This window comes from Streptomyces sp. NPDC107654 (assembly GCF_055639035.1).
Genome location: NZ_JBVKBI010000036.1, coordinates 1 through 52,178 on the forward strand (window position 1 = coordinate 1; position 52,178 = coordinate 52,178).

Sequence of the window (52,178 nt, forward strand, 5' to 3'; positions counted from 1 at the left end):
CCCGGTCGAAGACCGTGGGCCAGCCACGGCAGTAGCTGCGCACCTCCGACTCCACGGTCTCGAAGACGCTCAGGTCGGGCTGGGTGATGGTCACGCCGGCACCTGGTGGCGCAGGGTCGCCTGGACGAAGTCGGTGAAGGTGTCCACCGACTCGAAGTCGTCCGCGTCCAGTTCCTCCGGATCGACGGTCAGGCCTATGGAGTTCTCCAGGGCCATCAGCATCTCCAGCATGGTGGTGGAGTCCAGGTGCAGGTCGTCGAAGAGCCTGACCTCGCCGCGCAGCCCGGTGACCGGGCGCTCCAGCACATCGGTCAGGGCGGCTTCGAGCGCCCGCACGATCGCCTCGCGGTCCATCAGTGGTCCTCCTTGGTCGTCGCTGTTCGTCACTGGTCGTCACTTCGCGGAGAGGGTGGAGTGGTCGGCCGGCTCGGCGAGCGCGGCCAGCTTCTTCCGGTCGACCTTGCCGTTGCCGTTCGTGGGCAGGGCGTCGGTCCGGACGCAGCGCCGGGGGATCTTGAACGGCTCGATGTGCTGCCGCATCCCCTCGCGTACGGCGTCGGCGCTGATGTCGTCGCCGACCACGAAGAGCACCGCACCGCGCCGGCCGGCCGGTGGCAGGACGGCCGCGGAGGTCACGCCCTCCACCCGGTGTGCCGCCGCCTCGACCTCGGTCGCGCTGATCCGGAAGCCGCGCTCCTTGTAGAGGTCGTCGCGGCGGCCGGAGAAGTACAGGAAGCCCTCGTCGTCCAGCCAGCCGTAGTCGCCGGTACGCAGCTCCGGGAAGAGGCCCTCGGTGCGGGGGAAGCGCTCGGCGTTCAGTTCCGGGCGCCGCCAGTACCCGGCCATGACGTGCGGGCCGCGGACGACGATCTGGCCGATCTCGCCGGCCGGCAGTCTCCGCCCCCCGTCGTCGATCACCTCGATCCTGGTGCCGGGCAGCGGGTACCCGCAGGATCCGGGATGCTCCAGATCGCCGTCCGGCGGCATGATCGCCGCGCGTTTGCACTCGGTCAGCCCGTACATCACCTGGATGCGCAGCTGGGGCAGGGCCTGCCGGAGTGCGCTCATGGTGCCCTCCGACAGGGCGGCGCCGGTGTTGGTGAGCAGCCGCAGGTTCCGCAGGGCGCCCGGGCTGCGGCGGACCAGCCAGGCCAGCCGGTCCGCGATCGAGGGCACGCCGGGCAGCACGGTGGCCCCGGTCTTCTCCAGGTGGCTCAGCAGCGGCGGACCGGCCTCCGCCGTCGTCCCCAGGTGGAGCCGGGCTCCGCTCAGGGCGGCGAGGTGCAGCTGGTAGAGGCCGTAGTCGAAGGAGAGCGGCAGCGGGCAGTAGACGACGTCGTCCGCGCGGTATCCGAGGCAGGCGTGGATCGCCGAGGCCGCGAACAGCACCTGCTGGTGCGTGCTCACCACCGCCTTGGGCAGCGCGGTCGTCCCGGAGGTGTAGATGAGGCAGACCGGGTCGACGGACAGGGTGCCGGGGTTCTCGGGTGCGGCCAGGGCGGAGCGGCCTGTGCCGAGGGCGTCCCGGAGCAGATCGGCGAGGGGCCGGAAAGCCACGCCGTGCGCCACCGCGGTCCGGCCCGCGCCGGTGTCGTCGGAGACGAGGAGCACCGGCTCGCAGTCGCGCAGGACGTGCTCCAGCGGGCCGCCGCGCACCTCCTCGTGGAGCACGCTGAAGACGGCGCCGAGCCGGGAGACGGCGTTCACGAGCACGGCCGTGCCGAGTCCGTCGGCGGCGCTCACCACGACCCGGTCACCGGCGCGCACGCCCTGCTCGTGCAGCAGTCCGGCCAGGCGGACGCCGGCCCGGGCGAACTCCCGGTAGGTGAGCGAGGCGCCGGTGGTGCTCAGGGCGGTGGAGTGCGGGGCGCGCTCGGCGGCACGGTCCAGCAGGTCGTGCAGCAGCACGGGGGGTGAGGTCATCACGACTCCTTCGCGGTGGTGGACGGAAGCGGTACGTCCCTCGCGGCGGCGGACGAGGACGGCGCGTCCCTCGCGGCGGGCGGCGGCGCGTTCCTCGCGGCGGGCGGCGGCGCGTCCCTCCCGGTGCCGGGCGTCGCGTCCGTGGCGGTGGCCGGCCTCGCCTTGGCCATCGGGATCACCGTCGTCGCGGTCGCCGTGCAGACCAGCCGCGGCGGGCTGACGACCTGTACGGCGCTGGGTCCGTGCGCCGGGCCGGCCTCGATGACCTTGTGCGCCTCCAGCTCGACCACCCGGCGCAGCCGGGTCGCGCGCACCAGACGGGCGCGGGCCTCGATGTAGTCACCGGGCCGTACCGGTGCGAGGAAGCGGACGCCGGAGTACTCGGCCAGCAGTCCTTCGTCCTGGTCCGTCCGTGCGGTGATCTCGGTGACGAGATCACCGAAGAGCCGCAGGATGTGCGCACCGTCCACCAGGCCACCGCCGTAATGGGCGTCCTCCTGGCCGATGCGCACCCGGAGGAAGGCGGACGCCTCGGTCTCCTGGTGCGGGTCCGCGAGGGACATGGGGGCACCGTCCTCTCTGAGCGTTCTGGCGGGGGGCGTGCCCGCCGGCGGGACCACTGCGAGGGCCACGGCGGCGATCACGTTCTGTTTGTGGGTGATGGACACTTCGACGGCGGCCGGTCCCAGGGCGGCCGCACGGCCCCGCAGGGTGACCACCGGCGCCCCGCCGGCGGCCCGGTCCACACAGATGTCCCGCGGGGCGACACCGCGCAGCAGCCCGGTGCCCAGTGCCTTCACCACGGCTTCCTTGGCGGCGAACCGTCCGGTCAGGAACTCCAGCCGGCGTTCCTCGCCCATGCGGTCGGCCAGCCCGATCTCCTCGGGGGCGTAGCTGAGCCGCAGGAACCAGGGCCGGGTCAGCAGCCGGCGCAGTTCGGCGCCGTCGATGACGTCCACGCCGATCCGGAGGGTGCCGGCCGCCGTGTCCGTCAAGGGGCCTCCTCGCCGTCGAGGCCGACGAGGCGCTGCCGGGCCAGCATGTCCTCGGTCGTGTCCCGTTCCCTGACCAGCCGGGCCCGGCCGCGGTGGACCAGCACCTCGGCGGGGAAGCCGTGGCTGAGGAAGAGACCCGGGGAGGCCGTGGGGCCGTACGCTCCCGAGCGGCGCACGCCCAGCAGGTCGCCGGGGACGACGTCCGGCAGCGGGACTCTCTTGGCGACCACGTCGTTCGGCGTGCACAGCGGCCCGGTCAGCGTGTAGGGGCGCGCGGCGGGGTCCGCGGGGCGGCCGAGGTGGGTCACGGGGAAGTTCCGCTTGACGAAGCTGCCGATGCCGACCGCCGCCATGTGGTGGTTGGTGCCGCCGTCCGCGACGACGAACCACTCGCCTCTCGACTGCTTCACGTAGCGGGCCCGGACGACGTAGGTTCCGGCGTCGGCGGTGAGGAAGCGGCCGAGTTCCATGATCAGCCGGCAGTGCGGGTGGCGCGCGGTGAAGGGGGCGACCACCTCGCGGACACCGGCGCCGAGCGCGTCAAGGTCCAGGTCGTCCTCGTTCTCGAAGTAGGCGATTCCGAGCCCGCCGCCGAAGTCGACGGTCTCCAGCGGGATGCCCAGGTGGCCCGCCAGGTCCTCGGCCATGGCCAGGATCCCGGCGGTGTTGTGCACGACGTCCGCGTGGTGCAGGAACCGGGTGCCCATGTAGGCGTGGACGCCCTTGACCCGTACGTGCCGCAGCTCGGCCAGCGTCTCCTTGGCGCGGCGCACCTCCTCCTCGTCGATGCCGAACTGCCGCGGCTTGCCGCCCATGGCGAGGCCCGAGCCCTTGCTGCCGAAGGACGGGTTCACCCGCAGCAGCACGGGGAACGGCGCTGCCACCCCGCGCTCACCGACGAGGTCGTCCAACTGGCGGACTTCTTCCAGGGATTCGCAGACCACGGCGTGGATCCCGGCGTCGGCGCAGGCCTCCAGTTCCCGTGCGTCCTTGCCGGGGCCGAGGAAGATGATGTCCCGGGGGTGCACCCCGGCGCGCAGCGCGGTCACCAGCTCGGTGTGCGAGGAGACCTCCGCTCCGGCACCCTGCGCGCCGAGGAAGGCGCACACGCTGATGTTCGGGTTGGCCTTCAGGGAGTAGAAGACGTCCACCGTCTCGGGCAGCAGCGCGCGCAACCGGCGGTACGTGCCCTCCAGCACCTCGGCGTCGTACACGAACAGGGGGGTGCCGAACTCCTCGGCGAGGGCGGTCGCGGGGATGCCCTGGAACCGGGCTTCCGCGGCGTTCATCGCTGCCAGCCGGGCTCGTCGGCAGGCTCGGCGAACATTCCGGCGGAATGGACGGAAAGGACTCGACTGCGCATTGCCTGATTTCCCTTCGGTCACGGATTTCGTTTCCCGACGAGAAGAATTCTCGACCGGTTTCCGTCGACCGGGAAAGGGGTGTTCGGTGGACACATCCGTCCCTGACCTGTTCAGGCCCGTCAGGTCTCCCGGCCGTCGGGGCGCAGGAGTTCGGGGCGCAGCAGCGGCACTTCGGCCCGCCGCAGGCGCCAGGCCGCGAGCCGGGGCCGGCGGGCCACGGCGCGCCGCCACAGCCGCTCCGCCGTGGCCTCGGCGTTCGCGAGGTCGGTGCGCCCCAGGAACACGCCGACCACCGGCCGGGGCGTGGCCGCCGCGTGCACGGACACGTGCTCCAGCCGGTCCTCATGGGTGGCGCAGGCCCGGACCAGGGATCCGATGTCGGGAGGCAACGGCTCGCCGCCCGGGGGCGGATCGAGGGTGAGATGCACCAGAAGCATTAGCCGACTATGTCTCGTTCGATATAGTCTCACGATGCGTTACCGCTGGACTTTTCAGGCCAAGGACAGAAGCGTCCAAGAATACAGGCCGAATTCGCTCCGGCGGGCTCTGCGGAAAGGTCTCGGGCCCGCCGCCGTCGGATGTGACGGCGGCGGGCCCGGTGGCCGGCGGTCGGTTCCCGACGAGGCCTCTCCGGGCATTTCCCGAAGAGGCCGCCGGGTCACTTCCCGAAGAGGCCTCTCTGGACTGCGTGGACGCCGGCCTGGAACCGGCTGCGCGCGTCCAGACGCGCCATGAGGGCGGTGGAGATGCGCCGTGCCGTACGGGGTGACACGCCGAGCCGTTTGGCGACCGTCTCGTCGGTGGCGCCCTGGGCCAGGAGTCGTAACGCCTCGTGCTGCTGCGGGGTGAGCGCGTCCTCGGCGGGAGGCCGCGCGGGGGCGGCGAGCGGTTCGGCGGTCTGCCAGGTGGTCTCGAACAGGGAGCACAGCGTGGCCAGGAGGCCGGGCGTGCGGATCACGATCGCCCCTTCCGCCGTGTCGTCACTGTCCGTGGCCATGATGGCGACGCGGCGGTCCGCGATGATCATCCGGTTGGGCAGGGCCGGCACGGCCCGCACCTGGGCGCCGACGGAGGTGAGCCACTCGGCGTGCGCCACCGTGGCCGGGTCGTTGCGGATGCTCTCCAGGTAGATCGTGCGGATGGCCACGCCACGCCCCAGCAACTCCTGTGTCAGGGGACGGGAGTTGCGCATGTTGTCGGGGGTCTGCGGGCCTCCGGGGGCGAACGTCATCAGTTCGGATCGGACGGCCTTGTTCATCACCGCCAGGTGGTCGCGGATGTTGTCCAGCCCGCGGAGATGCTCCACATCGTCCCTGGAGGCCTCCGGATCGTCGCCCGCGAACTCGGAGATCAGCCGGACCGCCGCGGCCCGGCTCTCCTCCAGTTGCTGCTGCTGCGCCGCGACCTCGGCCTGCTTGCGGGCCAGCAGGATCTCCATGGCCAGGTGCGGCCGTACGGCGTGCAGGCGCCGGGCGTCCCCGCTCGCCGGGCGGATGAGGGCCATCTCGCTGAGCCGGTCGAGAGCGGTGTGCACGGCGTCCTCGGTGAGGCCCGTGCGTCTGCAGAGTCCGGTCACACCGTCGTCGGGATGCGCGAGCATCTCCCGGTAGACCGCGTCGGTCACGGCATCGAGCCCAAGAACGTCAAGCATGTACCAGCGCCCCTTGAGACACCACGCAAGCCCCTCGCCTCGTACGCTTCTTGCTCAGGTGTTGCTCTTGGGGCCCCTAACCAGAACTGACACGCATAAACCGGCCCGCCCCGAGCGACGGGCCGGTCCGGCGACGGCGTCGGCCGGAGCAGCCCGGTGTCGCGCTGCTCCGGCCGTGACGTGTGACCGCGGTCCTGCGGCTCACTTCCCCTGGTCGGCCGGGCGGAGGGTCCACAGGACGCTCATCTCGCCGGTGACGGCGCCGTCCGCGCGCCGGATCTCGATCGACACGGGGAACTCGGGGCGCTGCCCCGCGTCCAGTTCGGCGACCACCTCGGCGACCGGGCGGCCCAGCGTGGCGGTCGCGGTGACGGCGCCCATCGCCAGCTTCTTGTAGGCGATCTCGGCCCGCACGGCGAGCGGCACGGCACGCGAGAGCTGGTCCCCGAAGGCGGCCAGCACGATGGCGCCGCTGGCCGACTCCCCGAGGGTGAACATCGCACCGGCGTGCGGGCCGCCCACGTGGTTGTGGTACGCGCCCTGGTCCGGCAGGGACACCACGGCCCTGTCGGGCGTGGTCTCCAGGAACTCGAGGTTCAGCGTCCGGGCCATGGGCACGGTGGCGGCGAGCATCTCGCCGATCGACATCTGGTCTGCGCTCATGGCCGTCATGTTACTCACGAGTAGCGAAGGCTGGCCAGTGGGGCACACTATGGTTGCTGGCCATGTGGCCAGATCAGCAGCCGCCAGGGGGCGCGCAGAACCCGCAGGGCAACCCGCAGCAGAACCCGTACCAGCAGCCGGGTCACCCGCAGCCGAATCCGTATCAGCAGCCGGGTCAGCAGCCGGGTCAGCAGCAGGCGAACCCGTACCAGCAGCCCGGCTACCAGCAGTACCCGCAGGCCAGCCAGTACGGACAGCAGGCACCGGCCGGCTCGTACGGACAGCAGCAGTGGGGACAGCCGCCCACCGTGCCCGCGACCGAGCCCCCGCGGGGCGGCGGCGGCCGTACGAAGCTGATCGCGATCATCGCGGCCACGGCCGTGGTGGTCACCGCCGCCGTGACCGGCTACCTGGTGCTGGGCGGCTCCGGCGACGAGAAGGCCGACGGCAAGGGCACCGAGACCGTGAGCGCGTCGCCGACCGCCACCGCGTCCGCCTCGCCCACGTCGTCCACGACCGACAACCCGCGCTCCAACGAGACGGAGAAGCCGACCGTCGCGGGCTGGAAGGTCGTCGTCAACCCCAAGTACGGCACGGCGTTCGAGGTGCCCGGGGACTGGGAGGTGGAACGGCCCGGCGTCTTCTCCTTCTTCGAGGACGAGCAGAAGGGCGACGGCTCGGCGTACATCGGCTTCTCCGGCGCCTCGTTCCTGAAGCCGGACTACTGCACCTCCGACGCCGGCGGCTACAAGGCGTCGCACGCGCTCGCGGGCAGCGGCACCAAGGGCGAGAACGGCGGCAAGGACACCGCGAGCATCGCCCGCGGCGACGCGGCCACCTTCGCGTTCGGCGGGTACACCGACCAGTCGGAGGCCGCAAAGAAGTACCTGCGGATCGGCAAGGCGAAGTCCTTCACGACGGCGTCGGGCGTCAAGGGCAGCGTCGCGACGTCGTACGTCGTCGGCGTCCCGAAGAAGAAGAAGTGCGACACCGACGGCAAGGCCACCACGTTCGCCTTCAAGAACTCGGCGGGCGACTTCGTCTCCTGGACCTTCTACGGTGCCAAGGGCGTCAAGGACGAGGTGCCGGACGCGACCGTCGACAAGATCCTCGGCACGGTACGGCTGCACGGCGACCCCACCACGCAGTGACCCGCAAAACCACTTGCCGGACCGGCGGCCGGGCGGCGACAGTCGGCCGGTGACCCACGCCTCCGGCTCCTCCCGCGCCCGCCTGCGCCGACCCGCCTGGGCGGGACGCACCTACTCCCTGCTGACCGCGGCCGCCGTCGTGACCGGTCTCGGCGCGAACGGCTCGCTGATCGCCGCCGCGTTCGCCGTGCTGGAGTCGGGCGGCGACGGCGGGGACGTCGGCCTGGTGGCCGCGGCCCGCACCCTGCCGCTGGTGGTGTTCCTGCTCATCGGCGGCGCGGTCGCGGACCGGCTGCCCCGGCACCGGGTGATGGTCGCCGCCAACACCCTCAACTGCCTCTCCCAGGCGGCCTTCGCGGCCCTCGTGCTCACCGGTGAGCCCCGGCTGTGGCAGATGATGCTGCTCACCGCGCTCGGCGGCACCGGGCAGGCGTTCTTCGGCCCGGCCGCCGAGGGCATGCTGCTGTCCTGTGTGGAGGGCGAACAGGCGGGCCGGGCGTTCGCCTTCTTCCGCATGGCCACCCAGGGCGCGGCCCTCGGCGGGGCGGCGCTCGGCGGCGCCCTGGTCGCGGCGGTCGGCCCCGGCTGGGTACTCGCCGCCGACGCGGCGGCCTTCGCCGTCGCCGCGGCACTGCGCTCCTTCCTCGACGTCGGCCACCTACCGCCGCGCACGCCGGGCGAGGGCATGGCGGCCGATCTCCGGGAGGGCTGGCGGGAGTTCACCGGCCGGCCCTGGCTGTGGAGCATCGTCGTCCAGTTCTCCGTCGCCAACGCGGTGGTCGGTGCGGCCGAGGCGGTCTACGGCCCGCTCGTCGCCCGGGACAGCCTGGGCGGCGCGGGCCCCTGGGGCCTGGCCCTGGGCGCGTACGGCGCGGGCACGGTGGCCGGTGCCCTGCTGATGACCCGCTGGAAACCCCGCCGCCTGCTGCTGGCCGGCACCCTGTGCGTCTTCCCGCTGGCCCTGCCCGCCGCCGCGCTGGCCGTGCCGGTACCGGCGGGCATGCTGTACGGGGTGATGTTCGTCGTGGGGACGACGGTGGAGGTGTTCGGTGTCTCCTGGATGACCGCGCTGCACCAGGAGATCCCCGAGGACATGCTCTCCCGGGTCTCGGCCTACGACTGGTTCGGCTCGGTCTCCCTCATGCCGCTCGCCACGGCCCTGGCCGGCCCGGCCGAGACCGCCGTCGGCCGCACCGCCGCGCTGTGGGGCTGCGCCGCCCTGGTCGTCCTGGTCACCGCCCCGGTCCTGCTGGTCCGGGACGTCCGCACCCTGACCCGCCGCACCCACCCGGTCACCGCCACCCCGACCGCGGCCGGCACCGAACGCCCCGTCGGAACACCCGGGTGAGGACACCGCGTCGACGTCCTCGCCCCGGCCACGCGAACCCGACGCCCCGCACCACCGCGACACACTCACCCCACACCGGAACGACACACGCGACCACCGCCGCCCGGACGTCAGCCGATACCGAACGCCCCGTCGGGAGGCTCGGGCGAGGGCACCGCGTCGGCGTCCTCGACCGGTCTGGCCGAGCCGGTGAACTCCCGTACCGCCGTGCCGTGTTCGACCCGGGCGGGAAACGCGTCCGCCGCGCTGCGGCGAGCCATCGCGGCGATGTCCAGCGGACGGTGCGAGGCCGCGACCACCGCGTTGCCGAACCGCCGGCCGCGCAGCACCGCCGGCTCGGCGATCAGCGCCAGCTCCTCGAACACCGCCGCCAGGGTGGCCAGTTGGGAGCGCAGGAAGCCGAACGGCGCCGCGTCGGCGAGGTTGGCCAGATAGACCCCGTCCGGCCGCAGCACCCGTTCGGCGGTGCGGACGTAGGCGAGCGTGGTCAGGTGCGCGGGCACCCGGGATCCGCCGAACACGTCGGCGATCAGCACGTCGGCGTGATCGTCCGGGGCGTCCTCCAGCCAGGCCCGGGCGTCGGCCGCGTGCAGTGCGACACCCGAGCCCGCCGGCAGCGGCACGTGTTCGGTGACCAGTTCCAGCAGCCCCCGGTCCGCCTCGACGACGTCCTGCCGTGAGCCGGGCCGGGTGGCCGCCACATACCGGGGCAGCGTCAGCGCGCCCCCGCCGAGGTGCACCACGTCCAGCGGCACCGCCTCCGCGCAGACGGTGTCCAGCACGAACCCCAGCCGCCGCGCGTACTCGAACTCCAGGTACTCCGGGTCGTCGAGATCGACGTACGACTGCGGCGCCCCGTCGACCGTGAGCAGCCAGGCCCGCTCCCGGTCGACGTCCGGCATCAGCTTGGCGGTGCCGTGGTCGGTGGTCCGGGAGACGGGTATCTGCTCTGTCACCCGTTCATTGTGACGCGTCCCGCCCCCGTGGTCCGTCCCCCGGACCACCTCGGCGGCTCACCCCCGGCCCCTTCCCCGGACCACCCTGGCGAACGGCTCACCCCGCAGTCCGTCCCACGATTCCGCCCCGTGGCTCACCGGCTCATCCCACGGCGACGACCGTCCCCGCGCCCACGGTCCTGCCGCCCTCCCGGACGGCGAACCCGAGCCCGGGCTCCAGGGGCACCTCCCGCCCCAGCTCCACGCTCATCTCCACCGTCTCCCCGGGCCGCACGATCCCCGTCTCGCCCAGGTCCACGACCCCCACCACATCCGCGGTCCGGATGTGGAACTGCGGCCGGTACCCGCTGGAGACCGGTGTCGTACGGCCCCCTTCGCGCCCGGAGAGCACGTGGACCCGGGCCGTGAACCGGCGGCTCGGCACCACGCTCCCCGGTGCCGCCACCACGTGCCCGCGCCGGACCGCGCCGCGTGGCACCCGTCGCAGCAGCAACGCCACGCTGTCCCCGGCCTGCGCCTCCTCCATCGGCTTGCCGAAGGTCTCGATCCCGGTGACCACGGTCTCCACGTCCGCGCCCGGCACCGACACCCGGTCCCCCAGCCGGAGCGTCCCGCGCTCGACCGCACCGGTCACGACGGTCCCGCGCCCGGTGATGGTCAGCACGTTCTCGACGGGCAGCAGGAACGGCGCGTCCGGATACCGCTCCGGCACCGGCACGTACGTGTCCACCGCGTCGAGCAGCGCCTCGATCGACGCCGTCCAGCGCGGCTCGCCCTCCAGCGCCCGCAGCCCGGAGACCCGTACGACGGGTACCGCGTCACCGGGGTAGCCCTGGGCGGTGAGCAGGTCGCGGACCTCCAGCTCGACCAGGTCGGTGAGTTCCTCGTCCCCGGCGTCGGCCTTGTTCAGCGCGACCACGATGTGGTCGACGCCCACCTGCCGGGCGAGCAGCACGTGCTCGGCGGTCTGCGGCATGATCCCGTCGAGCGCGGAGACGACGAGGATCGCCCCGTCGAGCTGGGCGGCGCCGGTGACCATGTTCTTGACGTAGTCGGCGTGGCCCGGCATGTCGACGTGGGCGTAGTGCCGGGTGTCGGTCTCGTACTCGACGTGGGCGATGTTGATGGTGATGCCGCGGGCGGCCTCCTCCGGGGCGCGGTCGATGCGGTGGAACGGCACGAAGGTGCCGGTGCCGCGCTCGGCGAGGATCTTGGTGATGGCGGCGGTCAGGGTCGTCTTGCCGTGGTCGACGTGACCCATGGTGCCGATGTTCAGGTGCGGCTTGGTGCGCACGTAGGCCGTTTTGGACATGGCTGTACCTCGGAGCCTCTCAGCCGTGACGAAGGACGCGGGACCCCGGGGACTGGCCGACCCTCCCCCTGCGGGGTCCGCCGGACGATCCGGAGAGGGTCAGCTTCGGGCGCCGTCGACAGCTGCCACGAGAAGCGGAACGGCAGCCTTCGGCGCGTCCGCGACGGCGGATGCGGCGAGAAGGAAGGCGTACCGGAACATGCCGTCGATCATTGCCGACGGTCCGTACGGCGTCGAATGGTTTTCCGGAATCGCACCCCCATTCGAATCGAAGGGCGTCGCGTAACCGTCCCCCGGTGGGGCTTGCACCCCCCTCCGCACGGGCGTTACCTGGAATCACAGGGGTGACGCTCGACGTGGAGGTGACAGACGTGAAAGCCGTCGTCTACGAAGAGCCGTTCAGCGTGGTGGTGAGGGACGTCCAGGATCCCGGCATCCAGCACCCGAACGACGTGATCGTACGCGTCACGTCGACCGCGATATGCGGCTCGGACCTGCACATGTACGAGGGCCGCACGGCGGCCGAGTCGGGCATCGTCTTCGGACACGAGAACCTCGGCATCATCGAGGAGGTCGGCAACGGCGTGACCTCCCTGTCCGAGGGCGACCGCGTCGTGATGCCCTTCAACGTCGCCTGCGGCTTCTGCAAGAACTGCCTCGTCGGGAAGACCGGCTTCTGCCTGACGGTCAACCCGGGATTCGCCGGCGGCGCCTACGGCTATGTGGCGATGGGTCCGTACATCGGCGGCCAGGCCGAACGGCTGCGCGTGCCCTACGCCGACTTCAACTGCCTCAAGCTGCCACCGGGAGAGGAGTTCGAGACCGACTTCGTCCTGCTCGCCGACATCTTCCCGACCGGTTACCACGGGTGCGAACTCGCCCAGGTGACCCCCGGGGAGTCCGTGGCCGTCTACGGCGCCGGACCGGTGGGCCTGATGGCCGCCTACTCGGCGCTGCTGCGCGGCGCGTCGAAGGTCTTCTCCGTCGACCGCGTGCCGGAACGGCTCGCCAAGGCCGAGGAGATCGGGGCCATCCCCATCGACTTCACCAAGGGCGACCCGGCCGAGCAGATCAAGGAACAGACCGGAGGTGAGGGAACCGACAAGGGCATCGACGCCGTCGGCTACCAGGCCCAGGCCCACGACGCCAGCCACGAGGAACCCGCCATCGTCCTCAACGAACTGGTCGAGACGGTACGGCCGACGGGCATGCTCGGCATACCAGGCCTGTACGTGCCCTCGGACCCCGGCGGGCCCGACGAGCACGCCAAGCACGGCCAGTTGCTGGTCTCCATCGGCCGGATGTTCGAGAAGGGCCAGCAGATGGGCACGGGTCAGTGCAACGTCAAGCGGTACAACCGCCAGCTGCGCGACCTGATCATCGCCGGGCGGGCCAAGCCCAGCTTCGTGGTCTCCCACGAGCTGCCGCTGGACCAGGCACCGCAGGCGTACGAGAAGTTCGACAAGCGGATCGAGGGCTACACCAAGGTGGTCCTGCACCCCGGCCACGCTCTCGCCGCATGAGTCAGGGGCAACGGCTCACGGGTCCGGGCGCCAGGGACGCCCGGACCTTTCCTCGTCCCCCGGCCCTTCCCCCGTCCGCCACTTGACGGCGATCACACACGTTCGTCGGTTAGTGTCATCGGATGCTCGATGCCAACCGCTCTGGCACCGCCACGGCCTCTCCCCGGGCCGCCGCCACGGAGCTCGCCGTCCCCGTCCCGCCCCCGCCGCGCCCCAGGGGCCTCGCCGCCACCTGCACCCGGGTGCTGTTCTCCCCCTACGCCCGGCTGTCCCTGCTGCTCGCACTGCTGGCCGGCGCGGCCGTCTGCGTGCTGCTGTTCGAGCCGCAGCGGCTGCTGACGCACGGCTGGCCGCCACAGCTCGGCGGCGCCGCGGCGGCCGTGGTGTTCGGGGCGGCGTACGGGCTGTGCACGGTGGCGTTCGTGCCGCGCCCCTTGCTGAACCTGGCCGCGGGCGCGCTGTTCGGCTCACAGCTGGGGCTGGCGACGGCGCTCGCGGGCACGGTGCTCGGTGCCGGGGTGGCGTTCGGGCTGGGCCGGCTGCTCGGGCAGGACGCGCTCCGCCCGCTGCTGCGGGGCCGCTGGCTGCGGGCGGCCGACGGGCAGCTCAGCCGGCACGGGTTCCGCTCCATGCTGGCCCTGCGGCTCTTCCCCGGAGTGCCGTTCTGGGCGGCGAACTACTGCGCGGCCGTCTCCCGCATGGGCTGGCTGCCCTTCCTGCTGGCCACCGGGCTCGGCTCGATCCCGAACACGGCGGCCTACGCCGTCGCCGGCGCCCGCGCCTCGGCACCGACCTCCCCCGCCTTCCTGATCGCGATGGCCTGCATCGCCCTGCCGGCCCTGGCGGGCACGGTGCTGGCCTGGCGCAAGCGTCACCAGCTGCGCGGCCGGTGAGCGATGTGGTCCAGCGTCATCGCCGTGGCCGGCACGCTGCTCGACGGGGCGTTCACCGCGCTGCTCCAGTCCCGACGTGAGCGGGCCGCACGCGCCGAACGGAGGGCGGAGGCGCTGCGCGTGGCGCCGGGCGAACTGGTGGCGGCCCTCGGCGATCACCGCCGGGCCCTGTGGCACCGCGAGGACTTGCGATTGAACGGCGCGACCGCGGAAGCCGTCGAGGCGGCGCGCGCGGCGACCCATGCCACCCGCTCCGCCGTGACCGCCCCTCTGGTCGCCGTCTCCGTCCTCGAACCCACCCTCACGGCACCGGCCCGCAGAGCAGCCCTGGCCGCGTTCGCCCTGCGGGGCGCCCCCGACCGCACCGCCCTGGCCACCCGCCGTGAGGCCGCCGTCACGGCGACGGACGAACTGGTGGCGGCGGCGGGCCGGGCCATGGCCTGGTGACGGCCACCGGACACCGAACCCCCGGGCACCCGGCACGACGAGCCCACCGCCCCGGCTCCACTGCCCCGCCGCCCCGGTACCGACGGGATCCCCGGCCGCCGACCGCACGGCCCCGCTGACCGCAGCCAGGCGACCGGCGGTAACCCCCGCGACCGGCACCACGAGCCCACCGCCCCGGCACCTGGCACCCGGCACCCGGCACCAACAGGAGCTCCGGCGGGCGGCCGGCCACACGGCCCCGCCGCCCCCGACCACGCGACCGACGGGAGCCCCGGCGGTCGACCGTAAGCCCCGCCGGCCGATGCCACGCGGCGGAGCCCTCGCTCAGACGCCCTCCAGGATCATCGCGTTGGCGAGGCCGCCCGCCTCGCACATGGTCTGCAGGGCGTAGCGGGCACCGCGTTCGCGCATCGCGTGGACCAGGGTCGTGGTCAGCCGGGTGCCGCTCGCGCCGAGCGGGTGGCCGAGGGCGATCGCGCCACCGTGCACGTTGACCCTGGCGAGGTCGGCGCCGGTCTCCTGCTGCCAGGCGAGCACCACGCTGGAGAAGGCCTCGTTGACCTCGAACAGGTCGATGTCGGCCAGGCTCAGGCCCGCCCGGCGCAGCACCTTCTCGGTGGCCGGGACGACCCCGGTGAGCATGAGCAGCGGGTCGGAACCGGTCACGGCGAAGCTGTGCAGGCGGGCCAGCGGGCGCAGGCCGAGCCGGGCCGCGGTCTCGCCGGAGGTGATCAGGACGGCGGCGGCGCCGTCGTTGACCGGGCTCGCGTTGCCCGCCGTGACGTTCCACTCGATCTGCGGGAAGCGCTCGGCGAAACCGGGGTCGTGGTAGGCGGGCCTGAGCCCGGCGAGGATCTCCGGGGTGGTGTCCGGGCGGACGCACTCGTCGCGGGCGACACCGTCGAGCGGCGCGATCTCGGCGTCGAAGAGCCCGGACCGCCACGCGGCGGCGGCCTTGCGGTGCGAGGAGACCGCGAACTCGTCCATCCGGGCGCGGGTGAGGGACCACTTGGCGGCGATGAGTTCGGCGCTGATCCCCTGCGGCACCAGGCCCTCCGGGTAGCGCGCGGCGACACCGGGCCCGAACGGGTCCTTGCCCGCGGGCACGTTGGACCACATGGGCACCCGGCTCATGGACTCGACGCCACAGGCGACCACGAGGTCGTACGCCCCCGAGATCACGCCCTGCGCGGCGAAGTGCACGGCCTGCTGGGAGGAGCCGCACTGGCGGTCCACGGTGGTCGCCGGGACCGACTCGGGCAGGCCGGCGGCGAGGACGGCGTACCGGGTGGTGTTCATGGCCTGCTCGCCGACCTGGTCGACGGTGCCGCCGATCACGTCGTCGATCAGCACCGGGTCGACGCCGGAGCGCTCGACCAGGGTGCGCAGGGTGTGCGCGAGGAGCCGCACGGGGTGGACGTGGGCGAGGGAGCCGTTCGGCTTGCCCTTGCCCACGGGGGTGCGTACGGCTTCGACGATGACTGCGTCTCGCATGGGGCGGGCCTCCAACGTGACCTGACCGGACGTGCGGTGACCGGAAGGGCTACCAGTGAGTAGGAAATCCGGACTCACCATAACCCCTTCAGTTGGAAAATCAAACCCTCGTTTAGACTGGCCGTATGGCCGCCACGAAGGACCCGCGCCCCTGCTCCATCGCCGACGCCCTCGCACTCGTCGGCGAGAAGTACTCCCTGCTCGTCCTGCGCGAGGTGTGCCTGGGCAACGGCCGCTTCGACCAGCTCGTACGCAACACCGGCGCCCCGCGCGACATCCTGTCCGCCCGGCTGCGCCGGCTCGTGGAGGCCGGAATCCTCACCAAGCGCCTCTACAGCGAGCGCCCCCAGCGGTTCGAGTACCGGCCCACGCCGGCGGGACTGGAGCTGGAGCCGGTCCTGATGACCCTCAAGGAGTGGGGCGACCGGCACCTGCGCAAGGGCGCCGACCTGCCGATGGTCGTCGAGCACTCGTGCGGCGCCGAACTCGTCCCGGTGGTCACGTGCCAGGCCTGCGGGGACCCGGTGCGTCACGAGGACCTGACGGCACGTCCGCAGGCCCCGGGCTGGAACCTGGCCGGGCCGACGGCGGCCTAGCCGGTCCCCGCCGCAGACCCCGGGGAGAGGCGGGAGAGGCCTGTCCGGCCCCTGTTGCCGCGCTGCCCGACGGGCCCGCTACGCTTCGTCCGTCACATGATCACCTCGTCTTCAGACAGCGCTTGGACGCCATACCTTCATGTCTTGGTTTGAATCCCTCGTCCTCGGACTCGTCCAGGGGCTGACCGAGTTCCTGCCCGTCTCCTCCAGCGCGCACCTGCGGCTGACCGCGGCGTTCTCGGGCTGGAAGGACCCGGGCGCGGCCTTCACCGCGATCACGCAGATCGGCACGGAGACCGCGGTCCTCATCTACTTCCGCAAGGACATCGGGCGGATCATCTCGTCCTGGTTCCGCTCGCTGTCCGACAAGGCGATGCGGCGCGATCACGACGCGCAGATGGGCTGGCTGGTGATCGTGGGCTCCATCCCGATCGGGGTGCTGGGCGTGACGCTGAAGGACCAGATCGAGGGGCCGTTCCGCGATCTGCGGATCACCGCCACCATGCTCATCGTCGTCGGCCTGGTCATCGGCATCGCCGACCGGATGGCGGCCCGCGACGAGACCGGCCGCAGGCACCGGGCACCCAAGCAGCGCAAGACGCTGGAGAACCTGGGGATCAAGGACGGCCTGGTCTTCGGCCTCTGCCAGGCCTGCGCCCTCATCCCCGGCGTCTCCCGCTCCGGCGCGACCATCAGCGGCGGCCTGTTCATGGGCTACAAGCGCGAGGCCGCGGCCCGCTACTCCTTCCTCCTCGCCATCCCCGCCGTCCTCGCCTCCGGCGCCTTCGAGGTGAAGGACTCCCTCGGCGAGGGCCACGTGGACTGGCCGCCGACCCTCTTCGCCACGGTGATCGCCTTCGCCTCCGGCTACGCGGTCATCGCCTGGTTCATGAAGTGGATCTCCAACAAGAGCTTCATGCCGTTCGTCTGGTACCGGGTGGCGCTAGGTGTGGTCATCATTGCGCTGGTCAACGCGGGGATGCTCAGTCCTCACGCTGCCGAATCGGCCGGGTGAGGGGAGGGAGGCTCGACGTTTCCCGCTATCGGGATCTCCCGTTAGCTCGCGGAAACTAGCGGCCCCTTCCGCCCCGATTCCTTGATCATCTCCCAGTCGTCTCCCACTCTCCAGCAGCACAACAGAAGGTCCCCGCGAACAGGACTCGCGGGGACCTTCCAGTGCCGGCGTTGACCGAGATGGACCAGGGCGAGGGCACCACCTGGGGGAGGTATCCCTCGCCCTGGCCATCGTGACCAACGACGGCAGTCGGCATGTGACACGGTCATAGATGTCACACGTGCGGGCGGGTTTGAGTGCAAAGCGATCGGGAATTGTCGGGTTCCGCCCGCCCTCCGTCGAGGGGGTGCTCACGGTGGGCGGGCGGCCCGTCCGGCACGGCGTGGCCGTGTCGGGTCTGCGCGGGGGGTGGCAGATTCAGGACGTCAAGGGTCAGCTGTCGGATCGAACTGACGTGCGGTCCGGCATATGCCATCCCAGCACAGTGAGATGGTTTCCCGCTACACGGTGTACTGCATATATCTGCTGGTACCCACCCTGAGCCAGATTTACCACAGCTGGTAAAGACTTCCGGACAAGATCATTCCAGTATGCGCGGGTGCACGACCCCCTCCCCGACTGGGTACCCCGCAGACGCCAACAGATCGGGTTACAGATCCGCGAAGCCCGCCGCACCGCCGGCCTCTCCCAACTCACCCTTGGGGAACGCATCGGCCGCGACCACAAGACCGTCTCCCGCTGGGAGAACGCCGTCACCGCGCCCGATCTCACCGACCTGCTCCTCGTCGCCGACGCCCTGCAAGTGCCCCTCGCCGACCTCGTCCGGTGAAGGGCCCGGCCGCCTACCTCCGTCGGCCGGGCCCCACCCTCAGCGCTTCGACGGGACGATGAATCCACGCCGCGGCTGCGGCTCCCGCGGGTCACGCGAGTCCGGCTGCTGCGCTTCCTTCCACGCCGCCACCAGATCCGCGTACCGCGGGTCGATCCACTCGGACTCAGACATGCGGCCTCCTTTCACAGCGAGGCTACGGCCACTCAGGCTTCGGCATCGGCCGGATCGTGCAGCTCGGAGCGTGCTGACATTTCGCGGCGACCGACACGAGCGTCTCGTCCGCCGGTGGCCCCCACAGCTCCGGGTCCGCCTCCCAACCGAGGTCCCCGATCTTCTCCCGCGTCCGGTCGAGGATCGGCGGGTCGTAGTGGGTGGGGTCGTACCCCGGGTAGTGGTGGACGAACGCGCCGCCGAGCCGCTCGCACAGCTCGGCGTACATCGCGGTGTGCAGGAGCAGGGCGTGCCAGCCCTCGTCCACGATCCGCGACGGCGCCAGGCCGAGGCCCGGGTACGCCGAGCAGGCCGCGACGAACTTCAGGCCCTCCTCCACGATCCGCCCGGCCAACTCCTCTGACATGCCCGGGTTGGCGTCCATCACCGTCCGGCGGCAGCTCTCGTACTGCGCGTCGGTGATGAGCATCCGCGCGAGCGCCGGCGGCTTCGGGTCGACGGGGCCGCCGTCCGGGGTGGGTCCAGGAGGTACTGTCATGGTGATCTCCTTCGCTGGTTGCGGATGGGGACACGCGCCCGGGCCGGTCGTCTTCGCGGGATGTCGGTTCGGGCGCTCACTGTGGAACGTTGCGGGGTCCGTCGCCGGTTCAGGGGGGCTCCGGCGACGGCCCCCTGTGGCCACCCGTGCAGGTCCCGTCGGGTGGCCGACCGGCGCTCACCTCAAGCGCCGGAATCTGGGGGCTATCGGCGTGCCTCGCGAACCGCACGGACCAGACCAGTCCCGGCCGGGCACAGATCGCTGTCGTCCACGCACTGCTCGCACGACTGGCTATGGGCCACCAGCGCATCCATCGCCCGCTTCAGCGCACACGGCCGGCACGCGCGCGGGAACCAGCTGGTGCGCTGGCCGAACCAGCGGATCTTCCGCTCGCCCAGATCAACCGCTGTGGCCGTGCTCAGGCGCGCCCCGTCCCAGATGCAGGCGATGCCGCGTACCTGGTCCTGCGAGAGGCTGTTGAACTCGGGGAGCGGGAGGGTGGCGAGCGCGGACAGGGCGCTCGCGGTGTCGCTGGGCATACGTCAGGCCTCCACGATCAGCGCGTGTCGTCTCACGCAACTGACCGTAGAGGCCCTGAAGGACAGTCAGGGGTACAGTCTGTACCCCCTAGTTCACGCAGCGAGAAGCCCGAGCTTCACCGCAAGCGCCGACGCACGCTGCCGGCGCGCCGGGCTCTTGGCTTCCGTCTCCTCCAACACGATCCTCTTCGCGTACCCGTTGTACCGGATCGTCTCCGGGGCAGCCTCGAACGCCTTGTCCAGCGTGGCCAGCGCGACGTCCGGCTGCCCGTCCAGCTGGTAGCCGCGGGCCTCCTCGATCCGGTGCCGAGCGCGGCGCGGGCGGGACGGGATCGTCACCGCATCGGCGGCTGCGGCCTGCCGCACGGACTCGCCGCCCTGATGGAGTTCGACCGCCACGGTGACGGCATGCGCGCCCATGATGGCCCGGGAGAAGCTGGTGATGGGGTGGTAGTAGTCCGCCGGCAGCCGCTCGGCCATCTCCCGCGCCTGATCCCAATACCGCCACGCTGTGCCCGTCTCCCCGCGGCGGGCCGCCGTGTACCCGGCCTCGAACGTCAACGCGCCTGCGATGGCCAGCACATCGTCTGTAGCGTCCGGGAGGAGCGGCTCCAGGTAGTTGAGGGTCTGCTGGTTCACCTCGTCCGCAGCGTCGAAATGCGCCGGGCCGCTGTCGCGGTGTGCCTGGGCGGCGAGCCACGCGGCTACGCCGATGGCGTGGGGGTCCTCGGACTCTTGTGCTGCGATGAGTCCGCGCTCGGCGACTCGCCAGAGCAGGGCGGCGTCGGGTTGGTAGGCGACGAAGAACTGCGCGAGCGAGTACACCTCGGCCAGCACCGAGTGCGCGGCGCGGCGCTCTGCGCCAGTGTCGGCATGACGGACGGCTGCCTGCGCGTCCCGGATGAGGTCCGGGAGTAGCGCGCCGATGACGTCCCGGTGGTTCGGCGCCGAATGCCGAGCGGCCCACGCGCGTGCAAGCCGAGCCTGAAGGTGCGCGGCCGGTGGTGCCTCGCCCTGGGCGCCGAGCGGGAACGCGTCGACCGCAGCTTTGACGGCGGGCAGGCGGGGGTGTCCGGGGCCGGTGAAGAGGTCGACGTGCACGGACTGGTCTCCTGTGAGGTCGGCCAGGTCCCGGACGCGGAGGATCTCGGCGAGCCGCAGGATGATCTCCAGGCGGGGCGTCTTGAGTCGGCCTGTCTCGACAGCCTTTACCCACTGCCCGGAACGGCCGGCGAGGCCGCCGAGTTGGTCGCGGGTGAGGCCGCGGCGGGTGCGGAGGATCTGGAGTCTCTGGCCGAATGCGAGGGGGTCGGCGTAGGGGTCGGGGGTAGCATCGTGTTGCACGGTCTCGCCCTCCACTCTGTACGGGTCGCACTGTCAGAGTAGGGGGCGGGGCCATTCTCATGTCAGCCCTTACAGGGGCTGGGCGGCGTAGGCTTGGATCATGTCCCCCGCCGAGCGTGCTGCCGAGCTGAACGCCGCGATCCGCGGACTCTGGTCGCATCCGGCGGTGCCGCTCACGGCGGAGCAGCGGGCCGAGTATCAGCGGCTGTGCACCGAGCTGGCCCGGGTGCAGCGCGGGAGCGTCGCGACGGCGGCATGAGAAAGCCCCGCCCGCGCGTTACGGACGGGGCCCTCACCGCACGGTCAGCTGACCACGTGGTGCACCCACCAGGCCGAGAATCCGACCCAGCCGACGACGAACACCACGGCGCCTGCCTTCGTGTGGACGCGGAACCATCTGCGGGTCGACTCGCTGAGCGTGTCCCCCTCGCGGGCGTTCCGCAGCGCGTACGTCTCGAACCCGGCTCCGGCCAGGATCAGGCCGCCCCATACCACGTCCCCCGTGCTCACCGGCCCACCACCTGCCAGACGAGGGACCCGACGGCCACCGCAGCCGCCAGAGACGGCAGAGGCCAGCGAGCACGCTTCAGCGCCTCCACCTCCGCCTTCAACTCCGCGATGTCCTTGTCCGTCTGATCACCGCGCTGAACCAGCAGAGCGAGCTGCCCATCCACCCGAGTGAACCCCGTCTCGCAGGTCCCCCTCAGCCGCTCCAACTCCAGCGCCACCGACACCTCCGGAGTCGTCACTCGCGGGCCCCCACACCCTCACCCGTCCGCAGCCACCCCGGCAGCAGACCCTGCACCGACGGCAGCGCCATCACCCGCGCGAAACCACCCGCGACCGCCAGCGCACCCGCCACCCACGGCAGAGACTCCGGCACACCCGACGCCTGCACGATGAACGGCAGCGCCACCGCGAACCCCAGCGCCGTCTGCACGATCGTCCGCAGCGCCCGCTTCGTCTCGTCCTTCATGGTCATGCTCCCTTCGCGGCCACAGCCGCTGTCAGCTTCGCGACCGCGGCCCTCAGGTCCGCGACCTCTGTCCGCAGCGCGTCCACACCCTCGTGTGCGGCGCGCGCGTGCCCATACGTCGAGCCGATCGCGGTGTTCACCGAGACCTTCCCGTCCGCCAACCCCTTGTCGTCCGGCCACTGCATCTTCAGCCACGCGCCGATGACGACTGCGTCCGACAGCTTCATCGCCGACTCCTTGCTGGGGCTCGGGCTCGTGCCGCCACCGGTGTTCGGCTGCGACGGCGCACCGCCCGGCCCCGCAGCCAGGGTCGCCTTCACGTCCGCCCGCACCGCCGGCATCGCCATGATCTTGTTGGGGGCGTAGCCGGGATCCCACTTGTCCGACGACCACTCGCCGTGCCCAATGACCGACCGCTCCGTCCAGCCGTGGAAGTCGAGGATCGCCGCCGACAGCTTCCGCGCAGCCGCGTACTGCGCCGGGGCCATCTCATGGCCGCCGGAGTACTGGATCTCCACACCGTAGAAGTGGGCGTTGCCGTCCACGCCCGTCAGGTTGCCCTTCGTCGGGTGCAGCTGCCCGGCGTAGTCCTCGTTGACGACGTGCTGAAGCGTGACCGGGTCGCCGCCGCCGGCGTGGTTCGCGCGGCCCCAGCCCACCAGGTAGACGGTGCCGTCGGTGCCGATGGAGAAGTGGCAGAGCGGGCCGGGCAGGTCGGTGATGCCGTTGTAGAGGGTGCTCGCGGCGTACGCCTTGGCGTCCTTCACGTCGGCGCCGGTGTGGTGCCAGATGAACCCGTTGACCGGACCCCACGCGCCGTGGCCCCCGCGGTTGTGGGTGGCCCAGCCGGGGATCTCCACGTAGCGGAGCCCCCACTTCTTCAGCTGTGTGACGACCTGCGCCGCCGTCATCGGAGTGGCCATGGTGTTCCTTCTCTCTGTGCCTTCCGTCAGACGACGGTTATGACCTGCTCGTATTTCTGCGCGGCCACGGATGCCACGCCGGGCACCGTGGCGAGGTACTGCCGTACCGCGTTCACGACGTCCATCTCGGGGACCGCGCTGCCTTCCTGGTTGATCGCGGAGATCTGCACCGACACCACCGGCTCCACGCTCGCGTTCCGGGCGGTGATCACGTAACTGGCCACAGCGGGCCCCTTTCTGGTTAGGCGGTCCGCTGTACGGACAGCCAGGAATCCGTGTAGACCGTGGTCGCTGTCGCGGTGGACACGGACTGCGCCCACGTCAGCGCGAGCGTGCCTCCGGTCGCGCCGGCTCGGTACGTTCCGGACAGCAGCACGGTCAGCTGCGTCCCGGCCCCCAGGCCGCCATAAGTCCTGGTGGCGTTGAGCGGTGTCGACTCCAGGCGAATGTTGTAGCCCCACGTCGAGACCGCGTCCTGCTGGGTGCCACCCGCGCCCGTCGCCGACGTCACCGTGGTGCCGCCGCCATGCCCGACCCAGGTCCCTGTCCCTGACGGAAAGCTCCAGCCGAGGACGAGGTCGGCAGCTGTGGTCGCGTCGTAGATCACCCAGCCGGAGATCGTGTATACGGCGCCTGCGACCACGTCGATCTGCAGGTGTGGGTCCGCGGTCTGCGTCGTTGTTGCTGCCCGGGGGGTGTCGCCGGGTTTGCGGAGCGTCTGCGGCTGCATCGAGCGCAGCAGCGCCGCGGTGAGTCGTTGCCCCGCGAGGGGCGTGGGGTAGGCCTCTGCGGCCACGGGTGCCTCCTACAGGGCGAGGATGGTGGGGTAGGCGAGCGATACCTGCTCGCCCGCGGAGTGGGCCTTGACGACGCCGTTGACGGAGCGGGTCACGGTGAACGTCTGCGGGCCGGACACGACGAACCCGGTGTACGAGATGGTCGGTGAGGCGTTGGTGATGCCGGGCACCCCGGACGCGGAGATACCGACCGCACCGCTGGTGAGCGTGCCAGTCGACACCGTGGTCACGAGCTGCCACCCGCTGGGCTCCGTCGTGCCGCTCTTCCAGGCGCGGGCGCTGATCGTCTGCCCGGTCACCTGCGCGCGCAGCCACCACACGTCGTTCGCTGCGTACGTCTGCCCGGTCTCGTACGTGCCCAGGTCCGTGCCACCGTTGGTCGCGTTCAGCCCGACGGTCTGCCCGTCCGCGGCGATCCGGAACAGCAACCTGACCCGGTAGAACGTCGAGGCGTCCTGCCAGCGCATCACCACCCCGGGCGCCAGGCTGTTGCCGGTGGACACCTGCCCGGGGCTGATCGACACCAGCACCTGCGTGTCCGCGATCCCCGACCCGACCGTGTCGAAACGAATCGTCGTCGGCGTGCCGCCCAGGTTGATGACGCCGGCGGTGCCGGTCACCGTGCGATCCGCCGCGGCGCCGCCGGTTTCCGTCCACGTGTGCCCGGAGGTGGTGGTGCCCCAGCCGCTGGCCGACGTCCGTGCGAACGTGTCGTACGGCTGCGGGGTGACGCTGGTGACGGTCATGACCTCGCCGCCGACCCGGACCGCGAACGGCATGTCGCTGCTGTCCGAGGTCCAGATCGGGCCGCTCACCGTGGTGACGTCCAGCAGTGTCCCCGACGCGGTCACCGGCTCCGCCAGCACCGAGCCGTCCGTGTCGATCCGCGCCGTGCTGTCCAGGTAGCCGATGTACGAGTACGGGGACGCGGGCGCGCACGTGAACGTCACCCGGTGCTCGAAGTGGGTGATGCTCTCGGACATGCCAAGGACGAGCTGATCGATTGTGTCCGGGGGCAGCCAGCTCGGGGGGTTGGTGATCTGCACGCGGTCGCCGAGGCGCATGCCGAGGATCGCCCGCCGCATCGCCGGCGTGATCGACGGGTGCGCGAGGTTCACGCTGATCTGCGGGAACCGGGCCTCGTCCACCGTGCCGACGTGGACGCGCCACGCCGCCTGGTCCCGCAGCGTCGCCGCATCCGAGGCGGCGAGGTTGAGCGTCGTCTCCTGCCCATACGTGCCCACACCCGCCGGCGGTAGCGCAGTGCCCAGGGTGCCGGTGGTTTCCTCGTAGGTGCCGCTGACGCCGCCGACGGTGATGGTGACCTTGTTCTGGATGTAGCGGTCGTCCTCGACCGGTGTCGGGATCTGCGCCAGCTGCCCGGACGGGTAGTCCAGGACCAGCGTCGGGTCCTGGTTGTACAGGCTGGTTCGGGTGCGGTAGCCGATGCCGAGCGTGGCGGTGTTCTCGTACAGCAGGCCGCCGTCGGCGAGGGCGCACTCCTGCAGCTGCGCGAGCAGGTTCTGCCGGGCCTGGGCGCCCATCGCCGCCGTGTCGTCCAGGTCCCCGACCCAGTCGAACGCCAGACCGGCCTCGCCGCACAGCCGTTGCATGCGGCGGCCCGCAGTCTCGCCGATCGGGTTGAGGCGGACACCGAGCGCACCGATCGCGGTGATGGCGTTCTCGACGGTGACATGCCCGATCGCGACACCCGGCAGCTGCGATGTGCCAGCCGGGCCGGACACCGCGCGGGACGCGGGCCCGAACTGCACCCGGGTGACGCGGGTCAGCTGGGTGACGAACACCGTGTCGTTCACGCTGTAGACGCGGCTGGTGGAGACGTCCACCAGGCGCAGCGTCCGGGTGATGTTCGCCCCGGACTCCTGCAGTTCGACCGAGACGTACAGCAGCCGGCCGCGGACGTCGAGGCTGTGCTGCAACTCGGCGCCCAGCACGGTCCCGTCGGACGCGCAGGTACGGATCGTCAGGCTGCGGGTGCTCGTGTCGTAGTACACCTCCCAGAACTGCGACGACCCGGCCGAGTAGTCGACCTGGTCGATCGCGCAGAGAACCTTGCCCAGCGCGAGGCCGGCCGCGGGGATGTAGGCGAGGAACCGGACTTGCGTGGCGCTGGGGTCGTCGTAGGCGGGGATACTGCCGGACAGGGCCGCAGAGGAGAGGTCGGGCAGCGGGTCCGACGCGGCGAACCCCGAGTACGAGCCGAGGGTGGGGACGCCGGTCCAGGTCATCGCGGAGCCAGTCGTCAGCGCGGACGCCAGCGACGTCGACCCGGACGCGTCCTCACACGGCCAGTACGCCACCAGACCGGACGGCGGCGGATTGGTGATCGCGTTGTAGATGACACTGTGCTCGGGGGCTGGGCCCTGCGCGAGGCGGCGGAGGATGCCGCTGGCGGACACGTCCGTCCACACGTCCGAGCCGCTGGTGTCCCAGTTCGGGACCCACTCGGAGATCTCGCCCCACTGCCGGTAGCTCTTGCCGCCGCTGCCGTCCGGGACGCTGACACGAACCGGGGTGTTCCGCCCGATCGAACCGTAGTACGGGCCACTGGGATTGCGAGGGGAGAACCGGCCGTCCCTGTTGTCCAGCTCCAGCGTGCAGGTCCCGGCCTCGGTCTGGGATCCTTCGTCACGGATGCCGGTGGTGATACCGATGTTGCCGCTGTCGTCTCGGACCATGCAGTACGAGGTGATGTCGACCCACGCCCCGTTGACGAGGATCTCGACCTGTACGGGCTCGCCGTTGGACGCCTCCCCGCTGCCGCGCGCGGGCGCAGGCAGCAGCGTCAGGCGGCGCCGTAGCGCCGCGATCTGAGGGACGAGCCCGGCCATGGGTCAGCCCACCTCCACGAATGTCACGAAGCACCGCATGTCCGAGGCGGTCGTAGGCGTCGTGGCCCTGATCCTCAGGAACTTGGACACCGCGACGATGGGCCGGTCGTCCGGCATGAACGTGCGCACGTAGCTCAGCCCGGACTCGCCGCTCACAGAAGACAGGGACACGGCGTCGAAGGGGCGCGTCGCGGTGATCGTGCCCTCCACCGTGGCCGTGTAGCCGGTCGCGCTCGTGCCCAACGTCAGCAGCGACGCGGTGCCGTTCGGGTCCAGGTTGATGACCCCGGACGACGCGTGCGCGGTGACCGTGGCAGCAACGTCCGTCTGGAGCAGCTCCACCACGCCGTCGGCGCCGGGTGGGTCGTCCAGGGAGAACCCCCACTCCAAGATCTGGATCATGCGGGTGCTGGGCGTGGCCAGCTGCAGCATCGTCTTGATGCTCGTGCCAGTCGTGACGGACGCCAGCGCCGCCGTCGTCGGCGCGGGTCCGTTCCATACCGTGTACGGCACTCTCGTTCCTCTCCTCTATCGGCCGCGCGGCGGCCGAAGCGTTGCCTCGATCGAGCCGCGGGTCTTGACCGCCTTCCGGCCGGTGTCGACCCACAGCTCGCCGAAGTCCCTGTCAGCGATCCGGACCTGGATGACGATCGGCTGGCCATCCCCCGCGGCCGGCGCCGCACCGACAGCGGCGGGTGCGCGGCGGGGTGCGGTGAGCATCGACGCCCACGGCGCCTGACCGGCGGCGAGCTTGCGGCGGGTGTCCGGGTTGGACCACACGCGGGAGCCGATGGGCAGGTCCGCCAACTCGGGTCCCTGCTCGCCGACGAGCGTGAGGCCGGACCGGATGCCGCCGGAAGCTGCGGCACCGACGATGCCGCCGCTCGCTTTCTTCCCGAAGGCCTTTTCGATGGCCTTCTCCATGCGGTCGGCGAGCTTCTCCATGGCCTTCTGGAGCTTCTTCTGCTGCTCCTCCAGGCGCTTGACGTTCTTCGTCTGCTCCTGGATCGCCTTCTCGTACACGGCGTCGGCGGTTGTCTTGCCCGCGGAACCAGCGGCGGCCTCGATCTGCGCCTGCGTGTCGTTGATCGACTTGATCTCGGACGCGCTGGCCTGCAGCAGGGCGCCCGCGGTCTCCAGGCCGCCGCCGTCAATGCCGGCTTCGGCGACCTGCTGGATGATGCTCTTGCTGAAGCCCTTCGCGCGGAGCTGCTTGAGCGCGGCGGCGAACGCGGTGACCTTGTCCTTACTGTTCCGCATCCCGGACTTGATGGAGGACAGCGTCACCGTGCTGTCCCCGGTCGCGCCGCGGGTGATGTTCGCGCTGGAGAGGAGGTTGCCCTTCACCGACGCGGCCAGCTGCGAGGAGGCGTTCTTCAGGTCGGACAGCTTGGACTTCGCGCTCTCCAGCGACTTCGTCACGCTGCCGAGTTGCTTCTCCCACTTCAGGAGCTGCTTGCCCGCGGAGTCGAGCTGCTTCAGCAGCCGGGACTCGGTGCTGCCGTGCGTCGCCTTCATGATGGTCGAGCGCCACTGGTTCAGGGCGTTCACCAGCGACCCGACATCGGACGGCTTGCCGAGCGCCGACCCGAACTCGGAGTGGCGGTACCCGGCCATCCGCCCGAAGTGGGAGATGGTCAGGTCACCCATCGCGTCATGCCGGGCCTGAGCCTCCGCCTGCGACTGCGCGCGGGCCCGCTGTTGCGCCTTGGACAGGTGACCGCCTCGCGCGAACCCAGCGACCTGTAGACGGCCCTCGTTCAGGGCGTCGAGCATCCGCACGCCGTACTTCCGGACCGCGGCGGCCTTCACGACGTACTCGGTGTTCGAGACCGCGGCGACTGCGCCGGAGCCCATGTAGGCGAGGATGCTGTCCGAGGTGCCCGAGCCGGGCCCTTGCACGTAGCCGCCGTTCGGGAACGCTTGTACGTCGCCGCCGTCGGCGTAGCCGCGGACCAGGCCACCCGTGGCATAGTCCCGCTTCGCGACGGTCACGCCGCCCTGCACCGACACGAACTTGTTGACGTGGGTGGTGGTGACGGTGAGGTTCTTACCGTGCAGCGCGGCAATGGCCCCGGCGACGTTCCGGATTCCCGAGAGCGCGCCGCCGGTTGCGGCGGTGACCTGGACCCGTCCGTTCGGGAGCCGCTTGACCTTGTACCCGAACGACTCCAAAACCTTCTCGGCGCTGGCGGACAGGGCCGAGAGCGTGACCTTCTTCGAGCCCGGGGCCGCCTTTACGGCGGCGTTAAATGCCTGGATACCCGCCTTCGCGTCGTCCGCGTCCAGGTCCACCTTGGACTTGACGTCCGTCGGAATCTTCAGCAGCTGGCTGGCCAGTGCCTTCGCCTGAGGCTCGCTCAGGCCCATCGCCTGAGCGTAGTCAATCAGCTTCTGCCGACCCCGATCGTAGATTCCGTTGACGGTCTCCCAGCTCGCCCCTGCCTCACGCTGACTCGCACCTGCCGCGTCGGTCTTGTCTGCGAGATCCTGCAGCGCCGCCGCGGCGTTCCGGGCCTTCTCGCCGTTGAGGTTGAGGACGCCGTTGGTCATGCTCAGCGAGTCGTGATTGTCCTTCGCGGCCTTCGCGGCGGCATCGATGGCCGCCTCGAAGCCGATCATGCCGCCCAGCCCGGCGCGCTGGACGTCGTTGAGCGCCTGGATCGACTGGCGCAGGCCATCCGCGCTGGCCTTCTGCGCGTCGAGCTTCGCCGACGTCGCCTGCGCCGCCGTCCCGAACAGGCCCATCGAGTCGGCGGTGAGCTTGGCTTCCAGCGCCGCGTCCGCGAGAGCGGACTTGTAGTCGTCCATCTCGCCGGCAAGTTTCTTCGGGTCGCCGCCCTTCTTCGCGTACGCCGCCTGCAGTTCCTTCAGGGCAGCGGCGGCGAGCTTCGCTTTCCCGCCGCGCACCAGGTTCGCGAGGCCCTTGTCGAGGGAGTCGATTTGCTTCTCGGCGTCCTTCAGGCTGTTCGACTTCCCCATACCCAAGGTGAAGATGCTGTTCATGACGTCGTTGAACTTGTCCATGCCCTCGGACTTGCCGCCGACCCGGTCAGCGGCGTACGCGAGGCCGTCCAGGCCCTTGCCGAACACCCGGATGGCCTCGCCAGTGGCCTTCCCGGTACGGCCCAGTTCACCGAGCGAGGTGGTCATCTTGTCGATGTCCGGTGGTGCCTTCTTACTGCCCTCTGACAGTTTCGCCAGCGCCACTACGAGGATGCCGATGCCAGATCCAACCAGTGCGATCTTCGCCGACCGGGAAAGCGCCCCGAACGCCGCCGCCAGCGATGCCAGACGGCCCGAGGCGCCAGCCGCAGCCGTCCGCATCGCACCGATCGCTGTCGCAACGCCGGTCAGGCCGCCGCCAGTGGCCGCCATGCCTGCGGCTGCGATCCGCACCGTCTTCATGACCACCGCGAACTGCAGCAGGGACGACAGCAGACCGGTGGGCAGGGCATTGGTGAGTTTCGCGAACGCGTTGACCACGGTGAGGAGACTGACGCCGGTCTCGGATGCGGCGGCCACTAGGTGGGCGAGTGCCCGGGCGAGGTTGACGAGGGTGTCCCCAACCTGGGGGCCGACGCGCTTGGCGTAGTCCATGAAGTCTTTAAATTGGGACTTGCCGCCGCCGCTGGACATGGTCCGCATGAAGTGCACCAGCGCGTCGTTGGCCTTCGACAGGGCGCCCGTCGAAAACTTCGCGAAGCTGTCCATGAACTTCGAGAACCCGCCCGACTGGACACCGCCGGCCAGGATGGTCATGAACCGGTCCAGCTCGCCCGCGGCGCCCTTCACCGCGGGTGTCAGCTTCGGCAACAGTGCGCCGGCGACCGCGAGGCCCTTGGTGAAGACGGGCATGGTGTCCCCGGCCAGTGACTTCGACCAGTCCTTGTACTGGCCCGTCAGCACGGTGAGCGCGGCGGCGGCTTCGCGGGTGGCCGGGTCCATGTTGCCGACCTGCTCCAGGTACAGAGCCTCCGCCTCAGCCGCCTGCTTCGACGCGGGGCCGTGCTTGGCTACCGCAGTGCTGTACTTGGCTTGTGCGTCGGAGGCGCTCTTCACCGCACCGATCTGACCGGCGATCGCCAGCCCGAACACGCCGATGGCAGCGCCGGCTGCGCCCACGTTCGCAATGATCGGCACAGTGGCAGCGGCGATGGGGATCAAGGCCGGGGCGAGCGACAGCGCGGCGGACTTCAGTCGGTCCATGCCACGGCTGTTGTTGCTGAAGGTGGCGTTGAGGCGGCCGTTGTTGCCACGCAGGTCGCCCATGGTGCCGGTGAGGCGTCGCATGCTGCCGTCGAGGTCGTCCGTGTCCCGGCGCAGAGTGCGGGACCGGTCGGACATCGTGGTCATGCGGGTGTCGGCGTTCCGGGCTGCGGTGTTCAGCGAGCGGAGCGCGCGGGCCGCGTCCTGCGCGGAGTCCTTCAGCGCCCGCAACGCCACCGAGGCTGCGGTCGCTCGTGCCGCCAGCCCGTCCAGGCCGCGGCCAGCTTCCCGGGCCTGGTCGCGGAGTTGGTCGAGGGAGCGGTTGACGGCCGCGAGGCCGGCTGCGGTGTTGTTCGCGACCCGCACCCGGATTTCGATGTCGTTACCCAAGGCCGTCCCCTCCCTCCAGCTCGTACTCGGGTGTGCCGAGCCGTTCGATCTCGATCAGGTGTAGAAGTTCGGAGTCCTCTGCGAGCAGCGCACTGGGTAGGCAGTGGAACCGCTCGCAGAGGCCGAGGATCAGGCGGGCACGCTGGTAGGCGGCTGGGGGGCCGACAGTGCTTCCATCGGGATGGACGCCACCGGGGACGGCTCGCCAGAGGGCGAGCTCTCGGGCAAAGGGTCGGCGTCGTCCACCTTGCCGCCGAGCCGCTCGATCCACTCCGTGGCCAGGGCCAGGGCGAGGTCGTTGTCGATGGAGAACAGGCCCTCGCGGGTGCAGGGCACCGGGGTGCCGTCCTCGTTCTCCAGGTTCCAGGAGACGAGCGCGTCACCGAACGCCTCCAGTTGGCGGACGAGGCCGCTGCCGGCGTCGTCGTCCCCTTCCGTTTCGGCGTAGCCGAGCAGGTTGAGGTACTCCTGGAGGCTCTTGCCGCGTGCGTACGCGACGGGGTACTCCGTGTCGTCGCCGTAGGTCTTGTGGCCCTTGAGGGAGACCTCGATCTTGCGGACCGTCTTGCGGTAGCCCATGCGTCTGCCTCTCAGGCCCAGGTCGGTACGGTGCCGTCGGCGAGGGCGCCGGGCGCGGACCAGGTCAGTTCGCCGCTGTCGGACCGGGTCAGCTGGTAGTCGGAGAACAGGAGCTCCGACGCCAGGGTGACGCCGTTGACGGTGAGGGTCACCGTCCGCGCGACCGAGGTCGAGGGCACGGTCTTGAAGACGTCGTGCTGCCGTCCGGTCGCCGGGTTGTGCACGCCGTTCGCCGTGAAGCTGACGTCGGCGAGCAGCAGCAACCGCTCGTTCGCCGACTTGTCCACGCCGGTCACGTCCTGCACGCCACGCGGCGTGGAGAGCTGCCAGTTGGTGATGTCGTTACGGATGTCGCGAGCGGTACCGCCCGCGTCATCGATGCTGAGCGTGGTCTGGCCGAGGCCGGTCGACTTCGCCATGGGTGATCACCCTTTCCTGATCTCGTCGGCGAGCTTGTCCTGATGGGTGGCGAAGTCGTCCACCCACTGGTCCGGCCTGTCGTAGCGCCGAGTTGGTGTGCGGCGAGGATTGCCGCGATAGTCCCCGTCCCGCACCAAGAACAGCGGCGGCCGGCCGATCGGGGCCCGGTGCGTCGCCGCCTTAAAGCAGGGCTGTCCGGCCTCGAAGACGAGGTAAGTCTGCCCTGGTGCGACGTGCTGTTCGGTGTACTTCCTGCCGGAGGTACGGGCCGCGTGCTGTAGCTCGGGGGTGAGGGCTTCGAGGTGGACGCGCCAGCCCTGCGTGTAGTGGTCGCAGCCGACCTCTTCGCAGGTGGCTTGCCGCATGTGGGTCTCGATCGGGGAGACCATGGCGAAGGTCTTGTACGCCTCAGGGGGCATCGCGGGTTCGATGCGGAAGAGTCGCGCGGTCATCAGAAGGTCACCCCGGCAATATCGTTCTTGATGAAGTTCACGGAGAAGGCGAGGGAGGTGAATCCGGCTGTCGTGGTGGTGATCACCCGGACATAGCGGCGGATCGTCGCCGTGTTGCCGGTCGCGATCCGCTCAGCGAGCGGGGCGCCGCCGGTGATCTGAGTGAAGGCCAGCCCGGATACGTCGGCGAACGTCGAGTTGTCCGCCGAGTCCTGGATCTTCACGGTGGCGTCCGTGCCAGTGAAGGAGAACACCTGGAGGTAGGCCTGCCCACCGAAGCTCGCTGCTGCGGTGGTGTCGATGCTCGTGCCGAGCGTCGCAGCCGTGTCCGTCCGCACGCCCGCGGTGAGTTGCCGGCCCCACTCGATGCCGTAGCCGTTGGACTGTGCGGACACGCTGAAAGTGATCATGCCGTCGTCGCCGCGCTGCGGGTCGTAGTTCGTCTGCTTGGCGACGAGGGAGGCGGCTGGGTCGCCAAGGGTGGTGCCGCGGCAGTACGTCATGATGACGTCCGTGCGGGGCAGCGCGGACAGCTTCTCGTGCGTGGCCCCGGTAACGGCCACCGAGTTGAAGAACGTCGTCATCTCGAACTGGCCCGACCTGAGGCCGCCCTGCCGTTCGTAGGCGCTCTTGTCGATGCCGGTCATGTTCAGCAGCGCCGGGCCGCCGCCGATGTTGCCGAGGGACTGAATGTCCCCGGAGGCGTTGAACCCAGCGATGTACAGGTTGTCGCCGAGGCCGCTGGACTTGGCCACGCTACGCCACCTCTTCCCATAGGTCGTTGACGATGCAGGGCAGCCAGATCGTCATGACCCGCTGCAACACCCCGTCCTGGGGCAGGTAGCCGGCGCGCACGTCCAGGGACTGGCCGTAGGTGCCGAAGATGTCGACCTGACGGATCAGGCCGCCGAGGGTGAAGTCGCCCGCGTAGGCGGTGCAGAGGGCGTCGACTGCGGCGACCATGTTGGGGTCGATCGCGTCGAGCGGCAGATGCTGCGCCGACGTGTACAGGCGGACGTTGAGGACGACGAGCGCGGTCACCGAGTCCAGGCCGGACGAGCGGACCGGGGTGACCCGGTCCACCCACACCCCGGCGGTGAGGCCGCCGGAAACCGCCGGGTGGATCGGCTCGTGCCCGTTGACCTGGTCGAAGTAGCCGGAGGCGGACGCGTGGGAGACGGCCGCATCGAGGATCCCCGTGATGTCGAGGCTCATTCGAATCGGCCCTCCCCTCTGCGGATGCGGCCGATGGTTGACTTGCCGACTCCGAGCGCCTCGGCCAGTTCGGCGAGTGTCTTGTCGGGGTTGGCACGCACCCAGGCCACATCGGCGTCCGTGATCCTGACCTTGCGGCTGTTCCGGGCCTGCTCTTCAGCGGTGGCCCAGCGGCAGTTGCTCGGCTCATAGTTGCCGTGATTGTTGATGCGGTCGATGGACATGCCGTTGGGCTTCTCGCCCATGTCGGCGAGGAAGTTGCGGAAGTCCCGCCAGCGTTCGCACACGGTGATGCCGCGAGCGCCGTAGTCGGGGTAGTCCGCGTTGTTGGGGTTGGTGCAGCGCTGGACCATCGCTGCCCAGATGTAGTAGGTCGCGGTGCCCTGGCGTCCCTCAGGACGCCTACGGGAGTGTCCGTGCTTCGTACGATCGCGGGACATGCGCTCGCGTGCCTCGGCGGAGATGACGCGCGGCAGCGCGCGCATGGCGGCGGATCGGTTTCGATCGGCCACGTCCGGGCGCTTCTTGCCCTTCTTCGCCTCGGAGATCTTCCGGCGGCGCTCCAGCTCCTTCGCGCTCACTGCATCCTCCCGACGTATCGGGTCAGGGTGCGATCCGCGATCTGGGGACCCCGCGTCCGGACCAGCTCCTTCGCTTCCCGCCAGTGCGTGTAGCCCTTGAACCTCGTCACCGGGGAGTTCCTGCTTCCCACTCCAGCTAGCCATGGTCCATAGACTACGCCGTCGTCGTGAACCAGGGAGGTGTCCGAACCCACGCGCGTGGTAGTGACGTTGGACTCGTAGTAGCCCGTCGGCCGCCGGAAGTACGCACCCATGCGGGCCAGCGCAATCTCCTCGCCGAACTCGGCAACGTCCTCGCGCGCAGCGTCGACAAACTCTTCGATAGCGCGAGCCGCGCGCCCGTCGAAGAGGGGGCCTCGGAAGTCAATGTCGATGCTCATACGGACCTCACCCGCCCCTTGCGGCCGACCGCGTCGTACACGGCCTGCCGCAGCGCCATGATCGCGCCTGAATCCCGGTTCCGTTCCCCGCTGCCCTCGCCCGCGCGGAGCGCGCGCGTGTACCCGGACGTCTCGGAAGTGAGCCGGCCGATCGCCTCGGCGATGACCAGGTCCCGGACCAGGGCGGGCGGGTCCCAGCGCACGACGGCCGCGCCGTTGGTGTGGGTGGCTGCGGTGGTGCCGAGCGCGCCGCGGGCCACAGTGAGGGCACGCAGGGCGAAGATCGCGGTGCCGCTGGTGTGGGCGGCGTTCGCGGTGCCGTCCCACGCCCGGCGGACGATCAGGCTGTTGCCGGCGATGTCCACGATGAGCATGCGCTCGGCGTCGATCAGGATGGTCTCGTCCACCGCGAACTCGGACGCGTCGGCGACGGGGAGAGTCACGGTCTTGACCTGTTGGTCAAGATCCGCGCCGAGCGTCTGTCCGGTGGTGGCCATGGTCCGGCCGGTGACGAGCATCCGTTCCGAATCGACACGGACCACAGAGCCGACGCCGAGGGCCGCAGCGGTCGTCCCGTCCACCGCCACCGTGGTCGCGGTGGTAGAGGCGATGGCGCCGGCGAGGGCGCCGACGCTGGTCTCGTCGTTGCGATAGCCCCACAGGCCGGTGATGGTGATGTCCCGCTGGTGGGTGCTGCCGCCGCCCCACGCAGCCGACGTGCCGATGTTCAGTTCCAGGCGGGTGTACGGCGGGCCGGACCGGTTCGGCTCCAGCAGGACGTCAGCCAGGTTGATGGCCACGCCGCCGGAGGTGACGGAGGTGAGGGAGATCAGTTCGCTGTCGTCCAGCCACAGCCGCCACGACGGCCGATACTGGGAGTCCGGCCAGTCGAAGTACTTGGTGTCCTGCTCCGGGTAGAAGCGCCTGTGGCACAGGTGCTCGACGTCGCGTGAGGCGGACTGGAGGGCCCGGTCGATCTGCGTCGCGTTGCGGGCGGTGGGCTTCGAGTCGAGCGCGCGCATGACGTCCTCGCGCGTCGCGTACACCGGTTGCTGGGTCATCTCTCGTCCTCCTCTCAGATTCGGGTGGTGCTGACTTGGCCGGTGCGGCGTCCGCCCGGGCCCCAGATGGATCCGTCGAACGGGCAGTAGGACTCACCGCGCGGCCCGGAGCGGAGTGGTTCGCCGCAGTCGAGGCAGGCGACGGGTTCGCGTTCGCGTTCCTCACGGGCCAGCTGGGCGCCCTCGCGGAGGATGTCGACCAGCCCCCACCAGGAGCCTTGTTCGGGGGCGCCGGGGACACGCCCGTGCGCGGTTGCGGTGAGCCCACCAAGCGTTGCGGTGGCCGTCCCGGTGACGTGGGATGGCACCGTCGCGGTACCGGCAAGCCCGCCGAGCTGCCCGGCTGCGGAGCCGATCACGGTACGCAGGCCGGATGCGCCGCCGGTCAGAGCGCCCCCACTGAACCCGGCTGCCCCGGTCACCTTGCGTGTGCCGGTCGCCGTCCCCGCCAGGCCGCCGAACTGGCCGGCCGCGGTGCCGCGTACCGTCGGCGTGCCGGATGCCGTGGCTGTGAGGCCACCGAGGGCGGCAGCAGCAGTCCCGGTGACGTTCGTGGTGAGCGGCGGGTCGTCCTCGGTGGTGAGTGCGGTGGATCCGGCGGTGAGGTTCCGGCCGTTGCCGGAGATGTCGTTGATGTTGGTGAGCATCGGCCAGTTCGCCCACACCCCGGAGGTGCGGACGATCGTGGGTGATGCCCACTCGGCTTCGATTTCGGTCTGTGTCAGGACTGCCGACCACACGCGTACGTAGGCGAGGCACCCGTTGAACCACTCGCTCGCGTCGCCCGGGGACCGGCCGAACAGGGTGATGCCGTCGGGTGTGCTGCCGCCGGATACCTGCCCGGTGACGACTTTCGTGGTGCCGCCGACGGTCCGGGTGTAGATCTTCCCGTCGGTGGCGCCGGTTCCGGCGACCGTGACCGCGATCATCCGCCATGCATCGACCACGAGCGCGTCACTGCCGACGATGCCGCTGGTGTTGCCGGGGCTCACGACGACCGGCGTGGTGCCGCTGCTGCCGGTCGCGATGTTGATCGTGGTCGATCCGCCGGACGACGAGTGCAGCCGCATCATCGTGGAGAAGTCGTCGCGGTCCACGCGAAGCCGTACCCAGAAGGTGGCCGTGAACGCCGTCGCTGGGGCAGGCGGTGGGCTTGCCGTGTAGCTGACGCGGTCAGTGGCTGCGTCGGCGCGCTGGGACATCCTCGGTCACCTCCTCTCTGGGCTGGGCTGGTTGTTCAGGCTGCGACGGGCAGGGTGAGGGTCAGGGAGCCGGACGGGATGGTGAACGTGTCGCCGGTGGTGACCGCGTTCGCGGTGATCGTTCCGGAGCCGCCGAAGGTGCCGGCGGTCGAGGCGGTCCACATCGAGAAGTGCGTGTAGTCCTCGGTTCCGGCGACGCCCGTCCAGGCCAGGTCCGCAGTCGTGGTCTTCGATGCGGCGGACGCGGACGCCCACGTCGCCTGCTTCCGCGTCGTCTCGACCGCCGCGTTCGCGGTGCCCGCGGCGCCGGGATCCCCCGTGTGCAGCTTGATCCACGAGTACGCGGTGCCCAGGCTGTCCAGGGCGCTGTTCGCCGCCGCAGTGGAGAATCCGACGCTCACGGCTTACTCCGTCCGGGACTTCTTGGAGCGGACCGCCGTGCGGGTGCGCGCCGGGCTGGGAGCCTCGCTCTGCTCAGGAGCAACGGGCTGCGTCTCCGCAGCAGAGGCGTCCTCGCCGCTGTCGGCGTGCACGTCGGACGGGCCGCCGTGCACCGTGATCTTCGCCATGTCGTTCTCGCTTCCGTCCTCAACACGCACCCGACAGCCGCACTGCGGGCACCGGGGGGCGCCGACCGCATACCGTGCGGTGCAGTCGGCACACGTCCACAGCGCCACGATCAGGCCCCGGTCGCCGGCAGGTTGGCGGGGGCGCGCTGGGCGAGCAGGTCGCGGGTGAGGGCGTTCACGGTGCCCGCGCCGGTGCTGGTGAGCTTCACGTACTTGTAGCCGTCCGACAGGCTGGTGCCTTCGACCCCGACGACCATGGCGTTCTGCGTGGCCGACGCCGCCGTCACCACGGTCGCCGCCGCGGCCTGGGTGCGCTTCGTCCACGTGTCCGAGCCGTTGCCGGTGCAGGTGTGGTACTCGGTGATGACCGCGAGGTTCTGCGCGCCGGTACCGGAGGAGTCCTTGGCTTCCTGGAGGGTGTACGTGTCGCCGGCCGCGCCCGCGAGGTAGCAGCTGAAGTCGACGCCGGCTGCGGCGCCCTTGAGGGCGATCCACACGCCGTCGGCGGCGGGGGTGGTGTTGTAGAGGCGTCCGAGGCCCTTCTGAGACATCGGGTTTCCTTTCGTCTGGTGAGCGGGTCCGGGGCGACACTGCCGGCCCGGTGGAAGCCGGCGGCGGGGTGTGAATGCCGCCGCCGGCCAGGGGGGTTAGTTCAGCTCCACGAAGGGGCTGAGCGTGGAGGTAGAGCCGTTGGCCGGGGTGATCGCGGACTGGATCCACGGCCGGCCATCGACCCGCTGGATGATTCGGAACGTCGTCTTGTCGGCGCCGAAGGCGTAGTCCGTCGAGCTGTCGGCGCTCATCACCTGACGGTCACCGACCAAGTAGTACGAGAGGTCCACGAACGCCAGGTCACCGCGGGAGCCGAGCGCGGAGCCCTTCTCCGTGATGATCAGCGGGCGGCCGAAGATGCTCATGGGGGCGGGACCGGTCGCGTTCACGACGAACACGCTGTTGCCGCCGGTGCCGACGGTGAGGGACATCTGGAGGAGCTGCGGCAGCGCGTCCGGGGCGCACATCCACACCGCGTTGGACAGCGACGACGGCAGCATCCGGGCGTACATCCCGACGATGTCCGGGTACTGGATCTTGTTGGCGTTCGCGCGGGTCACGGTGACCGCGGCCGGGTTGCCGGCGCCGCGGAAGCCGAGGGGCTCGCCGGTACCGGTGCCGGACTGGAAGGCGTTGTCCTCGCTGAAGGCGATGGCCTGAGGCCACAGCGTCTCGATCAGCGCGGAGAACGACGGCAGCGAGTCCTGGAGCAGCTCGTTGGGGACGGCGGACAGGCCGGTGAGCTTCTTCGCGTCGAGGGTGACGCGGCCGAACTTGGGAGAGGAGTCCTGCAGCAGGGCGCCCTCTTCACCCCAATACGCGATCATGCCGCCGAACACGCTGCCTGCGTTGGTGGTGGTGTCGATCATCGGGAAGGGGACGCGCGCGCTCTCCATCGGGACGACGGTGGCGAGCGGCCGGACGACGGCCTGCTCCAGTGCGATCTGCAGCAGCTGGGCACGCAGGGTCTCGGGCACCAGGAACCCACCGTCGGCGGGGCTGACACTGCTCGCGGCGTTGCGGAGCGCGCCGAGCTTCTCGGCGTCCGCCTTCGGGTTCTTGTGCCAGATGTTCCGCACGTAGTCGATGGCGTTGTCGAAGTGCTTGTCGACCGCAGCGCCCGGGGCCGCCGCGTTGTACGCGGTGCCCTGTCGGTGCGAGGTGAGCATCCCGGCCCGCTTGGCCTGCGGGTCGAGGTCGAGCCGCTTGATGGCTTCGCCGGCCTGCTTGTCCTTCACTTCGGCGCCGTTGCTCCGGAGGAAGTCCGCGAACTGCCTTTGCGTCTCCTCGGCGACGAGTCGGTTGAGGTCCGTGCCTTCGCCCTGCTGCTTCTGCCCATAGGCGGTGATGAACTCGGTCAGTGAGTCCTGCGACGCGAGGATCTCGCTGCGCTTGGCCGGGTCGGCCAGCATCTCCGCGAGCTCGTCGGCGTTGCGCGGAACGGTGTTGGTGGGGGTTGCCACTGGTGCCTCCTTCAGGCTGCTTCCGTCGCCGCGCTGGACGACGCCGTGGTTCCGGTCAGGTGGGAGACGGACGCTGACCAGCCGTCGGCGTCGTCCTGGGTGAGGCGGGCCACGGCTGCGGCCCACTCGTCTACGGGTTCGGCGGCAGGCGCCACGGGCTCCGGCTCCGAGGCCGGCTCGACCGACACCTCGGCGACCGGCTCGATGGGAACCGTGTCCTCGACGGACGGAGCGGTAGGCTCCTCGCGCTGCGCGACGGTCTTGCGGAGCATCTCGGCGACCTGCTCCCCGATGGCGTTGCCGACGTTGAAGGTGAGCGTCACCGACTCCGGCTGTGTCTCGACCTTCGGCTCCTCACGGCGCGGCCCGGTGTAGCCGTAGGCGGCGAGGTCGAAGGCGCGTGCCATCTCCGGCTCGGCTTCCGGCTCAGTCGCGGGCGTGCCGGCCTTCGGTGCGGTGATCGCCTCGTCGGCGAGCCCTGCCTCGACGGCGTCTTCGGGGAGGTACCAGGTCTCATTCCGCATGCGGGCCCGCCACTCGTCGCGGGTGCCGCCGGCCCTTGATGCGTAGGCGTCGGCGATGTTGTCGGAGATGAGGTCGAGGAGTTCGGCCATCTCTTCCATGTCGGAGGCGTTGCCCATGCACACGCCACTGGCGTCGTGGATCATGAGCATCGAGTTGGGGGCCATCTCGATCCGGTCGCCGGACATCGCGATGACCGAGGCGATCGAGGCTGCGATCCCGTCGACCTGCACGGTCACGTTCGCAGGGTGGGAGCGGAGCGCGTTGGCGATGGCGATGCCCTCGAACACGCTGCCGCCGGGGCTGTTCACACGGAGACGGATGTTGGGCGCGGTGATACCGCGCAGGTCCGCGATGAACTCGTCGGCGGTCGCGCCGAGCCACCCCCCGACCTCGTCATACAGCATCACCTCGACCTCGTCCGCCGACGCCGCGTTGCTGATCCGGTACCAGGAGCGGGCCTCGACGCCGAGCGCCTGGCGCTGCTTGTCGGCCTGCTCGCGCTGCTTGGCGAGGAAGCTATTCAGGTTGGCGGGCACCACGAGGCCCGGTATCCGGCTCATTCGTCGTCCCTCGTCTTCCGTCGCTTCACGACCTTGCAGCGGCAGTCGTTGCCGTACTCAGCGCCGACGCAGTGCACGTAGCCGGAGCCGCCCGGGTAGTCCTTGTAGGCGGCTGCGCGGTTGCGGTAGAGCCGTCCGTCCTGCTCGGCGCACGGTTCACAGACGTCGTCGTCGTGCTCGGTGACGACCTCCCACCGCATCGCCGCCTCGACCTCCGTGCCGAGGAGACCGGCCACGGCGTCGTCCCACGCGGCCACCGGTGCGGCCGGGGCCGGTGCGACGGCGCGGCCAGCGAACGGGATGTCGGGGAGGCCGACGGCGGACAGGACGCCTGCCGGGTCGAAGCCTTCACGGACCAGGACGGCGGCGGCGGCCGAGCGGGCGGTGAGCTGCTGCGCTTCGATCTCCGGGTCCGGTGGGGTCGGGGGCTCGTAGTCGAACTCAAGGCCCTGCGCCGCCGGCCCGTACATCGGCAGCAGCTCGAAGTTCAGCGCGGCCTTGATCCGCTCCAGGCGCGGGATCGTCTGCTGCTCCGCGAACCACGCCTTGGCCGCGAGCGCGGAGGCGCGGTTGATGTCCTCGAAATCGCCGATCGCGGTCTTCGAGATGCCGTAGGCCTCGCGGATCCGGTCGGCGGTGGCGCCGCGCAGCTCCACGAACTGCATGTCGCGCTGGCTGATGGTGCGGTCGACCCACTTGCCGTGCTCCAGGATCGCCACACGATGGGCGTTGCCGACGCCGCGGTGCTGCTCGTTCCACCGGTCGCGCAGCTCATCGAACTGGTCGTCGGACAGGGCGGACGGGACCTCGATGATGCCGCCCGGCTGAGCCGAGTTGATGAAGAACGCGCGTGACCACTCGGAGGCGTACCGGCTGGTGTCCAGGTCCGGGAGGATCGACAGCACCGGCGACAGGCCGCGGTACGGGTCCAACGGGTTCGGCCGGCGCAGCTGGATGACCTCGTCGCGTTCCAGTGGGATCTGCTCGCCGTCCGAGCTCGTGTAGACGTAGCCCTTCAGGAACGTCTCGCGGTCTGGGACGGGGGTCATGCGGTCGGGGCGGACCGGCCACAGCTCCAGCGGCATATTCGCGGCGGGGTGGCGGGCGATGACCCACCACGCCTCACCGGTCAAGTCGAAGTGCTGCTGCTGGGTCTCTACGAACTCCTGTCGAGGCATGAACCCGTTGGGCTTGCGCCACAGCTCTAGGGCGGCGTGGGAGGTGACCTCGACACGGTCTTCGTCTCGGCCGGACTTGGCCTTGCGGTACAGCTTCCAGTCGACCAGGGCGGTGGCGTTGCTGGTGCGGTCCACGATGGCGAAGAGGGTGCCGACGGCGCTCATGGCGCGCATCTGGCCTTCGGCGGTGCGGCTGGAGCCGAACACGGGGCCGTGGCTGGCGGAGCGGGAGGCGAAGGGGACCGGGGTCTGAACTGCGACGCTGCTGGTCTTGTTGAGGAGCGCGCCGAGGAGGGTCCTTGCCAACGCCCCTCCCTCGCTTACTCGGTGCCGAACCACCGCCAGTTCAGGACGAAGCAGCCGATCCCTGCTGCGGCCAAGCCAGCGATCAGGTTCCACAGCATGGCGGAACCCGACAATAGGATGATCCCAGCCGTGTCAAGCAGAATCGGCGCCAACTTCCGCAACAGCAGCATCCACCTGCGGTATCGCTCGATTCGGCTGGTCATCGCGGTCTCACTCTCGTCCGGGTGGCGTTGTAGGTATGCGACAGTTCAGAGCCAGCGGACGCGCGGCCTGCCGCCGAGGTCCCGCGCGGCGACCATGTACCGTGCGGCGTCCATCGAGTGGTCGTTGGCCTTCACGGGCTCCTCCTTCAGCCCGGCCTGATTGCCCGGCTTCACGGCCCACACGTAGCCGGCGACTTCCTCGGCGAGTCCGATCGGGAGGGACGCGGTGTCCATCTCGGGGTCCCGTTCGAGGAGCGCGTCGCGGAAGACGTACAGCCGCGCCTTGCCGTCGCCCTGCTCCTTCAGCCGGGCGGAGAACGCCTGGATGCCGTCCGAGACGCCCTTGTGCGCGGCCTGCGTCCCCATGCCCAACTTCCGTTCCAGGGTGGCCCGGTCTTCTGCGTCGTGGTCGGTGATGATCGCGCGGGGCCGGGGCTGCCCGGCGAGGAGCCGGTCGCGGATGACGTCGGCGTGGTCCTCGACCAGCATGCGGGTGCGGACCCACTCGCGGATCAGGTACAGCCGGCCGTCAGGGTCCTCGGCCCACAGTTGGGCGACGAAGGGGTTGGTGAACCCGAAGTCGATGCTCAGCCAGCGGGTCCACGAGTCGGGCACGTCGAATGGCTCGACCACGTGGACGGGTTCGGACCAGCCCTCGTACACCAGGCCCTCAGCGGCGGCCCATATGCCGTCGCGGTAGCGGAGCCGGCGGACGCCGGTGAGGGCGTCGAGCTTCGCCATATAGTCCACGCCGCGCTCGGTGAGGCTGCCGTCGGTGTGGACGTAGAGGGGGTTGTCGCGGTGCAGGCTGTGGATCATGCGCATGGTGCCGTCGTCGCAGCGTTGCTTGATCCAGTGCTTCGGGTGGTCCGGGTTGCACGCGAGGATGATCTGTCGGTACGTGTCCGTGTTGCCGCGAAGTCGGGTGATCAGGGTCTCCAGCGCGGTGAGGCTGATCTGGGTGGCCTCGTCCACGTAGATCCGGGAGAACTCGGTGCTCAGGAACTTCTCCGGGCGGTCGAGGCCGCCGACGAGGATCTCGGCGCCGTTCGCGAACTGGTACGCGGGCGGCTTCCGCGGCGACCCACCGAACCAGCGGACGATGCCGTCGGCGAGCGCGGCTGGCGCGACCTGCTGCTCGAACGTCACCAGCGTGGAACCGGTGAGTGCGGCGTGGGTCTGGCGGACGATCAGGCTGCGGCAGCCCGGCACCATCAAGCTGGTGTAGAAAGCCTTCTGGAGCATGGCCAAGCTCTTGCCGGTACCGGCCGGGCCGGCGATGCAGATCTCCTGATCGCGGGCGGAGAGCAGGGTCTTGGCGCCGCCGCGCGGTTCGTACCGGACGACCGTAGCTGTCACGCGAGATCCTGCGGGTCGACGCCCACCAGCTGGTAGGTGACGCCGCCGGAGTGCTCGACCTTGGCGGGCTTGTCGAGCCCGGTCATCTTCCGGAAGTCAGCGAGCGCACCCCGCAACTCCCGGAACGCGGCCAGCACCGGTGCCGAGTCCTTCAACGGCTGGCCGTCGTCGCCGTACACGATCCGGCCGTGGGAGACCATGACGTGGTCGGTCTCGGCGATCTCCATGCAGCGGGCCACGACGTGCTCCAGGCGGGCGGCGTGGACTTTGAGGGCTTCCTCGCCGGCTTCTTGGATGACGTCGCGGACGGCCCGGTTGTAGGCGCGCATAGCAGCCCATTTGCTGATGCCGAACTGTGCGCCGATCTCCTCGAACGTGAGGTCGCCTTGGGAGTAGAGGCGCGCGATTTCGGCGTCTCGTTCGGCGCCTTCGAGGGTGCGGGTGTAGCGGCCGTTGCCGTTGCGTCCTCGGAGAGGGCTGCTGTCGGGGGTGTCGTTGGTGGCCACGATCCCCTCCCTGCTGTTGGTGGTGTTACTGGTTGGCGTGGTTTGATGGTAACGATGACCGCAACCGGGCTGGGTGGCGTGAGGCTGCGGGCAGGACGAAGGCCCTACCTCTCGGGCGGCGTGAGGTAGGGCCTTTGGCGTGCCCAGGGTTAGTTGTCGTAGGAGGGTTCGATCTCTCCGTCGTCGCAGCAGTTCGAGGTCTCGTCTTCGACTTCGTCGCCGCAGGAGTTACAGAACCAGTAGACGGGCTCGCGGTCTTCGTCGTCGGTCATGGGGTTCGTCCTGTCGTGTCGGGCGGTCAGGCGGCGGGGGTGTCGTAGCAGCCACAGGTCTCGTCGTGGTCCCACATGAGGCCGGTGCCGTCGTCGCAGTCGCCCTCGTGGCGTTCCGGGCGCTCGCACACGACCTCGTTACCGGCGCTGTCGTGGTTCATTCCACCGCACGTCGGGCCCGTCGGCAGCGGCAGGTCACGGTCGTCCGTGATGCCGGGCGGCCGGACGTGCACGAGAGCGTTGGCGCCGAGGAGGCCGAGGAAGTCCCGGGTGCAGGCGGGGCAATCGGCCTCTGAGAGGGTGCTGTGGGCCGGGCAGATCTGCACGGCGGGGTCCTTTCGGTGGCGGTGGGTTGAGCGTATGGCGGGGGTCAAGCCGGAAGGGCCCCGCCCGGGATGGGCGGGGCCGTGGGCCGGTCAGGCGAGGCAGCGGTTGGCGTGGGTGCGGGCGGCGTCGGTCGCGTCGGACTGGAACGCCTGGGTGCCCTCGCGGTGGCCCTGGCCGCAGCCGCTGCACTCGATCTCGTACTGGCCGGCGCTGGTGCGGACGGCGCGCGTGTACTTGAGGGCGGTGCCGGTCATCCGGCCGGCGAGGGTGCGGAAGCGGGCGATCTCGGTGATGGTCTGGGCGGTGGTGTTCAACGTGGTCTCCGATCCGAGGGTGGTGCGCGGGTGGGGTGTCAGGCGGCGAGGGCGTCGGCGAGGAGGGCGACGCGGGTGGTGATGGGGCAGTCGACGGGGTAGAGCACGGTGACCGTGGCGAGGCCGACGGTGGTGCGCTGCTTGGGCTCGTCGGTGGCCGGTCGGGTGACGGTGTAGGTGGTGCGGTGGACGGTGTAGGTCTGGATGCGGTCGATGCGGAAGGAGCGCATCTCCTGGGTGTCGCGGTCGGCGGCGCGGAGGACGATGTCGCCGGCGTTGGTGACGATGACGTCGTGGATCTCGATGGTGCGGATGGTCTGGGTGCCGTCGGCCTTGGTGTAGGTGATGGTGACGGGGTGCTGCTTGTCGAGGGCGGTGATGAGGCGGGTGAGGGTCTGGGTGGTGGTCTCGCGGTTGGTGTGCCTCATCGGTCAGCCCCCCCCTGCTGCGGTGCGGTTTCTGTAATACGAGAATGCACCCACACCTGAGGGGTTGTCAACAGGCTTGCGCAGATGGATCCTAGTTTCTGTAATACGAAAGCTAGGGAGGATCCATGGCCAGGCCAGCCACCGGCCAGACCAAGCCGATCTCGTTCCGGCCCCCGCCCCAACTCCTCAAGGAGTTCGACGCCACCATCGAGGACGGCCGCACCCGGTCTGACGTGCTCATCGAGTTGATGCACGACCGCGTCAACCGGAAGCGACGCGAGCGCCCGGTGAGTAGCGAGGAAGAGACCGCGTGATCACCGATCTGTACGTGCAAGAGCCCGCCGACCCCGTGGCGTTCGCCTTCCGGCAGATGGGGGGCGTCGACGGCGAGGTGACCGTCAGCGTGCTCGACGCTGCCGGAGTCACCCACGTCCCCAGCCGAGACGACATGCGGCACCCGGACACCGGCTTCCTGCTGGAGATTCGGGTGAGTCTCGATCCGGACTGGGCGTACCCGGCGCGGGTGATGCTGCACTGGGCGGAGGAGCGCCCGGCGAGCAGCGCGGAGAAGACCCCATGACGACGGCCCCGCCCGGACGAACTCCGGTGCGGGGCCGCTCAACGTCTACGCGGCAGTCGCGCGAGGGAGAGCTCGCAGCAAACCCTCTCGCCGAGACTGCCAGTACCCGGCCGCGCAACTGCCGCTGGCCGAAACGCTACGCCCGGCCTGGCGCGGATGTCACTACCGCGTACGCGATCAACCCGGGTAGTCGTCGCCGAGGACCTGCCGGCGTTCCCGGTCCGCGCGCCGGTTGAGCGCCGCGTGCATCCGGTACGCGGTCACCGTCAGCAGTACGAACACGACCAGGAACAGCGCGACTGCGACCGTCTTCCAGCCCGTGGCGACGTTGACGACCTGCGCGATCAGCAGCGTCAGCACGGTGCCGGCCAGCCACGCGAACCAGACCCTGCGCTTCTCGACGTTGACGGCTTTCTGTACGTCGCTGTAGTCGGGCATGGCTCCCCCGGGTGGTAGCTGCTGTTCCGCCGCATCATCCGCCCACGTGTGGGTGGCGTGAAGGCGTTGTCACTGATCTGTGACTCAACCTCACGCGAACCGGTAGCCGCCCTCATCCGGTAACGGCACACTGCTACCCATGGCGATCAGGTACGGAGTCCAGGCCGACACCCGCGAGGAATGCATGCGCGCCCTCACCGAACTCTGCGAACGGCTCGGCGCGCAGCCGGCGCTTCTGCCGTCGGACACGTTCGGCAACGGCTGGCTCGCCCGCGCCCGCGCCGTCCCGCTGGCCGACGAGCCGGAGCCCGGACAGCAGTAGACCCCGCCACGACGGGGGATGCGTGGCGGGGTCTCACAGGGGCGCAACCGTGGCCCTCACCAACGGGTGCACACCCAGTCTCGCAGGGCTGTCAACTCACCTGCCCCAGCAGTTCGCGAGCATCGCCAGCAGCAGGAACGCCACGAACAGGAACGACCCTGACGGCAGGCACCCATCGCCGCGCGCCGTGTCGTGCACCGTGCGGACGCCGTCCCCCGCGGCCGGCGCCAACCCACCATGCACTTCCGCGCGATGCTGCTCCTGCTCCAGCTCGGCGTCAGCTTGGCGGTCGTGCCGTTCGGGGGATCTCGCCTTGCATTGGCGGCACTGGTACTCGTACGGCATCGTGGCCTCCGTGGTGGGTCAGTTGGGGAGTGTAGGAGGCGTAGCTACGTCTGTAGGAGCGTCTGCTACATCGCAGGTCACAGCCGTAGTAGCGGGGCTGCTACGCGTCTTGGAGAGGAGCACGGGAACGCTCGGGGAGCGGGCCTCCATCCAGGCCCTCAAGTCGTCCCGGTGCACCCCTCGATTGACCCGGCCGGCGGCGTCTCGGACGGAGGCCCGGATGGGGATGTGACGGCGGTCGAGAGCGGCGGCCACGTCGGCGGTCGTGCAGGTGGTGTCCTGGCCGCTGTCGTGGAGGTGCTGGACGATGGCCTTGAGGTGGACGCCGGGGGCCTCGCCGATGAGGGTCTGAAGGATGCCGGGCAGCGGGTCTTCGGGGGCCGCCGCGGGCGGCTCCTCCCCTGCCTCGACCAGCGCGCCAGCGTCAGGCTTCGGGGCGTGCATCCAGGCGGCGACGCACCAGCCGATGACCAGCCAGATCACCCACGCCCGATAGCGGACGGCGACGTACACGACGGCCAGGCCGCCGAGCACCACCGTCTTCCAGCCGAACCGGCCGACGAGCCGTAGCAGGAGCACGCGTGAGCCCGCGCCGAGCGGCCCGAGCAGGGCCAGCGTGACGCGGACACGATCAGCAGCAGAGCGGATCATCCGGACACCTGCTGTCCGATGTTCGCGATCGTCGCGGACAGGGTGCCCCACAGACCACCGGCGCCGGACGCGGCGTACCAGAACACGATCCCCATGATCGCGACCTGCTTCGTGGTCAGCTTCTTGAACAGAATGATGATCGCCAGAGTGAGGGCGATCGCCGGCATGGTGATGCCCGGCATGACGCCCTGTGCGGCCTTGAGGAGGCTGCCGACCAGGTCAGGGACCATCTTGAACAGGCCCCCGGCCGCGGCGTAGGCGGACCCGGCGAGCATGCCGCCGATCAGGCACGGCCACCAGCCGAGGGGCTTGACCTTGCCGCCGCCTTTGATGCCGACGAGGAGGAGGACGGTCATGACGACGGCGAGCCCCACGATGCCGAGGTTGCCGAACACGCTGTTCACAGGGGGTTCCTTACGAGTTCGGGGCGTACAGGAGCACGCCAAGGACGATGGCGGATACGGGGACAGCGGCCAGCCAGGCGACGGGCCACCACCAGTGGCGGGCGCGCCGGTACAGGGCGACCGTGCCGAGGCCGAGGGCGTAGCAGGCGATGGACTGCGGGTTCACCCAGCGGCCGGCGGCGACCCATGCGGTCACGCTGGTGGCCCAGCCGGTGATGCCGAGGGCCCAGCCGAACACGGCGGTGGTGCCGTGGTAGATGAGCCAGCGCAGGCGGGGGCTGGTGCCGGCCCAAGCGTCGAGGAGGGACTGCGGCGGGCCCGACTTGCTGCGCTCAGGGGTCTCCTCGTGGTCGGTGTCGGGCCGGACCGCGGGAGTGCTCCGCTTCCCCGGCTTGGTCGGCTCGTCGTCGTAGAGCCGGTCCCACCAGTCCTCGGAGTCACGGCTGGGCGTAGCTCGCGGGACGGCCGGCGGGGTCGGGTTGAGGAGCCGGTGGAGGCGGGCGCGTATGAGGAGTTCGTTCGCGTCGGGGGCGGTCATGCGTAGCCGCCTTTCATCTGGCTCTTGCGGCGCTCGCGGCGGACGGCGGCGGCGACGCTGTCGCGGTTGGCGTCGGGGATGATCGCGAGCACGTTCCGGACGGCGATCGCGTTGTCGGTGGTGTTCGCGATCTGCTCGCGAACAAGGTCGGCGATGCTCGGCGGTTCAGTGTTCGGAGCGTGTTCGCTCGGGGTGGGGCGATCAGGCTCAGGAACAGGGTTCGGGCTGGTCACGGCTTTGTTCGTGACGTGTTCGCGGACCGTGTTCGGAGTGCTCGCGATCGTGTTCGCGCCGTGCTCGTGTTCGCCGATCACGTCGATCGCCTGCTCGGCTGCGGTCTCGAAGTCGGGCTCCGTACTCGCCTGCTCGGGCAGGGTGCTCGGGGTGTTCGCGGGGAGGGCGATCGGGGTGCGGCGGTGGAGTTCGGCCTGCTTCTCCAGACGCTGGAGTCCGACCTCGAAGTCGGTTTCGTCGCGGGCGAGGGTGACCTCGGCCTCGGTGCGAATGCGCGCGATGCGGGCCTGCGCGCGGGCGTGCATGAGCGCGGAGGCGTGCGCCGCGTCGCGGAGCACGGCGTGAATCTCCGCCTGCTGCTCCGGTGTCGGAGCCGCGGGGTCACGCATCGCGGCGAGCGCGAACTCCCACACGATCTTCCCGACCAGGACGACGAACGGCCCGGCGATCGCCTGCGCCCGGCCGCCGGTCTCACTGCCGTGCATCACGAGGAGGACGGCGACCCCGGCCGCGATGAACCAGCCGGCCGCGGGCGCGGCCCAGGTTCGACCGCCGATGGCGATGCCGCGGGCTTGGGCCCAGAGGACGGTGATCCAGCCGATGTCTCCGGCGAGGGCCACGGACAGGCCGAACTTCCCGGAGCGCATGAGGTCGGTGATGGCGTAGGCGGACCAGGCGAGGGAGAGGCCGGCGAGGGCGACGGCGCCGTAGAAGATGCCGGGGCGTTCGGGGCGCTGAGTGTGCACGGTGCTTCTCCGGAAGGGTGCCGGCCCCCGCGGACGGGGGGATTGGACGTACGCGGGGGCCGGCGGTCTGGGTGGGGTTAGGCGGGCCGGTACCAGCGGCCTCGTTTGTCCTGCTGTCGGTCGCGGTCTTCCCAGGCTTGGCCTTGGGCGGCGGCCCTGCCGGCGTTGCGGCGGTGTCCTTGGCGGCGTTGCCGTGCGGCGCGTTCGGTGGCGGACTCGCGGCCGGCGTACTTGGCGGCGCGCTCGCGGTCGTCGCCGAGCAGCTTGTCGAGGAAGCTCATCAGTGGCCGCCCTTCGCCTGCATGGCGAGGCGCTGCCGGACGTCGGGGGCCTGCTCATAGTCGGCGCGGCAGTTCTCGACGGTGGCGGGCTCGGCGAGGATCGTGTTGGCGCGCGGGGTGCGGTCCGGTTCGGGCTGCTGCTCGGTCATCGCGCGGCCTCCGGACGGGGCAGGGCGCGGCACTTCTCGGCGTGGGTCTGGGCGCTCTCGCGGACGGCGGGCTCCCAGAAGTTCTCGAAGTCGCCGCCGCAGCCGCGGCAGTGCCGCCGGAACCCGCCGTCGATCTCGGTGACGTCAACGGTGAGTTCCGGGTCGCCGGTGATGTCGGCGGCCTTGGTGACGTAGCGGGCGACGACGCCGTCGGGCCACTCGGTCGTGGGGCTGGGCGCTTGTTGTGCTTGGGCCGTAGGATTCGGCACGGTCATTCCTCCTGGTAGGCAGGTGGGATGGCTGGCCCCGGCGGGAGTTGCACCTCCTGCCGGGGCCGTACTTGTTGGTGCTGTACGACCGTAGCGACTTGTTGCGTTGAGCGCAACAAGTCTGGGAGGATGAGCCATGCCCGCAGACACGCCAGGAGAGGAGCAGCGCACGATGCTGTCCTTCACCGAGGCCGCCGAACGGCTTGTCGCGGACGGCATCGCCCAGAACATGACCGCCGAGGGTCTGCGGAAGCTGGCGCGCGACCCGGCTTCGGGTTGGCCGATCGACCCGGACGACTACCGGGTGGTCGGGAAGACGCGGATGTTGCCGTACGAACTGCTGGCCCCGTACATGCGGGAGCGGCTCGGCAAGCGGAGAGGGCGCGGCCCGGGCAAGACGAGGCGTAGCCCCCGACCCAAGCAAGGAGCACCGGTGATCGAAGGTCAGATGGGGACGCAACCCCTGAACGGGAACGACGCGCGCGCGATCCTGCGGATCGTGTGGAAGTGGATCGAGGACGCGAACGACGGGCTCGGTGCGGACGTCGGCGACTTGCAGCAGGAGCTGGAGTCGGCCGGGTACGGGCCGCTGGAGGAGGCGTCCGATGGATGAGCTGGTGGAGTTCCTGCGGGCCCGACTGGACGAGGACGAGCAGACGGCGCGGCGCGCTGGCGGCGCCTGGATGGACGGGCCGGCTGCCAACTGGGTGACGGCCGCATCTTCTGAGGACGCGTCGGAGCCGGCTCACCGTGTGGCTTTGGTGGTCGAGGATGGCGAACGCGCCCACATCGCCCGTCAAGATCCGGCGCGTGTCCTGCGCGACATCGAAGCGAAACGGGAACTGCTGCGCCTCGCCGCCGCCGCCCACGACTACCACGAGACGTTCACGAGCGGGTTCGCCGCCGCGCTGGAAGGGGCGCTGCGCCAGTTCGCGCTGGCCTACGCCGATCACCCGGACTACCGCCCGGAGTGGCGGCCGTGATGTTCAAGACCGAGGAGACGCGCCGTATCCGGCTGGGCAGAGGAACCCGTGTCCATGACGTGTCTGTCCCGCACAGTCGGCCGATGAAGACCGTGTGCGGGAAGAAGATCGTGCTGGAGGACATGTACGGGCGCACCGTCGACCGACCGCTCTCCGGCTCGGACGACATCGCGGTCACCTGTACGGCCTGCCTGCGGGCGACCCTCTGACCTGCCGCGCCCCAGACAGACGAGAAGCCCCCCGAGACCTGGACTCGGGGGGCTCTCTGGTGTCCTCCGCCCCGAGCCTTCCCAGGCTGAGAGCAACTGTCCGGGCGCGAGCAGCTGGTCCGCCCGGCAGCAGTCTCAGGATCACACCGGTGTCAAGCAGCCCCGGTCGGCCGTACCCCGCGCGCGGTTGTCGGTGGCTGCCGTCATGCTGGCCGCATGCCTGTGGTGATCGTGTACCCGCCCGACGAGGAAGGCGGCCGGCGTGTCCGTCTCGACGGTGAGATCAGCGGGCGCGCCTTCGGCTTGGCCGACGTGGTGGAGTTCCTGCGGCGGGCCGGCCTGGACACGGCGGACCGGACATGTGGGAGCACTGAGGGTTCCGTTTCAGCCATGCCGGGCGTAGCGTCGAGCGTGCACAAAGGGGGGCGCCCCACTGGCCCGCCGCACCTTCGGGTACGGCGGGCCGTGTGCTGCCCGGGAACGCGCGAGCGCCCCGCCGGGTGGGCGGGGCGCTGGGGTTCGGCCGTCGCGCGAAGGTGGCAGCACCGACACCACGACCACTGGGCACCGTGCACGGCGCGTCAGATCTGTGCTCAGGATGCCACGGCCGTCAAGCCGGGCACTCGGGGTTCCAACGGGCGGGTTGAAGCGTGAGGCGTCCGTCGGGGAGTCGGT

General features: G+C 70.4%; 69 protein-coding genes. 15 read left to right on the forward strand and 54 right to left on the reverse strand.

Annotated elements, in window-relative coordinates:
- Positions 1 to 90: 90 nt before the first annotated feature.
- From ACZ7N4_RS36250 to ACZ7N4_RS36280, 7 genes are all read right to left on the reverse strand, one after another.
- Positions 91 to 354 carry an acyl carrier protein gene (locus tag ACZ7N4_RS36250; RefSeq protein ID WP_471367624.1) on the reverse strand — a complete coding sequence of 88 codons (264 nt, stop codon included), beginning with the start codon at positions 352 to 354 and terminating at the stop codon, positions 91 to 93.
- A gap of 39 nt (positions 355 to 393) precedes the next feature.
- Positions 394 to 1,923 carry a class I adenylate-forming enzyme family protein gene (locus tag ACZ7N4_RS36255; protein WP_471367626.1) on the reverse strand — a complete coding sequence of 510 codons (1,530 nt, stop codon included), beginning with the start codon at positions 1,921 to 1,923 and terminating at the stop codon, positions 394 to 396.
- Positions 1,923 to 2,918 (reverse strand): 4'-phosphopantetheinyl transferase superfamily protein, encoded by a 996-nt coding sequence (locus ACZ7N4_RS36260; RefSeq protein WP_471367628.1) that lies wholly within the window; start codon positions 2,916 to 2,918, stop codon positions 1,923 to 1,925. The genes ACZ7N4_RS36255 and ACZ7N4_RS36260 overlap by 1 nt, the downstream gene beginning before the upstream one ends.
- Positions 2,915 to 4,207 carry a type III PLP-dependent enzyme domain-containing protein gene (locus ACZ7N4_RS36265; RefSeq protein WP_471367630.1) on the reverse strand — a complete coding sequence of 431 codons (1,293 nt, stop codon included), beginning with the start codon at positions 4,205 to 4,207 and terminating at the stop codon, positions 2,915 to 2,917. The genes ACZ7N4_RS36260 and ACZ7N4_RS36265 overlap by 4 nt, the downstream gene beginning before the upstream one ends.
- Before the next feature lie 194 nt (positions 4,208 to 4,401).
- Positions 4,402 to 4,719 carry a hypothetical protein gene (locus ACZ7N4_RS36270; RefSeq protein WP_471367632.1) on the reverse strand — a complete coding sequence of 106 codons (318 nt, stop codon included), beginning with the start codon at positions 4,717 to 4,719 and terminating at the stop codon, positions 4,402 to 4,404.
- A 221-nt stretch (positions 4,720 to 4,940) separates the two neighbouring features.
- Positions 4,941 to 5,933 carry a helix-turn-helix domain-containing protein gene (locus ACZ7N4_RS36275; protein ID WP_471367634.1) on the reverse strand — a complete coding sequence of 331 codons (993 nt, stop codon included), beginning with the start codon at positions 5,931 to 5,933 and terminating at the stop codon, positions 4,941 to 4,943.
- 201 nt (positions 5,934 to 6,134) lie between these two features.
- Complete coding sequence (locus ACZ7N4_RS36280) at positions 6,135 to 6,596, reverse strand: DUF4442 domain-containing protein (RefSeq protein WP_471367636.1); 462 nt, start codon at positions 6,594 to 6,596, stop codon at positions 6,135 to 6,137.
- Positions 6,597 to 6,658: 62 nt separating this feature from the next.
- Between ACZ7N4_RS36280 and ACZ7N4_RS36285 the strand changes: the two genes are divergently transcribed.
- Entirely contained in the window at positions 6,659 to 7,747 is a 1,089-nt protein-coding gene (locus ACZ7N4_RS36285) for a DUF8017 domain-containing protein (RefSeq protein WP_471367638.1), read from the forward strand.
- Between the two features lie 49 nt (positions 7,748 to 7,796).
- Positions 7,797 to 9,095, forward strand: a complete 1,299-nt coding sequence (locus tag ACZ7N4_RS36290) for an MFS transporter (protein WP_471367640.1) — start codon at positions 7,797 to 7,799, stop codon at positions 9,093 to 9,095.
- A gap of 110 nt (positions 9,096 to 9,205) precedes the next feature.
- Here the strand turns inward: ACZ7N4_RS36290 and ACZ7N4_RS36295 are convergent, their stop codons facing one another.
- Both ACZ7N4_RS36295 and tuf read right to left on the reverse strand, forming a co-directional pair.
- The gene (locus ACZ7N4_RS36295) at positions 9,206 to 10,051 is read right to left on the reverse strand and encodes a spermidine synthase (protein ID WP_471367642.1); all 846 of its coding nucleotides are present in this window, start codon (positions 10,049 to 10,051) and stop codon (positions 9,206 to 9,208) included.
- A 142-nt stretch (positions 10,052 to 10,193) separates the two neighbouring features.
- On the reverse strand, positions 10,194 to 11,363 hold the full coding sequence (gene tuf / locus ACZ7N4_RS36300; RefSeq protein WP_471367643.1) for an elongation factor Tu: 1,170 nt from the start codon (positions 11,361 to 11,363) through the stop codon (positions 10,194 to 10,196).
- 371 nt (positions 11,364 to 11,734) lie between these two features.
- Here tuf and ACZ7N4_RS36305 point away from each other — a divergent pair, with 371 nt between their 5' ends.
- The 3 genes from ACZ7N4_RS36305 to ACZ7N4_RS36315 all read left to right on the forward strand — a co-directional run bounded on the left by ACZ7N4_RS36305 (position 11,735) and on the right by ACZ7N4_RS36315 (position 14,226).
- Positions 11,735 to 12,886: a glutathione-independent formaldehyde dehydrogenase gene (locus ACZ7N4_RS36305; RefSeq protein WP_471367773.1), complete on the forward strand. Its 1,152-nt coding sequence runs from the start codon at positions 11,735 to 11,737 to the stop codon at positions 12,884 to 12,886.
- 122 nt (positions 12,887 to 13,008) lie between these two features.
- Positions 13,009 to 13,779, forward strand: coding sequence for a TVP38/TMEM64 family protein (locus tag ACZ7N4_RS36310; RefSeq protein ID WP_471367646.1), 771 nt, complete (start codon positions 13,009 to 13,011; stop codon positions 13,777 to 13,779).
- Positions 13,780 to 13,803: 24 nt separating this feature from the next.
- Positions 13,804 to 14,226 (forward strand): protein kilB, encoded by a 423-nt coding sequence (locus tag ACZ7N4_RS36315; RefSeq protein ID WP_471367647.1) that lies wholly within the window; start codon positions 13,804 to 13,806, stop codon positions 14,224 to 14,226.
- Between the two features lie 324 nt (positions 14,227 to 14,550).
- Here ACZ7N4_RS36315 and ACZ7N4_RS36320 read toward each other — a convergent pair whose 3' ends face one another.
- Positions 14,551 to 15,720 (reverse strand): thiolase family protein, encoded by a 1,170-nt coding sequence (locus ACZ7N4_RS36320; RefSeq protein ID WP_471367649.1) that lies wholly within the window; start codon positions 15,718 to 15,720, stop codon positions 14,551 to 14,553.
- Positions 15,721 to 15,845: 125 nt separating this feature from the next.
- On the opposite strand from ACZ7N4_RS36320, the gene ACZ7N4_RS36325 reads away from it, so the two are divergent.
- The 3 genes from ACZ7N4_RS36325 (at position 15,846) to ACZ7N4_RS36335 (ending at position 18,160) form a co-directional block, all read left to right on the forward strand.
- The gene (locus tag ACZ7N4_RS36325; protein ID WP_471367651.1) at positions 15,846 to 16,316 is read left to right on the forward strand and encodes a winged helix-turn-helix transcriptional regulator; all 471 of its coding nucleotides are present in this window, start codon (positions 15,846 to 15,848) and stop codon (positions 16,314 to 16,316) included.
- A gap of 139 nt (positions 16,317 to 16,455) precedes the next feature.
- Complete coding sequence (locus ACZ7N4_RS36330) at positions 16,456 to 17,331, forward strand: undecaprenyl-diphosphate phosphatase (protein WP_471367654.1); 876 nt, start codon at positions 16,456 to 16,458, stop codon at positions 17,329 to 17,331.
- Positions 17,332 to 17,929: 598 nt separating this feature from the next.
- Positions 17,930 to 18,160 (forward strand): helix-turn-helix domain-containing protein, encoded by a 231-nt coding sequence (locus tag ACZ7N4_RS36335; RefSeq protein ID WP_471367656.1) that lies wholly within the window; start codon positions 17,930 to 17,932, stop codon positions 18,158 to 18,160.
- Positions 18,161 to 18,199: 39 nt separating this feature from the next.
- Here the strand turns inward: ACZ7N4_RS36335 and ACZ7N4_RS36340 are convergent, their stop codons facing one another.
- From ACZ7N4_RS36340 to ACZ7N4_RS36355, 4 genes are all read right to left on the reverse strand, one after another.
- Positions 18,200 to 18,334 (reverse strand): hypothetical protein, encoded by a 135-nt coding sequence (locus ACZ7N4_RS36340; RefSeq protein WP_471367657.1) that lies wholly within the window; start codon positions 18,332 to 18,334, stop codon positions 18,200 to 18,202.
- Positions 18,335 to 18,356: 22 nt separating this feature from the next.
- Positions 18,357 to 18,872, reverse strand: coding sequence for a glycine-rich domain-containing protein (locus tag ACZ7N4_RS36345; RefSeq protein WP_471367659.1), 516 nt, complete (start codon positions 18,870 to 18,872; stop codon positions 18,357 to 18,359).
- A 203-nt stretch (positions 18,873 to 19,075) separates the two neighbouring features.
- On the reverse strand, positions 19,076 to 19,411 hold the full coding sequence (locus ACZ7N4_RS36350; protein ID WP_471367661.1) for a hypothetical protein: 336 nt from the start codon (positions 19,409 to 19,411) through the stop codon (positions 19,076 to 19,078).
- A 93-nt stretch (positions 19,412 to 19,504) separates the two neighbouring features.
- A complete protein-coding gene (locus tag ACZ7N4_RS36355; protein ID WP_471367775.1) occupies positions 19,505 to 20,755 on the reverse strand; it encodes a helix-turn-helix domain-containing protein in 1,251 nt (416 codons plus the stop codon).
- Between the two features lie 100 nt (positions 20,756 to 20,855).
- Here ACZ7N4_RS36355 and ACZ7N4_RS36360 point away from each other — a divergent pair, with 100 nt between their 5' ends.
- Positions 20,856 to 21,014, forward strand: coding sequence for a hypothetical protein (locus ACZ7N4_RS36360; RefSeq protein ID WP_471367662.1), 159 nt, complete (start codon positions 20,856 to 20,858; stop codon positions 21,012 to 21,014).
- 44 nt (positions 21,015 to 21,058) lie between these two features.
- Here the strand turns inward: ACZ7N4_RS36360 and ACZ7N4_RS36365 are convergent, their stop codons facing one another.
- The 31 genes from ACZ7N4_RS36365 to ACZ7N4_RS36515 all read right to left on the reverse strand — a co-directional run bounded on the left by ACZ7N4_RS36365 (position 21,059) and on the right by ACZ7N4_RS36515 (position 45,354).
- Entirely contained in the window at positions 21,059 to 21,265 is a 207-nt protein-coding gene (locus tag ACZ7N4_RS36365) for a hypothetical protein (protein WP_471367664.1), read from the reverse strand.
- On the reverse strand, positions 21,262 to 21,504 hold the full coding sequence (locus tag ACZ7N4_RS36370; RefSeq protein ID WP_471367666.1) for a hypothetical protein: 243 nt from the start codon (positions 21,502 to 21,504) through the stop codon (positions 21,262 to 21,264). Before ACZ7N4_RS36370 ends, ACZ7N4_RS36365 begins: the two co-directional genes overlap by 4 nt.
- A complete protein-coding gene (locus tag ACZ7N4_RS36375; protein ID WP_471367669.1) occupies positions 21,501 to 21,731 on the reverse strand; it encodes a hypothetical protein in 231 nt (76 codons plus the stop codon). Before ACZ7N4_RS36375 ends, ACZ7N4_RS36370 begins: the two co-directional genes overlap by 4 nt.
- Positions 21,732 to 21,733: 2 nt before the next feature.
- Positions 21,734 to 22,654 carry a peptidoglycan recognition protein family protein gene (locus ACZ7N4_RS36380; protein ID WP_471367671.1) on the reverse strand — a complete coding sequence of 307 codons (921 nt, stop codon included), beginning with the start codon at positions 22,652 to 22,654 and terminating at the stop codon, positions 21,734 to 21,736.
- 26 nt (positions 22,655 to 22,680) lie between these two features.
- Entirely contained in the window at positions 22,681 to 22,878 is a 198-nt protein-coding gene (locus ACZ7N4_RS36385; RefSeq protein WP_471367673.1) for a hypothetical protein, read from the reverse strand.
- A 17-nt stretch (positions 22,879 to 22,895) separates the two neighbouring features.
- Positions 22,896 to 23,450, reverse strand: a complete 555-nt coding sequence (locus ACZ7N4_RS36390; RefSeq protein WP_471367675.1) for a hypothetical protein — start codon at positions 23,448 to 23,450, stop codon at positions 22,896 to 22,898.
- Between the two features lie 9 nt (positions 23,451 to 23,459).
- Positions 23,460 to 26,303, reverse strand: a complete 2,844-nt coding sequence (locus ACZ7N4_RS36395) for a hypothetical protein (protein WP_471367677.1) — start codon at positions 26,301 to 26,303, stop codon at positions 23,460 to 23,462.
- Between the two features lie 3 nt (positions 26,304 to 26,306).
- Positions 26,307 to 26,816 carry a hypothetical protein gene (locus ACZ7N4_RS36400; protein ID WP_471367679.1) on the reverse strand — a complete coding sequence of 170 codons (510 nt, stop codon included), beginning with the start codon at positions 26,814 to 26,816 and terminating at the stop codon, positions 26,307 to 26,309.
- Between the two features lie 15 nt (positions 26,817 to 26,831).
- On the reverse strand, positions 26,832 to 30,902 hold the full coding sequence (locus ACZ7N4_RS36405) for a phage tail protein (RefSeq protein ID WP_471367681.1): 4,071 nt from the start codon (positions 30,900 to 30,902) through the stop codon (positions 26,832 to 26,834).
- Positions 30,903 to 31,031: 129 nt separating this feature from the next.
- A complete protein-coding gene (locus ACZ7N4_RS36410; protein ID WP_471367683.1) occupies positions 31,032 to 31,481 on the reverse strand; it encodes a hypothetical protein in 450 nt (149 codons plus the stop codon).
- An 11-nt stretch (positions 31,482 to 31,492) separates the two neighbouring features.
- Positions 31,493 to 31,900, reverse strand: coding sequence for a hypothetical protein (locus ACZ7N4_RS36415; RefSeq protein WP_471367685.1), 408 nt, complete (start codon positions 31,898 to 31,900; stop codon positions 31,493 to 31,495).
- Between the two features lie 6 nt (positions 31,901 to 31,906).
- Complete coding sequence (locus ACZ7N4_RS36420) at positions 31,907 to 32,353, reverse strand: hypothetical protein (protein ID WP_471367687.1); 447 nt, start codon at positions 32,351 to 32,353, stop codon at positions 31,907 to 31,909.
- A complete protein-coding gene (locus ACZ7N4_RS36425) occupies positions 32,353 to 33,108 on the reverse strand; it encodes a hypothetical protein (RefSeq protein WP_471367689.1) in 756 nt (251 codons plus the stop codon). The genes ACZ7N4_RS36420 and ACZ7N4_RS36425 overlap by 1 nt, the downstream gene beginning before the upstream one ends.
- Position 33,109: 1 nt before the next feature.
- Positions 33,110 to 33,568 carry a hypothetical protein gene (locus ACZ7N4_RS36430; RefSeq protein ID WP_471367691.1) on the reverse strand — a complete coding sequence of 153 codons (459 nt, stop codon included), beginning with the start codon at positions 33,566 to 33,568 and terminating at the stop codon, positions 33,110 to 33,112.
- Entirely contained in the window at positions 33,565 to 34,149 is a 585-nt protein-coding gene (locus ACZ7N4_RS36435) for a helix-turn-helix domain-containing protein (protein ID WP_471367693.1), read from the reverse strand. The genes ACZ7N4_RS36430 and ACZ7N4_RS36435 overlap by 4 nt, the downstream gene beginning before the upstream one ends.
- Positions 34,146 to 34,529 (reverse strand): hypothetical protein, encoded by a 384-nt coding sequence (locus ACZ7N4_RS36440; RefSeq protein WP_471367695.1) that lies wholly within the window; start codon positions 34,527 to 34,529, stop codon positions 34,146 to 34,148. Before ACZ7N4_RS36440 ends, ACZ7N4_RS36435 begins: the two co-directional genes overlap by 4 nt.
- The gene (locus ACZ7N4_RS36445; RefSeq protein WP_471367697.1) at positions 34,526 to 35,590 is read right to left on the reverse strand and encodes a hypothetical protein; all 1,065 of its coding nucleotides are present in this window, start codon (positions 35,588 to 35,590) and stop codon (positions 34,526 to 34,528) included. Before ACZ7N4_RS36445 ends, ACZ7N4_RS36440 begins: the two co-directional genes overlap by 4 nt.
- A 14-nt stretch (positions 35,591 to 35,604) precedes the next feature.
- The gene (locus ACZ7N4_RS36450) at positions 35,605 to 36,792 is read right to left on the reverse strand and encodes a LamG-like jellyroll fold domain-containing protein (RefSeq protein ID WP_471367699.1); all 1,188 of its coding nucleotides are present in this window, start codon (positions 36,790 to 36,792) and stop codon (positions 35,605 to 35,607) included.
- Positions 36,793 to 36,827: 35 nt separating this feature from the next.
- On the reverse strand, positions 36,828 to 37,193 hold the full coding sequence (locus tag ACZ7N4_RS36455; RefSeq protein ID WP_471367701.1) for a phage tail fiber protein: 366 nt from the start codon (positions 37,191 to 37,193) through the stop codon (positions 36,828 to 36,830).
- A gap of 3 nt (positions 37,194 to 37,196) precedes the next feature.
- Positions 37,197 to 37,361, reverse strand: a complete 165-nt coding sequence (locus ACZ7N4_RS36460) for a hypothetical protein (protein ID WP_471367703.1) — start codon at positions 37,359 to 37,361, stop codon at positions 37,197 to 37,199.
- A gap of 110 nt (positions 37,362 to 37,471) precedes the next feature.
- Positions 37,472 to 37,912, reverse strand: coding sequence for a hypothetical protein (locus ACZ7N4_RS36465; protein WP_471367705.1), 441 nt, complete (start codon positions 37,910 to 37,912; stop codon positions 37,472 to 37,474).
- Positions 37,913 to 38,008: 96 nt separating this feature from the next.
- Positions 38,009 to 39,376, reverse strand: a complete 1,368-nt coding sequence (locus ACZ7N4_RS36470) for a phage major capsid protein (protein ID WP_471367707.1) — start codon at positions 39,374 to 39,376, stop codon at positions 38,009 to 38,011.
- A gap of 11 nt (positions 39,377 to 39,387) precedes the next feature.
- Positions 39,388 to 40,461, reverse strand: a complete 1,074-nt coding sequence (locus tag ACZ7N4_RS36475; RefSeq protein WP_471367710.1) for a head maturation protease, ClpP-related — start codon at positions 40,459 to 40,461, stop codon at positions 39,388 to 39,390.
- On the reverse strand, positions 40,458 to 41,945 hold the full coding sequence (locus ACZ7N4_RS36480; protein ID WP_471367712.1) for a phage portal protein: 1,488 nt from the start codon (positions 41,943 to 41,945) through the stop codon (positions 40,458 to 40,460). The genes ACZ7N4_RS36475 and ACZ7N4_RS36480 overlap by 4 nt, the downstream gene beginning before the upstream one ends.
- Positions 41,946 to 41,959: 14 nt before the next feature.
- Positions 41,960 to 42,148 (reverse strand): hypothetical protein, encoded by a 189-nt coding sequence (locus tag ACZ7N4_RS36485; protein WP_471367714.1) that lies wholly within the window; start codon positions 42,146 to 42,148, stop codon positions 41,960 to 41,962.
- A gap of 45 nt (positions 42,149 to 42,193) precedes the next feature.
- The gene (locus tag ACZ7N4_RS36490; RefSeq protein ID WP_471367716.1) at positions 42,194 to 43,507 is read right to left on the reverse strand and encodes a phage terminase large subunit; all 1,314 of its coding nucleotides are present in this window, start codon (positions 43,505 to 43,507) and stop codon (positions 42,194 to 42,196) included.
- Entirely contained in the window at positions 43,504 to 44,013 is a 510-nt protein-coding gene (locus ACZ7N4_RS36495) for a hypothetical protein (protein ID WP_471367718.1), read from the reverse strand. The genes ACZ7N4_RS36490 and ACZ7N4_RS36495 overlap by 4 nt, the downstream gene beginning before the upstream one ends.
- 149 nt (positions 44,014 to 44,162) lie before the next feature.
- Entirely contained in the window at positions 44,163 to 44,285 is a 123-nt protein-coding gene (locus ACZ7N4_RS36500; RefSeq protein WP_471367720.1) for a hypothetical protein, read from the reverse strand.
- 26 nt (positions 44,286 to 44,311) lie between these two features.
- Positions 44,312 to 44,611, reverse strand: a complete 300-nt coding sequence (locus ACZ7N4_RS36505) for a hypothetical protein (RefSeq protein ID WP_471367722.1) — start codon at positions 44,609 to 44,611, stop codon at positions 44,312 to 44,314.
- Positions 44,612 to 44,701: 90 nt separating this feature from the next.
- Positions 44,702 to 44,926: a hypothetical protein gene (locus ACZ7N4_RS36510; protein WP_471367724.1), complete on the reverse strand. Its 225-nt coding sequence runs from the start codon at positions 44,924 to 44,926 to the stop codon at positions 44,702 to 44,704.
- A gap of 38 nt (positions 44,927 to 44,964) precedes the next feature.
- Positions 44,965 to 45,354 (reverse strand): WYL domain-containing protein, encoded by a 390-nt coding sequence (locus ACZ7N4_RS36515; RefSeq protein WP_471367726.1) that lies wholly within the window; start codon positions 45,352 to 45,354, stop codon positions 44,965 to 44,967.
- Positions 45,355 to 45,479: 125 nt separating this feature from the next.
- Between ACZ7N4_RS36515 and ACZ7N4_RS36520 the strand changes: the two genes are divergently transcribed.
- Positions 45,480 to 45,668 (forward strand): hypothetical protein, encoded by a 189-nt coding sequence (locus tag ACZ7N4_RS36520; RefSeq protein WP_471367728.1) that lies wholly within the window; start codon positions 45,480 to 45,482, stop codon positions 45,666 to 45,668.
- Positions 45,665 to 45,934 carry a hypothetical protein gene (locus tag ACZ7N4_RS36525; RefSeq protein WP_471367730.1) on the forward strand — a complete coding sequence of 90 codons (270 nt, stop codon included), beginning with the start codon at positions 45,665 to 45,667 and terminating at the stop codon, positions 45,932 to 45,934. Before ACZ7N4_RS36520 ends, ACZ7N4_RS36525 begins: the two co-directional genes overlap by 4 nt.
- A gap of 177 nt (positions 45,935 to 46,111) precedes the next feature.
- Here ACZ7N4_RS36525 and ACZ7N4_RS36530 read toward each other — a convergent pair whose 3' ends face one another.
- A complete protein-coding gene (locus tag ACZ7N4_RS36530) occupies positions 46,112 to 46,372 on the reverse strand; it encodes a hypothetical protein (protein WP_471367732.1) in 261 nt (86 codons plus the stop codon).
- Positions 46,373 to 46,511: 139 nt separating this feature from the next.
- On the opposite strand from ACZ7N4_RS36530, the gene ACZ7N4_RS36535 reads away from it, so the two are divergent.
- Complete coding sequence (locus ACZ7N4_RS36535; RefSeq protein ID WP_471367734.1) at positions 46,512 to 46,694, forward strand: hypothetical protein; 183 nt, start codon at positions 46,512 to 46,514, stop codon at positions 46,692 to 46,694.
- Positions 46,695 to 46,790: 96 nt separating this feature from the next.
- Here the strand turns inward: ACZ7N4_RS36535 and ACZ7N4_RS36540 are convergent, their stop codons facing one another.
- The 8 genes from ACZ7N4_RS36540 to ACZ7N4_RS36575 form a co-directional block, all read right to left on the reverse strand.
- A complete protein-coding gene (locus ACZ7N4_RS36540) occupies positions 46,791 to 47,039 on the reverse strand; it encodes a hypothetical protein (protein ID WP_471367736.1) in 249 nt (82 codons plus the stop codon).
- A gap of 18 nt (positions 47,040 to 47,057) precedes the next feature.
- Complete coding sequence (locus tag ACZ7N4_RS36545; protein ID WP_471367738.1) at positions 47,058 to 47,690, reverse strand: hypothetical protein; 633 nt, start codon at positions 47,688 to 47,690, stop codon at positions 47,058 to 47,060.
- The gene (locus tag ACZ7N4_RS36550; RefSeq protein ID WP_471367740.1) at positions 47,687 to 48,094 is read right to left on the reverse strand and encodes a hypothetical protein; all 408 of its coding nucleotides are present in this window, start codon (positions 48,092 to 48,094) and stop codon (positions 47,687 to 47,689) included. Before ACZ7N4_RS36550 ends, ACZ7N4_RS36545 begins: the two co-directional genes overlap by 4 nt.
- A gap of 10 nt (positions 48,095 to 48,104) precedes the next feature.
- Complete coding sequence (locus ACZ7N4_RS36555) at positions 48,105 to 48,632, reverse strand: hypothetical protein (protein WP_471367742.1); 528 nt, start codon at positions 48,630 to 48,632, stop codon at positions 48,105 to 48,107.
- Positions 48,629 to 49,612, reverse strand: coding sequence for a hypothetical protein (locus tag ACZ7N4_RS36560; protein WP_471367744.1), 984 nt, complete (start codon positions 49,610 to 49,612; stop codon positions 48,629 to 48,631). Before ACZ7N4_RS36560 ends, ACZ7N4_RS36555 begins: the two co-directional genes overlap by 4 nt.
- A gap of 77 nt (positions 49,613 to 49,689) precedes the next feature.
- On the reverse strand, positions 49,690 to 49,893 hold the full coding sequence (locus ACZ7N4_RS36565; RefSeq protein WP_471367746.1) for a hypothetical protein: 204 nt from the start codon (positions 49,891 to 49,893) through the stop codon (positions 49,690 to 49,692).
- Complete coding sequence (locus tag ACZ7N4_RS36570) at positions 49,893 to 50,042, reverse strand: hypothetical protein (protein WP_471367748.1); 150 nt, start codon at positions 50,040 to 50,042, stop codon at positions 49,893 to 49,895. Before ACZ7N4_RS36570 ends, ACZ7N4_RS36565 begins: the two co-directional genes overlap by 1 nt.
- Positions 50,039 to 50,311, reverse strand: coding sequence for a hypothetical protein (locus ACZ7N4_RS36575; RefSeq protein ID WP_471367750.1), 273 nt, complete (start codon positions 50,309 to 50,311; stop codon positions 50,039 to 50,041). Before ACZ7N4_RS36575 ends, ACZ7N4_RS36570 begins: the two co-directional genes overlap by 4 nt.
- Positions 50,312 to 50,447: 136 nt before the next feature.
- Here ACZ7N4_RS36575 and ACZ7N4_RS36580 point away from each other — a divergent pair, with 136 nt between their 5' ends.
- The 3 genes from ACZ7N4_RS36580 (at position 50,448) to ACZ7N4_RS36590 (ending at position 51,503) form a co-directional block, all read left to right on the forward strand.
- Positions 50,448 to 50,924, forward strand: a complete 477-nt coding sequence (locus tag ACZ7N4_RS36580) for a hypothetical protein (RefSeq protein ID WP_471367752.1) — start codon at positions 50,448 to 50,450, stop codon at positions 50,922 to 50,924.
- Positions 50,917 to 51,294, forward strand: a complete 378-nt coding sequence (locus ACZ7N4_RS36585) for a DUF6221 family protein (protein WP_471367755.1) — start codon at positions 50,917 to 50,919, stop codon at positions 51,292 to 51,294. The genes ACZ7N4_RS36580 and ACZ7N4_RS36585 overlap by 8 nt, the downstream gene beginning before the upstream one ends.
- Before the next feature lie 83 nt (positions 51,295 to 51,377).
- Positions 51,378 to 51,503, forward strand: a complete 126-nt coding sequence (locus tag ACZ7N4_RS36590) for a hypothetical protein (RefSeq protein ID WP_471367757.1) — start codon at positions 51,378 to 51,380, stop codon at positions 51,501 to 51,503.
- The last annotated feature ends 675 nt before the right edge of the window (positions 51,504 to 52,178 follow it).

Excerpts from the sequence above, each read along its gene's own strand:
- ACZ7N4_RS36250 (WP_471367624.1), bottom strand. The coding sequence starts at position 354 with ATGGACCGCGAGGCGATCGTGCGGGCGCTCGAAGCCGCCCTGACCGAT.
- ACZ7N4_RS36255 (WP_471367626.1), bottom strand. The coding sequence starts at position 1,923 with ATGACCTCACCCCCCGTGCTGCTGCACGACCTGCTGGACCGTGCCGCC.
- ACZ7N4_RS36265 (WP_471367630.1), bottom strand. The coding sequence starts at position 4,207 with ATGAACGCCGCGGAAGCCCGGTTCCAGGGCATCCCCGCGACCGCCCTC.
- ACZ7N4_RS36270 (WP_471367632.1), bottom strand. The coding sequence starts at position 4,719 with ATGCTTCTGGTGCATCTCACCCTCGATCCGCCCCCGGGCGGCGAGCCG.
- ACZ7N4_RS36275 (WP_471367634.1), bottom strand. The coding sequence starts at position 5,933 with ATGCTTGACGTTCTTGGGCTCGATGCCGTGACCGACGCGGTCTACCGG.
- ACZ7N4_RS36280 (WP_471367636.1), bottom strand. The coding sequence starts at position 6,596 with ATGAGCGCAGACCAGATGTCGATCGGCGAGATGCTCGCCGCCACCGTG.
- ACZ7N4_RS36285 (WP_471367638.1), top strand. The coding sequence starts at position 6,659 with ATGTGGCCAGATCAGCAGCCGCCAGGGGGCGCGCAGAACCCGCAGGGC.
- tuf (WP_471367643.1), bottom strand. The coding sequence starts at position 11,363 with ATGTCCAAAACGGCCTACGTGCGCACCAAGCCGCACCTGAACATCGGC.
- ACZ7N4_RS36310 (WP_471367646.1), top strand. The coding sequence starts at position 13,009 with ATGCTCGATGCCAACCGCTCTGGCACCGCCACGGCCTCTCCCCGGGCC.
- ACZ7N4_RS36320 (WP_471367649.1), bottom strand. The coding sequence starts at position 15,720 with ATGCGAGACGCAGTCATCGTCGAAGCCGTACGCACCCCCGTGGGCAAG.
- ACZ7N4_RS36325 (WP_471367651.1), top strand. The coding sequence starts at position 15,846 with ATGGCCGCCACGAAGGACCCGCGCCCCTGCTCCATCGCCGACGCCCTC.
- ACZ7N4_RS36330 (WP_471367654.1), top strand. The coding sequence starts at position 16,456 with ATGTCTTGGTTTGAATCCCTCGTCCTCGGACTCGTCCAGGGGCTGACC.
- ACZ7N4_RS36340 (WP_471367657.1), bottom strand. The coding sequence starts at position 18,334 with ATGTCTGAGTCCGAGTGGATCGACCCGCGGTACGCGGATCTGGTGGCG.
- ACZ7N4_RS36345 (WP_471367659.1), bottom strand. The coding sequence starts at position 18,872 with ATGACAGTACCTCCTGGACCCACCCCGGACGGCGGCCCCGTCGACCCG.
- ACZ7N4_RS36350 (WP_471367661.1), bottom strand. The coding sequence starts at position 19,411 with ATGCCCAGCGACACCGCGAGCGCCCTGTCCGCGCTCGCCACCCTCCCG.
- ACZ7N4_RS36360 (WP_471367662.1), top strand. The coding sequence starts at position 20,856 with ATGTCCCCCGCCGAGCGTGCTGCCGAGCTGAACGCCGCGATCCGCGGA.
- ACZ7N4_RS36375 (WP_471367669.1), bottom strand. The coding sequence starts at position 21,731 with ATGAAGGACGAGACGAAGCGGGCGCTGCGGACGATCGTGCAGACGGCG.
- ACZ7N4_RS36380 (WP_471367671.1), bottom strand. The coding sequence starts at position 22,654 with ATGGCCACTCCGATGACGGCGGCGCAGGTCGTCACACAGCTGAAGAAG.
- ACZ7N4_RS36395 (WP_471367677.1), bottom strand. The coding sequence starts at position 26,303 with ATGGCCGGGCTCGTCCCTCAGATCGCGGCGCTACGGCGCCGCCTGACG.
- ACZ7N4_RS36410 (WP_471367683.1), bottom strand. The coding sequence starts at position 31,481 with ATGGGCTACCGCAAGACGGTCCGCAAGATCGAGGTCTCCCTCAAGGGC.
- ACZ7N4_RS36415 (WP_471367685.1), bottom strand. The coding sequence starts at position 31,900 with ATGGCGAAGTCGACCGGCCTCGGCCAGACCACGCTCAGCATCGATGAC.
- ACZ7N4_RS36420 (WP_471367687.1), bottom strand. The coding sequence starts at position 32,353 with ATGACCGCGCGACTCTTCCGCATCGAACCCGCGATGCCCCCTGAGGCG.
- ACZ7N4_RS36430 (WP_471367691.1), bottom strand. The coding sequence starts at position 33,568 with ATGAGCCTCGACATCACGGGGATCCTCGATGCGGCCGTCTCCCACGCG.
- ACZ7N4_RS36440 (WP_471367695.1), bottom strand. The coding sequence starts at position 34,529 with ATGAGCATCGACATTGACTTCCGAGGCCCCCTCTTCGACGGGCGCGCG.
- ACZ7N4_RS36445 (WP_471367697.1), bottom strand. The coding sequence starts at position 35,590 with ATGACCCAGCAACCGGTGTACGCGACGCGCGAGGACGTCATGCGCGCG.
- ACZ7N4_RS36450 (WP_471367699.1), bottom strand. The coding sequence starts at position 36,792 with ATGTCCCAGCGCGCCGACGCAGCCACTGACCGCGTCAGCTACACGGCA.
- ACZ7N4_RS36460 (WP_471367703.1), bottom strand. The coding sequence starts at position 37,361 with ATGGCGAAGATCACGGTGCACGGCGGCCCGTCCGACGTGCACGCCGAC.
- ACZ7N4_RS36465 (WP_471367705.1), bottom strand. The coding sequence starts at position 37,912 with ATGTCTCAGAAGGGCCTCGGACGCCTCTACAACACCACCCCCGCCGCC.
- ACZ7N4_RS36475 (WP_471367710.1), bottom strand. The coding sequence starts at position 40,461 with ATGAGCCGGATACCGGGCCTCGTGGTGCCCGCCAACCTGAATAGCTTC.
- ACZ7N4_RS36485 (WP_471367714.1), bottom strand. The coding sequence starts at position 42,148 with ATGACCAGCCGAATCGAGCGATACCGCAGGTGGATGCTGCTGTTGCGG.
- ACZ7N4_RS36500 (WP_471367720.1), bottom strand. The coding sequence starts at position 44,285 with ATGACCGACGACGAAGACCGCGAGCCCGTCTACTGGTTCTGTAACTCC.
- ACZ7N4_RS36515 (WP_471367726.1), bottom strand. The coding sequence starts at position 45,354 with ATGAGGCACACCAACCGCGAGACCACCACCCAGACCCTCACCCGCCTC.
- ACZ7N4_RS36520 (WP_471367728.1), top strand. The coding sequence starts at position 45,480 with ATGGCCAGGCCAGCCACCGGCCAGACCAAGCCGATCTCGTTCCGGCCC.
- ACZ7N4_RS36530 (WP_471367732.1), bottom strand. The coding sequence starts at position 46,372 with ATGCCCGACTACAGCGACGTACAGAAAGCCGTCAACGTCGAGAAGCGC.
- ACZ7N4_RS36535 (WP_471367734.1), top strand. The coding sequence starts at position 46,512 with ATGGCGATCAGGTACGGAGTCCAGGCCGACACCCGCGAGGAATGCATG.
- ACZ7N4_RS36540 (WP_471367736.1), bottom strand. The coding sequence starts at position 47,039 with ATGCCGTACGAGTACCAGTGCCGCCAATGCAAGGCGAGATCCCCCGAA.
- ACZ7N4_RS36545 (WP_471367738.1), bottom strand. The coding sequence starts at position 47,690 with ATGATCCGCTCTGCTGCTGATCGTGTCCGCGTCACGCTGGCCCTGCTC.
- ACZ7N4_RS36555 (WP_471367742.1), bottom strand. The coding sequence starts at position 48,632 with ATGACCGCCCCCGACGCGAACGAACTCCTCATACGCGCCCGCCTCCAC.
- ACZ7N4_RS36565 (WP_471367746.1), bottom strand. The coding sequence starts at position 49,893 with ATGAGCTTCCTCGACAAGCTGCTCGGCGACGACCGCGAGCGCGCCGCC.
- ACZ7N4_RS36570 (WP_471367748.1), bottom strand. The coding sequence starts at position 50,042 with ATGACCGAGCAGCAGCCCGAACCGGACCGCACCCCGCGCGCCAACACG.
- ACZ7N4_RS36580 (WP_471367752.1), top strand. The coding sequence starts at position 50,448 with ATGCCCGCAGACACGCCAGGAGAGGAGCAGCGCACGATGCTGTCCTTC.
- ACZ7N4_RS36585 (WP_471367755.1), top strand. The coding sequence starts at position 50,917 with ATGGATGAGCTGGTGGAGTTCCTGCGGGCCCGACTGGACGAGGACGAG.
- ACZ7N4_RS36590 (WP_471367757.1), top strand. The coding sequence starts at position 51,378 with ATGAAGACCGTGTGCGGGAAGAAGATCGTGCTGGAGGACATGTACGGG.